Source organism: Streptomyces sp. NPDC013317 (assembly GCF_055563155.1).
In genome coordinates, this window is the sequence record NZ_JBVHDX010000024.1 from 1 (window position 1) to 57,671 (window position 57,671).

The 57,671-nt window shown below is 71.9% G+C and carries 42 protein-coding genes (1 of these 42 running past the window's edge); 35 read left to right on the forward strand and 7 right to left on the reverse strand.

Annotation, left to right across the window (positions count from 1 at the left end; translation table 11 throughout):
* Positions 1–260: 260 nt before the first annotated feature.
* Complete coding sequence (locus ACZ3IJ_RS34915; protein WP_352191733.1) at positions 261–488, forward strand: MbtH family protein; 228 nt, start codon at positions 261–263, stop codon at positions 486–488.
* 118 nt (positions 489–606) lie between these two features.
* A complete protein-coding gene (locus tag ACZ3IJ_RS34920; protein ID WP_352191734.1) occupies positions 607–1,050 on the forward strand; it encodes a helix-turn-helix domain-containing protein in 444 nt (147 codons plus the stop codon).
* Between the two features lie 28 nt (positions 1,051–1,078).
* On the opposite strand, the gene ACZ3IJ_RS34925 is transcribed toward ACZ3IJ_RS34920, so the two are convergent.
* Positions 1,079–1,798 (reverse strand): tryptophan 2,3-dioxygenase family protein, encoded by a 720-nt coding sequence (locus ACZ3IJ_RS34925; RefSeq protein WP_467475033.1) that lies wholly within the window; start codon positions 1,796–1,798, stop codon positions 1,079–1,081.
* Positions 1,799–2,049: 251 nt separating this feature from the next.
* On the opposite strand from ACZ3IJ_RS34925, the gene ACZ3IJ_RS34930 reads away from it, so the two are divergent.
* The 11 genes from ACZ3IJ_RS34930 (at position 2,050) to asnB (ending at position 23,452) form a co-directional block, all read left to right on the forward strand.
* Complete coding sequence (locus ACZ3IJ_RS34930) at positions 2,050–3,819, forward strand: non-ribosomal peptide synthetase (protein WP_467475035.1); 1,770 nt, start codon at positions 2,050–2,052, stop codon at positions 3,817–3,819.
* Between the two features lie 88 nt (positions 3,820–3,907).
* The gene (locus ACZ3IJ_RS34935) at positions 3,908–8,584 is read left to right on the forward strand and encodes a non-ribosomal peptide synthetase (RefSeq protein WP_467475037.1); all 4,677 of its coding nucleotides are present in this window, start codon (positions 3,908–3,910) and stop codon (positions 8,582–8,584) included.
* Positions 8,581–12,927: a non-ribosomal peptide synthetase gene (locus tag ACZ3IJ_RS34940; RefSeq protein WP_467475039.1), complete on the forward strand. Its 4,347-nt coding sequence runs from the start codon at positions 8,581–8,583 to the stop codon at positions 12,925–12,927. Before ACZ3IJ_RS34935 ends, ACZ3IJ_RS34940 begins: the two co-directional genes overlap by 4 nt.
* Complete coding sequence (locus ACZ3IJ_RS34945; protein ID WP_467475042.1) at positions 12,924–14,009, forward strand: Gfo/Idh/MocA family oxidoreductase; 1,086 nt, start codon at positions 12,924–12,926, stop codon at positions 14,007–14,009. The genes ACZ3IJ_RS34940 and ACZ3IJ_RS34945 overlap by 4 nt, the downstream gene beginning before the upstream one ends.
* Positions 14,010–14,166: 157 nt before the next feature.
* Entirely contained in the window at positions 14,167–15,924 is a 1,758-nt protein-coding gene (locus tag ACZ3IJ_RS34950; protein WP_467475044.1) for an ABC transporter ATP-binding protein, read from the forward strand.
* On the forward strand, positions 15,921–17,636 hold the full coding sequence (locus ACZ3IJ_RS34955; RefSeq protein ID WP_467475046.1) for an ABC transporter ATP-binding protein: 1,716 nt from the start codon (positions 15,921–15,923) through the stop codon (positions 17,634–17,636). Before ACZ3IJ_RS34950 ends, ACZ3IJ_RS34955 begins: the two co-directional genes overlap by 4 nt.
* Positions 17,637–17,642: 6 nt before the next feature.
* The gene (locus ACZ3IJ_RS34960) at positions 17,643–18,440 is read left to right on the forward strand and encodes a thioesterase II family protein (RefSeq protein WP_467475048.1); all 798 of its coding nucleotides are present in this window, start codon (positions 17,643–17,645) and stop codon (positions 18,438–18,440) included.
* A gap of 88 nt (positions 18,441–18,528) precedes the next feature.
* The gene (locus ACZ3IJ_RS34965; RefSeq protein WP_467475050.1) at positions 18,529–19,143 is read left to right on the forward strand and encodes an MptD family putative ECF transporter S component; all 615 of its coding nucleotides are present in this window, start codon (positions 18,529–18,531) and stop codon (positions 19,141–19,143) included.
* Complete coding sequence (locus tag ACZ3IJ_RS34970; RefSeq protein ID WP_467475052.1) at positions 19,140–19,910, forward strand: energy-coupling factor transporter transmembrane component T family protein; 771 nt, start codon at positions 19,140–19,142, stop codon at positions 19,908–19,910. Before ACZ3IJ_RS34965 ends, ACZ3IJ_RS34970 begins: the two co-directional genes overlap by 4 nt.
* Positions 19,907–21,388: an ABC transporter ATP-binding protein gene (locus ACZ3IJ_RS34975; protein WP_467475054.1), complete on the forward strand. Its 1,482-nt coding sequence runs from the start codon at positions 19,907–19,909 to the stop codon at positions 21,386–21,388. The genes ACZ3IJ_RS34970 and ACZ3IJ_RS34975 overlap by 4 nt, the downstream gene beginning before the upstream one ends.
* A gap of 219 nt (positions 21,389–21,607) precedes the next feature.
* On the forward strand, positions 21,608–23,452 hold the full coding sequence (asnB, locus tag ACZ3IJ_RS34980) for an asparagine synthase (glutamine-hydrolyzing) (protein ID WP_467475056.1): 1,845 nt from the start codon (positions 21,608–21,610) through the stop codon (positions 23,450–23,452).
* Positions 23,453–23,537: 85 nt separating this feature from the next.
* Here asnB and ACZ3IJ_RS34985 read toward each other — a convergent pair whose 3' ends face one another.
* Positions 23,538–24,851, reverse strand: a complete 1,314-nt coding sequence (locus ACZ3IJ_RS34985; RefSeq protein WP_467475058.1) for an MFS transporter — start codon at positions 24,849–24,851, stop codon at positions 23,538–23,540.
* A 162-nt stretch (positions 24,852–25,013) separates the two neighbouring features.
* Between ACZ3IJ_RS34985 and ACZ3IJ_RS34990 the strand changes: the two genes are divergently transcribed.
* The 13 genes from ACZ3IJ_RS34990 (at position 25,014) to ACZ3IJ_RS35050 (ending at position 45,297) form a co-directional block, all read left to right on the forward strand.
* Positions 25,014–26,036, forward strand: a complete 1,023-nt coding sequence (locus tag ACZ3IJ_RS34990; RefSeq protein WP_467475060.1) for an ABC transporter substrate-binding protein — start codon at positions 25,014–25,016, stop codon at positions 26,034–26,036.
* Positions 26,026–27,099, forward strand: coding sequence for a FecCD family ABC transporter permease (locus tag ACZ3IJ_RS34995; RefSeq protein ID WP_467475062.1), 1,074 nt, complete (start codon positions 26,026–26,028; stop codon positions 27,097–27,099). Before ACZ3IJ_RS34990 ends, ACZ3IJ_RS34995 begins: the two co-directional genes overlap by 11 nt.
* The gene (locus tag ACZ3IJ_RS35000; RefSeq protein WP_467475064.1) at positions 27,096–27,893 is read left to right on the forward strand and encodes an ABC transporter ATP-binding protein; all 798 of its coding nucleotides are present in this window, start codon (positions 27,096–27,098) and stop codon (positions 27,891–27,893) included. Before ACZ3IJ_RS34995 ends, ACZ3IJ_RS35000 begins: the two co-directional genes overlap by 4 nt.
* A gap of 16 nt (positions 27,894–27,909) precedes the next feature.
* Positions 27,910–28,746: a Rossmann-like domain-containing protein gene (locus ACZ3IJ_RS35005; RefSeq protein WP_467475066.1), complete on the forward strand. Its 837-nt coding sequence runs from the start codon at positions 27,910–27,912 to the stop codon at positions 28,744–28,746.
* Positions 28,743–29,774, forward strand: a complete 1,032-nt coding sequence (locus tag ACZ3IJ_RS35010) for a GHMP family kinase ATP-binding protein (protein ID WP_467475069.1) — start codon at positions 28,743–28,745, stop codon at positions 29,772–29,774. The genes ACZ3IJ_RS35005 and ACZ3IJ_RS35010 overlap by 4 nt, the downstream gene beginning before the upstream one ends.
* The gene (locus tag ACZ3IJ_RS35015) at positions 29,695–30,717 is read left to right on the forward strand and encodes a pyridoxal-phosphate dependent enzyme (protein WP_467475071.1); all 1,023 of its coding nucleotides are present in this window, start codon (positions 29,695–29,697) and stop codon (positions 30,715–30,717) included. Before ACZ3IJ_RS35010 ends, ACZ3IJ_RS35015 begins: the two co-directional genes overlap by 80 nt.
* A gap of 78 nt (positions 30,718–30,795) precedes the next feature.
* Positions 30,796–31,806, forward strand: coding sequence for a LacI family DNA-binding transcriptional regulator (locus ACZ3IJ_RS35020; RefSeq protein ID WP_467475073.1), 1,011 nt, complete (start codon positions 30,796–30,798; stop codon positions 31,804–31,806).
* Between the two features lie 295 nt (positions 31,807–32,101).
* Positions 32,102–35,470, forward strand: coding sequence for a CARDB domain-containing protein (locus ACZ3IJ_RS35025; RefSeq protein WP_467475075.1), 3,369 nt, complete (start codon positions 32,102–32,104; stop codon positions 35,468–35,470).
* Positions 35,471–35,584: 114 nt separating this feature from the next.
* The gene (locus ACZ3IJ_RS35030) at positions 35,585–39,871 is read left to right on the forward strand and encodes a discoidin domain-containing protein (protein WP_467475077.1); all 4,287 of its coding nucleotides are present in this window, start codon (positions 35,585–35,587) and stop codon (positions 39,869–39,871) included.
* Between the two features lie 337 nt (positions 39,872–40,208).
* The gene (locus tag ACZ3IJ_RS35035; RefSeq protein WP_467475079.1) at positions 40,209–41,624 is read left to right on the forward strand and encodes an extracellular solute-binding protein; all 1,416 of its coding nucleotides are present in this window, start codon (positions 40,209–40,211) and stop codon (positions 41,622–41,624) included.
* Between the two features lie 94 nt (positions 41,625–41,718).
* Positions 41,719–42,678 carry a carbohydrate ABC transporter permease gene (locus ACZ3IJ_RS35040; protein ID WP_467475081.1) on the forward strand — a complete coding sequence of 320 codons (960 nt, stop codon included), beginning with the start codon at positions 41,719–41,721 and terminating at the stop codon, positions 42,676–42,678.
* Between the two features lie 17 nt (positions 42,679–42,695).
* Positions 42,696–43,571, forward strand: coding sequence for a carbohydrate ABC transporter permease (locus ACZ3IJ_RS35045; protein ID WP_467475083.1), 876 nt, complete (start codon positions 42,696–42,698; stop codon positions 43,569–43,571).
* A 121-nt stretch (positions 43,572–43,692) separates the two neighbouring features.
* The gene (locus ACZ3IJ_RS35050; RefSeq protein WP_467475085.1) at positions 43,693–45,297 is read left to right on the forward strand and encodes a glycoside hydrolase family 13 protein; all 1,605 of its coding nucleotides are present in this window, start codon (positions 43,693–43,695) and stop codon (positions 45,295–45,297) included.
* Positions 45,298–45,318: 21 nt separating this feature from the next.
* On the opposite strand, the gene aspA is transcribed toward ACZ3IJ_RS35050, so the two are convergent.
* On the reverse strand, positions 45,319–46,731 hold the full coding sequence (gene aspA, locus ACZ3IJ_RS35055) for an aspartate ammonia-lyase (RefSeq protein ID WP_467475087.1): 1,413 nt from the start codon (positions 46,729–46,731) through the stop codon (positions 45,319–45,321).
* Between the two features lie 92 nt (positions 46,732–46,823).
* Positions 46,824–47,885 carry an asparaginase gene (locus ACZ3IJ_RS35060; RefSeq protein ID WP_467475089.1) on the reverse strand — a complete coding sequence of 354 codons (1,062 nt, stop codon included), beginning with the start codon at positions 47,883–47,885 and terminating at the stop codon, positions 46,824–46,826.
* A gap of 116 nt (positions 47,886–48,001) precedes the next feature.
* Here ACZ3IJ_RS35060 and ACZ3IJ_RS35065 point away from each other — a divergent pair, with 116 nt between their 5' ends.
* From ACZ3IJ_RS35065 to ACZ3IJ_RS35085, 5 genes are all read left to right on the forward strand, one after another.
* Positions 48,002–48,457, forward strand: coding sequence for an Lrp/AsnC family transcriptional regulator (locus tag ACZ3IJ_RS35065; protein ID WP_260226008.1), 456 nt, complete (start codon positions 48,002–48,004; stop codon positions 48,455–48,457).
* 65 nt (positions 48,458–48,522) lie between these two features.
* Positions 48,523–48,948: a cell division protein SepF gene (locus ACZ3IJ_RS35070; RefSeq protein WP_391801670.1), complete on the forward strand. Its 426-nt coding sequence runs from the start codon at positions 48,523–48,525 to the stop codon at positions 48,946–48,948.
* 55 nt (positions 48,949–49,003) lie between these two features.
* Positions 49,004–50,506, forward strand: coding sequence for an AAA family ATPase (locus ACZ3IJ_RS35075; protein WP_467475092.1), 1,503 nt, complete (start codon positions 49,004–49,006; stop codon positions 50,504–50,506).
* The gene (locus tag ACZ3IJ_RS35080; RefSeq protein WP_467475094.1) at positions 50,499–50,840 is read left to right on the forward strand and encodes a nucleotide pyrophosphohydrolase; all 342 of its coding nucleotides are present in this window, start codon (positions 50,499–50,501) and stop codon (positions 50,838–50,840) included. The genes ACZ3IJ_RS35075 and ACZ3IJ_RS35080 overlap by 8 nt, the downstream gene beginning before the upstream one ends.
* A 164-nt stretch (positions 50,841–51,004) precedes the next feature.
* Complete coding sequence (locus ACZ3IJ_RS35085) at positions 51,005–51,499, forward strand: DUF6099 family protein (RefSeq protein ID WP_467475096.1); 495 nt, start codon at positions 51,005–51,007, stop codon at positions 51,497–51,499.
* A gap of 56 nt (positions 51,500–51,555) precedes the next feature.
* Here the strand turns inward: ACZ3IJ_RS35085 and ACZ3IJ_RS35090 are convergent, their stop codons facing one another.
* Positions 51,556–51,780 carry a hypothetical protein gene (locus ACZ3IJ_RS35090; protein WP_467475098.1) on the reverse strand — a complete coding sequence of 75 codons (225 nt, stop codon included), beginning with the start codon at positions 51,778–51,780 and terminating at the stop codon, positions 51,556–51,558.
* Positions 51,781–52,027: 247 nt separating this feature from the next.
* Between ACZ3IJ_RS35090 and ACZ3IJ_RS35095 the strand changes: the two genes are divergently transcribed.
* From ACZ3IJ_RS35095 to ACZ3IJ_RS35105, 3 genes are all read left to right on the forward strand, one after another.
* Positions 52,028–52,951, forward strand: coding sequence for an LLM class F420-dependent oxidoreductase (locus ACZ3IJ_RS35095; RefSeq protein WP_467475100.1), 924 nt, complete (start codon positions 52,028–52,030; stop codon positions 52,949–52,951).
* 13 nt (positions 52,952–52,964) lie between these two features.
* Positions 52,965–53,888, forward strand: a complete 924-nt coding sequence (gene mmuM, locus ACZ3IJ_RS35100; protein ID WP_467475102.1) for a homocysteine S-methyltransferase — start codon at positions 52,965–52,967, stop codon at positions 53,886–53,888.
* A gap of 121 nt (positions 53,889–54,009) precedes the next feature.
* On the forward strand, positions 54,010–55,542 hold the full coding sequence (locus ACZ3IJ_RS35105; RefSeq protein WP_467475104.1) for a 3' terminal RNA ribose 2'-O-methyltransferase Hen1: 1,533 nt from the start codon (positions 54,010–54,012) through the stop codon (positions 55,540–55,542).
* A 125-nt stretch (positions 55,543–55,667) separates the two neighbouring features.
* On the opposite strand, the gene ACZ3IJ_RS35110 is transcribed toward ACZ3IJ_RS35105, so the two are convergent.
* Positions 55,668–56,252 carry an XRE family transcriptional regulator gene (locus ACZ3IJ_RS35110; RefSeq protein ID WP_467475116.1) on the reverse strand — a complete coding sequence of 195 codons (585 nt, stop codon included), beginning with the start codon at positions 56,250–56,252 and terminating at the stop codon, positions 55,668–55,670.
* Between the two features lie 858 nt (positions 56,253–57,110).
* Between ACZ3IJ_RS35110 and ACZ3IJ_RS35115 the strand changes: the two genes are divergently transcribed.
* Positions 57,111–57,554 (forward strand): hypothetical protein, encoded by a 444-nt coding sequence (locus tag ACZ3IJ_RS35115; protein WP_467475106.1) that lies wholly within the window; start codon positions 57,111–57,113, stop codon positions 57,552–57,554.
* 90 nt (positions 57,555–57,644) lie between these two features.
* Here the strand turns inward: ACZ3IJ_RS35115 and ACZ3IJ_RS35120 are convergent, their stop codons facing one another.
* A protein-coding gene (locus tag ACZ3IJ_RS35120) for a hypothetical protein (protein ID WP_467475108.1) crosses the window boundary here: on the reverse strand, positions 57,645–57,671 show its 3' end. Its footprint extends 117 nt past the window's final position; only the last 27 of its 144 coding nucleotides appear in the window; the start codon falls outside the window, past its right edge — the gene reads right to left on this strand; the stop codon is at positions 57,645–57,647.

Here is a 57,671-nt window from a genome sequence, read left to right on the forward strand (position 1 = left end):
ACCGCCGGAGGACAGCCGGCGCCTGAGGAACGACCTCCCCATGGACCGGAGCCGGTGGGGTGGGATGCGGCCGCATCCCACCCCACCGGCTCCCGCACGTCCCCCGCTTCATTCCTCCGGCCCCCGCATGAGGAACGCACAGTGGCCGATGCGGTGCGAACCTGGCCTGTCGCGATCTCCCGCTGTTAGCGTCTCCATCGCCCGCTGAATTGCGGACGCAAGGCCGGAAAGCATTTCCTTCGACGGAGGGGGCGTACGCCATGTCCAACGCGTTCGAGGACGACAGCAGGGAATACCTCGCGCTGTGCAACGACGAGGAGCAGTATTCGCTCTGGCCGCACGGAACCGCCGTACCCGAAGGCTGGCGCGTGGTGTACGGACCCGAGCCCCGGGAAAAGGTCGTCGGTCATATCGACCGGGTCTGGACGGACATGCGCCCGAAAAGCCTGCGACACGTGCAGGCCGAGCACGAGGACGTGCCGGCCTGATCGGTCGTAGAAAAGCGCACCTGGTACGGATGTCAATGAAAAAGGGTTCTGGGGGATACCTGTGACGACAGATGTGAAAAGCCGGGTCAAATTCGTCCGATGGCCCGCCGAGCGCGACATGCGCGAGCAGTGCAAGGTCAGGGGGCACCTCTGTCTGCTCGTGGTCGAGCACGGCGCGCCGCCGCCGGACCAGCTGAGCTTCTACGAGGACTGGGTGCGCCCCCCGATCGTGCAGGAGGATCTCCAGGCCCGGGTGCGTCAGCTGGCGGCCCGGGCCGTTCTCAAGTCGCAGCCGGTCCTCGACCCGGCGGGCATCCTCTACTTCAAGGACCTGTCCGTCACCCTCTCCCTGACCCAGTGCGAGATGCTGGCGCCGCTGGTCGCCCGGTACTGCCAGATCATCTACCGGACGGAACTGCGCGAGATCCTGGAACACTCCGGTTCCAGCTCGTCCAGCAACGCGCTGGACCTGCACGTGATGCGGCTGCGCCGGCGCCTCCAGCTGGTGGGCCTCGCGGTGCGCAACGTATGGGGGCGCGGATTCGTCCTGGAACCGGTCTAGGGCCGGGTGCCGGCCCGGTCCGGGCGGGTCAGGACGTGGCGACGGTGAGTCCGACGTGCGCCTGGCTGCGCAGCTCGCGGAGTTCCGCGAAGGGGAGACGACATCGGCTCAGCAGGTACTCGGCGCCCGAGGTGCCACCGGTCCCGGCATGGCTGCCCATGATCTTGGTGACCAGGCCGACATGACCGACCTGCCATCGGAAGTAGCCGTTCCCCAGTTCCAGCAGAGCCTCGATGATCCGGTAGTACACGCCCGCCTCGACGCCGGACCGCGCGAGGTCGGCCACCGAGTGACCCGACCTGGCGACCCACGCGGCGAACGACTCGTAGAGCGGACCGTCCTGCTTCGAGTGGCCGATGAGCTTCGCCAGCCGGTGGAACTGCTCCGACTGCGCGCCGCTCGCCGTCCCCAGGGCCTCCCGGAACAGGGCGAAGTCGGTCAGCGGCAGCCGGTCGAGAGCGACCAGCTGGGTGTGCAGCACATGGACGAGGCCGGCGGAACGGTGCAGGAGATCGACGATCCACTCCGCGTCGGAGGTGTCGTCGGTCGTCGTGAACACATCGATGACGGCTTCCAGGTCGGCGATCGTCTGCCGGAGCCACAGCTCGCTCGCCTGGTGCGCGACGATGAAGAACTGTTCGGACAGAACAGTGGACTTCAGGGCCGCGGAACCGGCGGTGCGGGGCTTCTGGAGGGACAGCAGGGTATCCAGTTCAAGGTAGTCCTGATAGGTCACGTCATCGGTCACTTTGATTCCCTCTCTCCGTGACGAACTCGTACCGTGTGCGCCTTCGGTCAGCACGGTCGGGCAACTGGGCAGCGTTGCCCGGCACCTCGTCATTATGTGGCGGCCCGAGGGCCCGCGGGGTCCGAGGAAAGAGTTCTTTCACGGCTTGTCCGGGCGGCATGGCGCCATGTCATCGTGGGGCCGTCCATCGTGCTCGACTCTCTGTCGGAGGCGGAGCGGAGTTGAATACTGTTTCGGAGCATTTCGAATCCGTGGTTGCAAGGTCGAGTGACGCTCCAGCTGTGATTTTCGGAGATTCCGTCGTCGACTACGCGGAGTTGAACGCGAGGGCGAACCGGCTCGCCAGACGCCTGGTGGCGGCGGGCGTGGGACCGGACTCCCTGGTCGCGATCGCCGTGCCACGCTCGCCCCGCCTGATCGTGGCGGTGCTCGCCGTCCTGAAGGCCGGCGGCGCGTATCTGCCGCTGGACCCGACCTATCCGGCCGAGCGGCTCGCGCACATGGTCGTCGACGCCCGTCCCGTCCTGCTGCTGCGGACGGAGAGCGTCAGCTCCCTGGAGCTCGGTGTGCGCGAAGTCGTCCTGGACGAACCCTCCTTCGAGGCCGACTGCGCTGGGGAGGCCGCCGACGACATCACCCAGGACGAGCGCCTGGCGCCGCTGACCCCGGCCCATCTGATGTACGTCATCTACACCTCCGGGTCGACCGGCGTGCCCAAGGGCGTCGCGGTCGCCCACACGGGCGTGGACGACCTCGTCACCACCCAGGCCCGGCTGTACGGCGTCGGCGCCGGCGACCGGATCCTGCAATGGGCGTCGTTCAGCTTCGACGCCTGGTTCTGGGACTTGACGCTCGCCCTGCTGCAGGGCGCCGCCCTCGTCATGGCCGAGCAGCACGAGCTGATGCCGGGCGAGTCGCTGCGCGAGACCATGCTCAGGCACGAGGTGAACCACGCGGTGCTGCCGCCGGTGGCCCTCGGGATCACCGACAGCGAGGGGCTGCTGGTCGACGGCACGATCACCTCCACCGGCGACGTCTGTACCAGGGCCCTGGCCGAGGAGTGGTCCAAGGGCCGGGGCCTCTACAACGCGTACGGTCCGACCGAGGTGACCGTCGGCGCCTCGATCGGCGGGCCGATCGAGGGCCTCCAGGACGAGGTGACCGTCGGCACCCCGTGGGACGGCGGCGCGGTCTACGTCCTCGACGACAGCCTCCAGGACCTCCACGACGGCCGGGAGGGCGAGCTGTTCCTGGCCGGATCGGGAGTCGCCCGCGGTTATCTGAACCGTCCGGGCCTGACCGCGAGCCGGTTCGTCGCCGACCCCTTCGGTCCTCCCGGAAGCCGGATGTACCGCTCGGGCGACAGCGGACGGCGCGGACCCGACGGGCAGTTCTACTTCACCGGCCGCGTCGACCACCAGGTCAAGGTCCGCGGCTTCCGCATCGAACTCGGCGAGATCGAGGCCCGTCTGGAAGCACATCCGGCGGTGGAGATCGCCGTGGCGGCCGTCGGCGGGGAGGACGTCTCGACCGAGCACATCGTCGCCTACGTCAAGACCTCGGCGCGTCACGAGGTCTCCGCGACGGAGCTCCGCGAGCACACGCGCCGCGCGCTTCCCGAGCACATGGTGCCGTCGAACGTCGAGACGCTCGACCTCTTCCCCACGCTCCTGAACGGGAAGCTCGACCGGAAGGCGCTCGCCGAGCGGGCACGGCGCTCCACGGCCGGCGCGGCCGCCGGAGCCTCTCCCGCCACCACCGGCCCGGAGACCGCGCGGACCGGCGACGAGCCCGTGCTCGCCATGGTGCGGGAGACGCTGAAGGTCGGCGCGGCCCGCCCCGAGGACAACTTCTTCGACCTGGGCGGTCACTCGGTGCTCGCCGCGAAGCTGGCCAGCCGCATCCGCAAGGAGCTCGGTGTGATCGTGCCGATGCGGGCCATCTTCGAGGCCAAGACCCTGGGCGAGCTGGCCCGGATCGTGGCGGAGGCCAAGGGTGCCGACGAGGCCAGGCCTTCCTGACGCCACCGCCGGGCCGAACGTTCCTCCGTCCCCGGAGACCAGCAGTGCAGCAAGACGCCGGAGCCGACAGTGTGCAAGGGAGCTTGGAATGTCATCGGACAGTGCGGACCTCGGCGCGGGGGCTCCTGTCGCCACGGTGACCGGGACGGATCGCGACACCCTGCGCGGCATGGTGTCCGAGCTGCTCGGCATCGAACTGACCCCAGCGGACGACGACAGCAGCCTTTTCGAACTCGGCCTGCAGTCCCTGGAGATGATGCGTCTCGCCGGGCGGCTCAGCCGGGCCGGTACGGAGATCACGTTCACGCAGCTCTCCGACGATCCCCGGCTGCTTGCCTGGTTCGACCTGCTCGCCCCCGGCACCGGGGCCGCGCCGGCCGCTGCGTCGCCGGCCCCCGCCCCCGCGCCGGCCGCTGCGTCGCCGGCCCCCGCCCCCGCGCCTGCCTCCGTCCCTGAGCACGACGACCCCGGTGACCGGCCCTTCTCGCTCACGGCGGTGCAGCAGGCGTATCTGATCGGCCGCGCCGACGACCAGCCGCTCGGCGGCGTCAGCTGCCACGCCTACCTGGAGTTCGACGCCCCGCAGGTGGACGCCGAGCGCCTGGAGAACGCCGTACTGTCGCTGATCGAGCGCCACCCCATGCTGCGCGCGTCGTTCGCCGGCGACGCCACGCAGCGCATCGAGCGGGAGTCCCCGTGGCCGGGCGTGACCGTCCAGGACGTGCGCGAACTCGACGAGGAGGCGGCGGCGGCCGCGGCACTGGCCCTGCGTGACCGGCTGTCGCACCGACGCCTGCGGGTCGACCTGGGCGAGGTCATGGACGTCCATCTGACCCGGCTGCCCGGCGGGGTGGACCGGATCCACTTCAACGTCGACCTGCTCGCCGCCGACCTGGCCAGCATCCGGGTGCTCCTCACCGACCTGGCCGCCCTCTACGACGACCCCGACGGCCTCGACCCCCTCACCTACACCTTTGGCCGGTACCTCGCCGACCAGGAGCGGCTGCGCTCCGCGGAACGGGAACGGGCCCGCGCGTACTGGCAGGAGCGGCTGCCCTCGCTGCCGGGCGGTCCGAGGCTGCCCCAGGCGGTCGACGCCGAGGCGGTCGCCGTACCGAGGTTCGTCCGGCGCTCCCGCGCGCTCACGGCCGAGGAGTGGCGCCGCATGGAGCGCCGGGCGGGCGAAGCCGGCCTGACGCCCTCGGTGGTCCTGGCCACGGCCTTCGCGATGGTCCTGGGACGGTGGAGCGGGGACGACCGATTCCTGATGAACCTGCCGCTCTTCCACCGCGACCTCGACGCCCACCCGGAGATCGACCGGATCGTCGCCGACTTCACGGGCCTGGTGCTCGTCGAGACCGACCTCACCGGTGAGAGCTTCGCCGACTGCGCCCGCACCCTGCAGAAGCGGATGCACGAGGACATCGGCCACGCTGCCTACTCCGGCGTCGACGTCCTGCGCGACCTCGTCCGCACCGATCCCGACGCGCCGCGCACGGCGCCGGTCGTCTTCGCGTGCGACCTCTCCGCGCCGCTCGTGCCGGACGCCTTCGAGGCCCGCTTCGGCGAGGCCACGTGGATGATCTCCCAGACCCCGCAGATCTGGCTCGACCACCAGACCTACCGCACCCGCGACGGCGGGGTGCTCCTGGTGTGGGACGCCGTCGACGAACTCTTCCCGGACGGTGTCCTCGACGCGATGCTCTCCGCCTACGACGAGCTGGTCCGCGGCCTGCTCGCCGGCGGCTGGGACACCACGCTGCCGGAGATCCCCCTGCCCGCCGCGCAGCGGCGTCAGCGGGAGCTGGTCAACGCGGCGACCCGCCCACTGAGCGAGAACCTCCTGCACTCCGCCTTCTTCGCGGGGGCCGCCGAACGCGCCGGACGCCCCGCCCTGTTGTGGGGCGACGCGGACGGGATGACCCACGACGAGCTGGCCCGGCGCGCCCTGGGTGTCGCGGGCGCGCTGCGGCGGCGTGGCGTCGGCCCCGGCTCGTACGTCGCCGTGGTCGCCCCGAAGGGACCGCAGCAGATCGCGGCGGTCCTCGGCGTCCTCGCCGCCGGTGCCGCGTACGTGCCCATCGGCGTGGACCAGCCCGCGGAGCGTCGCACCCGCATCCTCGGACTCAGCGGCGCCCGGGTCATCCTCGACGGCAGCGGAGCCCTGGACCCGGCCGACACCGGTGCCGAAGTGCTGTCGATCGACGACGCGATGCTCGCGTCGCCGCTCGACGCGCCGGTGGGCGCCGACCCCGACGACACCGCCTACGTCATCTTCACCTCCGGCTCCACGGGCCTGCCCAAGGGCGTGGAGGTCAGCCACCGTGCGGCGGTCAACACGGTCGAGGACGTCAACGAGCGGTTCCACGTCGGCGCCGACGACCGCGTCCTCGCGGTGTCCGCCCTGGACTTCGACCTCTCGGTCTGGGACGTCTTCGGATTCCTCGGGGTGGGCGGCGCCGCCGTCCTGGTCCCGGAATCCGGCCGGCGCGACGCCAACGAGTGGCTCGCCCTCTGCCGCCGGCACGGGGTGACCGTCTGGAACACCGTCCCGGCGCTGCTCGACATGCTCCTGACCGCGGCCGACGGCGCCCCGCTGCCGGAGACGATGCGTCAGGCCCTGCTCTCCGGTGACTGGATCGGGCTCGACCTGCCCGAGCGGCTGGCCACCGCGTCGGGCGGCCGGTGCCGGCTGGTCGCGCTCGGCGGCGCCACGGAGGCGGCGATCTGGTCGAACGCCTACGAGGTCACGACGGTGCCGGACGGCTGGCGGTCGATCCCGTACGGAAAGCCGCTGCGGAACCAGAAGTTCCGAGTGGTGGACGGCCGTGGCCGGGACTGCCCCGACTGGGTCCCCGGCGAGCTGTGGATCGGCGGCAGCGGTGTCGCCCTCGGCTACCGGGGCGATCCGGAGCTGACCGCGGCACGCTTTCCCGTGGTGGACGGCGAGCGCTGGTACCGCACCGGTGACCTCGGCCGCTACCGGCCGGACGGCAACCTGGAGTTCCTGGGGCGTCTCGACCACCAGGTGAAGATCAACGGGTTCCGCGTCGAACTGGGCGAGATCGAGACCTGCCTCCAGGCCCATCCCACGGTCGCCCAGGCCGTCGCCGTCCCGTTCCTCGACGGACGCCGCGAACTGGTCGCCGCCGTGGTCGAGCGGACGGCGGCCCCGGAGCGGAGCACCGAGGAGACCGGCCGCGACGGCGAGGGTGCGGACGATGCGTTCCTGCCGGCCACGACCGACGCCGTGGACGAGGCGTTCCTGCCGCCCGCGACCGACCCCGCGGCCGAGCACCCCCTGCGCGTTCACGAGCACCGGCTCGTGGAGGCCCTGCTCGCCGGCGTCGTCGCGCCCCTGACCGGGCCCGGCGAGGCGGCACGCATCGCCTCCGTCCACGCCCAGCAGCGTCCGGTCGTGGACATCTGGCGGGAGTACCTGACACAGCGCTCCGTCCTGGTGCGCCGCGCCGACGCGACCTACGAGCGCGGCCCCCGCTGGGGCGAGGTCACGGACGCGCTCCGGGTCAAGCAGGCGCGCGAAGCCACCCACGGCACGCACCTCGAACCCGTCGCGACCGCACTGGAATGGGCCGGGCCGCTCCTCGCGGCCATAGTCTCCGGGGACGCCGACGCCGTCGCGCTCCTCGACGACCCGGTCCTCGCTCCGGAGGCCCTGGGCGGTCTGATGCCGGGTGCGGCCGAGTGCCTCGCCGACATCGCCCGCGACCTCCGCTCCCACGCCACCGACGCGCCGGCCGCCGTCGCCGAGTGGGACGCGGGCGCCGGCCTGGGCGCCGCGCGGCTCCTCGCCGGGCTCGACGCGGACGTGGCCGAGTACACCCTGCTCGGCTCCTCCAAGCCGGCGCTGGCCAAGGCCGAGGCGCTGCTGAGCGGGCAGGGACGGCAGGTGCGGACCGCCGTGCAGGGCGCGGCGGCGATCGCGGGGCAGCACGTCCACGCGTACGACGCCGTCGTCGCCGACAACGTGCTGCACCGGATGGCGGACCCGGAGGCGGCCGTGGCCACCATGGCCCTGCTGCTCGCGCCCGGCGGACGGCTCTACCTGTGCGAGCGCGCCTACCCGACGCCGCTCGCCCTCGTCGCCGCCCTGCCGCTGGAGGCACGCGCGGGACGGTTCGAGGAGGGCCGACCGCGGAGCGCCTGGCTGTACGGCCCCGAGCGGTGGGCCCGGGCCTGCGCCGCGGCCGGGCTCGGCGACGTCCGCGTCGTGCGGGCGGAGGCCACCGGGGAGATCCTGCTCAGCGCCGACCGGCCCGCGGCGGCCGGAGGGATCGACGTGGAGCAGGTGCGCGCCTGGGCGGCGGACCGGCTGCCCGACCACATGGTGCCCGCCCATCTCGTCGTCCTGCCCGACCTGCCGCTCAGCGCCAACGGAAAGGTCGACCGGCGACGGATCCACACCGTCCTGGAGCACTCCGTCGAACGGGCCCGGGACGTGGGTGATCCGCCGCGCGGCGACACCGAGCTGTTCGTCGCCGAACGGTGGACGAAGCTTCTCGGCGCGGATTCGGTCGGCCGGGACGAGAACTTCTTCCTGCTCGGCGGCGACAGCCTGCTCGCGACCCGCTTCGTCGCGGAGATCCGGGAGGCGCGGGGCGTCGAACTGCCCATGCGCGAGGTGATGCGCACCCCGACGGTCGCGGGGCTGAGCGCGCTGATCGACCAGCTGGCCGTCGCCGACGGCGAGCGGCCGGCCGACGGCCGGTACGACACCGACGACTGCGAAGAGGGTGCGGTGTGAACGCCGACGAACTGCTCGACGCGTTTCGCGCCGCGGGTGTCCGCCTCTGGCGGGACGGGGACCAGCTGCGCTTCCGCGCCCCCCGCGGCGCCATGACCGACCAGCGCCTCGCCGAGCTGCGCAGCCGCAAGGCGGAGCTGCTGGCCATCGTGCCCGACAGCGCGGAGCCGCCGCGGGCGGGCCACGGCGACGCCCCGGTGTGGGAGGACCGGCCCGAGGAGCGGGAAGATCCCTTTCCGCTGACGGACATCCAGTCGGCGTACCTCTTCGGCCGCAGCGCGGCCTTCGACTACGGCGGCGTCTCCTGCCACATCTACCTGGAGTTCGCCTACCCGGCCGACCTGGACCCGGACCGGTTCCGGCGGGCGTGGGACGGCCTCGTCCGCCGCCACGACACCCTGCGGACGGTCATCCACGAGGACGGCACCCAGCGTGTCCTGTCCGAGCCGGCCGGGACCGCCGTCGAGGTCGCCGATCTGCGCGGGGCGCCCGACGACACCGTCGACAAGGCGATCGCCGGAGTGCGCGACGAGCTGTCGCACCGGGTGCATCCCACGGGTGTCCGCCCGATGTACGAACTGCGCCTGACCCTGGCCGCCGACCGCAGCGTGCTGCACGTATCGGTGGACTTCATGGCCCTGGACTGGATCAGCCTGCAGCAGGTGCTGTCCGAGCTGGACCACCGCTACGCGCGGCCGGACTGCGAACTGCCGCCGGTGGACGCCACCTTCCGGGACTACGTGCTGTCCGAGCGCCGCCTGCGCGACACCGAGCGGTACGCACGCGACCGCGCGTACTGGTCGCAGCGCATCGACGAGCTGCCCGGCGCCCCGGTGCTGCCCCTGCGCGACGACCACGACCCGGCCACGACACCGCCCCGCTTCCGCCGTCTGACCGCGACGCTGGAGAGCCGGGTATGGCAGTCGCTGAAGGCGCGCGCCACCGAGCGCGGCATCACCCCGGCCAACGCGGTGCTCGCGGCGTACGCCGAGACCATCGGCCGCTGGAGCAGCGTCGAGCGCTTCTGTCTGGGGCTCCCCGTGCTCAACCGGATGCCGCTGCACCCGCACGTGGACCGGCTGCTGGGGGACTTCACCTCGCTCAGCCTGCTCGCGGTGGAGAACGAGGGCCGGACGAGCCTGACCGAGCGGGCCCGCGCCCTGGGCGAGCGGGTCTTCGACGACCTCGACCACCGGCTGTACAGCGGTGTGGAGGTGCTGCGCGAACTCGCCCGGCGCCGTGGCCGTGACGCGGCGGTGCTCCCCGTCGTCTTCACCGGAAGCATCGGGGTCGGGAGCCCGCCGGCCTCGCCGGCCGGTCGCGATCCCCGGCCGGTGTACGGCATCAGCCAGACCCCGCAGGTCTGGATCGACTGCCAGGTCGGCGACCCCTTCGGCGGCCGCCTGGACATGAACTGGGACGTCCGGGAAGGCGTCTTCCCCGACGGCCTCGTCGAGGACATGTTCGCCGCCTTCGAAGGGCTCCTGCGCCGGCTGGCCGAGCAGGACGCGCCCTGGGGTGCGGTGGATCCGCAGCCGCTGCCCGACCGGCAGCGCGCCCTGCGGAGCACGGTCAACGCCACGGAGGCGCCGGCGCCCGAGTGCCTGCTCCACGAGCCGCTCGTCGCCTACGCCCGCACGCACCCCGACCGGATCGCGGTCGTCGACGGCGGCGGATCGCTCACCTACGGCCAGTGGCTCGGGCGCGCCGCCGGAGTGGCCGAACGCCTGCGGGCCGCGGGGTGTCGTCCCGGCGACTTCGTCGGCGTGCTCATCGACAAGTGCCGGGACCAGGCCGTCGGCGTGCTCGGGATCCTCCTCGCGGGCGGCGTGTACGTCCCTGTCGACCTCGGGCAGCCCGCGAGCCGCCGTGACGGGATCCTCACCGCCGGCGGCACACGGTTCGCCGTCGTCGCGGGCGCCGCGACCGGCGCGCTGCCGCCCGGCGTCGAGGGCGTGGACGTGACCGGTGTGCGCGAGGTGCCGCCGGCCGAGGTGCCCGACGACCGCACAGTGGCGCCCGGGGACCTCGCGTACGTCATGCACACCTCCGGCTCCACCGGCCTGCCCAAGGGGGTGATGATCACTCACCTCGCCGCCGCCAACACCGTGCACGACATCAACCGGCGCTTCGGTGTCGACGGCTCCGACCGGGTCCTGGGGCTCGCGGCCCTGAGCTTCGACCTCTCGGTGTACGACCTGTTCGGCCCGACGGCCGTCGGAGCCACCCTCGTCCTGCCGGATCCGGCCCGGCGCGGCGACCCCTCGCACTGGGCGCGGTCGGTCGCCGAGCACGGGGTCACGCTCTGGAACTCGGTCCCCGCACAGTTGCAGATGCTGATGCACTACCTGGACGTCGAACCCACAGAACTCGGCTCCCTGCGGCTCGCGTTGCTGTCGGGCGACTGGATCCCGCTCTCGCTGCCCGGCCATGCCGGACGGCATCTGCCCGGGACCGAGCTGGTCAGCCTGGGCGGCGCGACGGAGGCGGCGATCTGGTCGATCCACCACCGGATCACGACCGTCGCCCCGCACTGGCGCAGCATTCCGTACGGAACCCCGCTGGCGAACCAGCGCTTCCACGTGCTCGACGCCGCGCTGCGCGACCGGCCCGACCTGGTCACCGGTGAGCTGTTCATCGCGGGCACCGGTCTGGCGCAGGGATACCTCGGCGACCCCGAGCGGACCGGCGAGCGCTTCTTCGCGCACCCGGAGACGGGGGAGCGGCTCTACCGGACCGGCGACCTCGGCCGCTACCTGCCGGACGGCGAGATCGAGTTCCTCGGCCGCGCCGACCACCAGGTCAAGATCCGTGGTCACCGGATCGAGCTCGGCGAGATCGAGGCGGTGCTCGGGGAGCACCCGAGGGTCGGCACGTGTGTGGTGCTGGCCGCGGGCAGCGACGCCTTCGAGCGGGCGCTGATGGCGTTCGTCATCCCCACGCAGGGGCCCGGGCCCGTCGACCCCGCGGAGCTCGTCGGCTGGGTGGCCGCCCGGCTGCCGGGGCACATGGTTCCCGCACGGGTGCGCGTCGTCGACGGGCTGCCCCTGACCCCGAACGGAAAGGTCGACCGCAAGCGGCTCCTGGAGTCGGCGCCCGCGTCCACGCCCGGTGCGCGCGCCGAGCGGTCCGAACCGCCGCGGCCGGGCCTCGAAGGCCGGATCGCCGAGCTGTGGGTGGAGGTCCTCGGAGGCGATCTGCCCGGCCGCGACCTGGGATTCTTCGACGCGGGCGGCAACTCGCTGCTGGCGGCGCAGTTCGTCGGCCGGGTCCGCGAGCGCGTCCCCGAGGCCGACCGGGCCCCCTTCGACGTGCTGCTGCGCGTCCTCCTGGACACCCCGACGGTCGCCGGCCTCGCCCGGTGGCTGGAGACCGCCGGGACGCCGGAGCCGGCCGTGGAGGCGACCGGGGCCCGTCGCTCCTCCCTGGTGCCGCTGGGCGGCCCCGGTGACGGACCGGTCCGCCTGCTCGTGCACGACGGAACGGGCACGCTGACCCCGTACCGCGCGCTGATCGACGAACTCGCCGTGGACGGCACACTGGTGGGGCTCGTGCCCCCCGCGGACGAGCCCGCCGTCGACGTCCCGGACCTCGTCGAGGAACTGGCCGTCGGCTACGCCCGCGAGGTGCGGACCGCCGGGCACGAGGAGGTCGAGATCATCGGCCTCGGTCTCGGCGGCCCGATCGCGCTGGAGCTGGCCCGCGCCCTGAGCGAGGCCGACGTGACGGTGCGCCGGCTGACCGTCGTCCCCGGCCACCGTGTTCCGTACCTGCCGCAGGACGACCTCCTCGTGGACTACGCCTTCATCCGGGCGACGGGCGCGGATCCGGGCGCCCTCGGCTGGCCCGCGGACGAGGCGGCGGTGGGCCGGGCGATCGCCGCCGCGGCGACCGGCTCGCCGGCCGCCGTGACCGAGGGCGCCCTCGGCCGGCTGACGGGCGACCAGGAGCTGGTGGAGATCGCCGAACGGTTCCGTGCCCTCGGGCAGCGGGACGTGGCCGAGCGACGGACGGAGCTGTTCCGCGCCCTCGCCGGATCGGACCCGGCCCTGGCAGACCCAGGCCGGCTCGCGGCGATGCACGCCGTGTTCGCGCGGATGGTCGAGGCGGCGGCCCGCTACGAACCGGAGCTGTACGCGGGAGACCTGACGCTGCTGTGTCCTGCCGCGCACGCGCCCCTCCTCCCCGGCCCGCAGGACGACGCGGCCGGCTTCTGGAGCGGGGCGTGCCTGGGCGACGTGAGCGTGATCGAGGTCCCGGGCGACCGCTCCGGCGCCCTCCGGCCGCCGCATGTCGCGGAACTCGCGGACACGATGGCGGCGCGAGAGGCGGAGCGCCGATGACGCGGGCGACGACGGGGCCGCTGCGGGTCGTGGTCTGCGGCACGCGCTTCGGTCAGGTCTACCTCTCGGCCCTCGCCCACGCGGCGCCGGACCGCTTCCGGCTCGCGGGCATCGTGGCGCGTGGCAGCGAGCGGTCGGTGGCCCTCGCCAAGGAGTACGGCGTCCCGCTGTACGGCGCCGTCGAGGAGCTCCCCGACGACGTCGACGCGGCCTGCGTCGTGGTGTCGACCGCGGTCGCCGGCGGACGGGGCGCCGAGCTCTCCCGCGCACTGCTCGACCGCGGGGTCCACGTCCTCCAGGAACACCCCCTGCACCCGGACGAGTTGGCGGTGTGCCTGCGGGCGGCGCGCAAGGCGGGCGTCCAGTACATGGTGAACACCTTCTATCCCCATGTGGAGCCCGTCCGGCGGTTCATCGCGTCCGCGCGCCGCCTGGTCAGGCTGCGCAGGCCGGTGTTCGTCGACGCCATGTGCGCGGTCCAGGTCTCGTTCGACCTGCTCGACGTCCTGGCCGAGATCTTCGACGGGCTGCGGCCGTGGTCCGTCTCCGCGGTCGGAGCGCCCGCCGGCCGCCCCCTGACCAGTCTCGACGGGCAGATCGCCGGAGTGCCGCTGACGCTGCGCGTCGAGAACCGGATGCAAGCGGGGGACGACAGCACCAGTCTGCTGCTGCACCGGATCACCGTCGGCACCGACGCGGGCAACCTGATGCTGGCCAACACCCACGGCCCGGTCATCTGGAGTCCGGTGCTGCGTACGCTCTCCGGCTCGACGGGGGAGCGCCTTCCCGGCCGGGACGACCCGGAGGAGCTGTGGCCGGACGGTCTCGCCGTCACCGGCGACTACGTGGGGCCTGCCGGGACGCCCACCTGGAGGGCGGCGATGCACGACATGTGGGGTGACGGGGTGCTGACCGCCCTGGAGGTGCTGCGCGGGCGGATCGACGCCGACGCCGACCCGTTGCGGGGCGGCCAGCGTCATCTCGCCGTCGCCCGAACCTGGCAGGAACTGACGGAGGTTCTGGGTTATCCGGAGGTGGCGACCCCTGAACCCGGAGGCCCGTTGACGGCCGCGGATCTCTAGGCCGAAGCCGTGCTGCTCACCGTGGCCGCTCGCGCTACAGTGATATCGGAACGCGTTTCAAAACACAATGAGGAGTCCAATGAACGCGATTGACTCTGCTGCGGTGAGCGAGCGGTCCGCGCCGTTATCGGATGCCGGTTCAGGGGCACAGCAGAGTATGGGACGGCTCGTGCGCCCCCATATCTGGAGTTTCGCGACCGTCGTCGTCCTGCAGGTGATCGGCGCCCTCGCGGGCCTGGCGCCGCTGCTCGCGGTCGTGGAGCTGGGGCGCACCCTGCTGGAGCCCGGACCGGTCGACCGCGACCACGCGTGGACGGTGGTGATCGTCGGCGCGGTCGGCCTCTTCGTACGGCTGGTGTTCACCGCCGCGTCGTCCGGCATCGGCCATGTCCTGGACGGCAAAGTTCAGTTGACGTTCCGTCGGCAACTCGCCGCGCAGCTGGGACGCGTGCCGATCGGCTGGTTCTCGCGACGCCGGACCGGTGAACTGGCCAAGGTGGTCGGGGAGGACGTCGGTGCCGTGCACCCGTTCATCGCCCACACTCCTGGCGAACTGGTGTCCGCATTCGTCGTCCCGCTGGCCTCCCTGGTCTACCTGTTCACCATCGACTGGCAGCTCACACTGATCACCCTGATCCCCGTCTTCCTCGCCATCGCGCTGGTCCCCCTGATGATGACGCCCACCCGGGTGCGGGAGCAGGAGGAGTTCGACGGCGCCATGGCGCAGATCTCCAGCTCCGTCATCGAGTTCGTCCAGGGCATCGCGGTGGTCAAGGCCTTCGGCGGCTCACAGCGCGCCCACCGGAAGTTCCTCACCTCCGCGGACGCCTTCGTCGACACCTTCAACCGGTGGGTGCACGGCATCTCCAAGATCGCCGCCGGGATGCAGCTCGTCCTGTCACCGCCCTTCGTCCTGCTGGTCGTGCTGATCGGCGGAACGATCCGCATCACCGGCGGCGACCTCGCCCCCGCCGACCTGCTGCCCTTCCTGCTGCTCGGTCTCGGCCTGACCGCCCCGGTCGCTGCCCTCGGCCACGGCTTCGACGAGATGCAGACCGCCGGCCGCGCCCTCGGCCGGATCAAGGACGTGCTGTCGGTGGAGGCACTGCCGGAGCCGGCCCACCCGGTCCTGCCCCAGGGGCACCGCGTCGAGCTCCGCGACGTCCGATTCGGTTACGAGGAGGACCGCGAGGTGCTCCGCGGGATCGACCTCGTGCTGGAGCCGGGCACGGTCACCGCCGTCGTCGGGCCGTCCGGAAGCGGCAAGTCCACCCTGGTCCAGCTGCTGCCGCGGTTCTTCGACCCGAGCCACGGCTCGGTCGTCCTCGGGGGCGTGGACCTGCGCGAACTCGGCAGCCGGGAGCTCTACCAGACGGTCTCCTTCGTCTTCCAGGACGTCCGGCTGCTGCGCGCGTCGATCGCCGACAACATCGCGCTCGCCGTCCCGCACGCCGAGCGCGAGGACGTCGTGCGCGCGGCCCGGCTGGCGAACATCCACGACCGCATCCTCGAACTGCCCCGCGGATACGAATCGGTGATCGGCGAGGACGCCGGACTCTCCGGCGGCGAGTCCCAGCGGATCGCCGTCGCCCGCGCCCTGCTCGCCGACACACCCGTCCTGGTGCTCGACGAGGCGACCGCCTTCGCCGACCCGCAGACCGAACAGGCCGTACGCGCCGCACTCGGGACTCTGGAGGGCGAGCGGACCGTCCTGGTCATCGCCCACCGCCTGGAGACGATCGCCGACGCCGACACGGTGGTGATGCTGGAGGAGGGCCGGATCGTCGAGCGCGGCAGGCCCGCCGAACTCCTCTCCGCCGGAGGAAAGTTCGCCGCCTTCTGGCAGTCCCACCCATCGGTCGCCGATGACACCGAAGCCGACGGTCGCGCACCGCGAGGAGACGAGTCCCGATGATCCGAATGCTGTTGCGCGTGCTGGGGCGCGAGTACGCCCAGCCCCTGCGGCGCACCGTGACGCTGATGACGCTGACCTCGATCGTCGAGGGCCTGTCGTACGGACTGGTCGTCCCCGTCCTGAAGGAGCTGTTCGGGGACACCCCCGAGGACGCGTGGCCCTGGCTGACCGCCTTCGGCATCACGATCGCGGTCTACGCCGCGCTGCGCTACATCAGCGACCTGTCCGGCTTCCACGTCGGCACCGCGCTGCTCCGCGGCATGTACCACCGCCTCGGCGACCATCTGGCCCGGCTGCCCATCGGCTGGTACAGCGGGAGCCGTCTCGGCGAGGTCTCCGTCCTGGCCAGCCGCGGAGTCCTCGACGCGATGAGCGTCATCGCCCACCTGCTGGCCCCCTTCATCGCCGCCTCCGTCACCCCGCTGACCATCGTCGCGGTCATGCTCGCCTACAGCTGGCAGCTCGGCCTCGCCGCGCTCGTCGGCGTGCCGATCGTGGCGGCGATCCAGATATGGACCGCACGCTCCTCCGCCGCCGAGGACGTCGAGCGGGAGGAGCGCGACCACGAGGCCACCGGCCGGGTCATCGAGTTCCTCCAGGCCCAGCCGGTGCTGCGCGCCGGCGGCCGGACCACCGAACGCTTCCGGCTCCTCGACGACGCGCTGCGGGACGTCGAGCGCGCCTCCCGCCGCTCCACCTTCACGGCGCTGCCCGGAGCCGTGGGGCTGACGCTCACCGTCCAGGCCCTCTTCACCGCCGTCCTGGTGCTCGGGGTCTACCTCGCCCTCGACGGGGACATCGGCGTGGCCGAGATCCTCACGATCCTGGTCCTCGCGGCGCGCTGCGCCGACCCGCTGCTGTCGCTGACGGACATCGGCGGCAAGCTGCGCGGTGCCCGGTCCGTCCTGGCGAGGCTCGACACCGTCCTGCGCACCGAGCCGCTGCCCGAGCCCGCCGAACCGATCCTGCCGGAGCGCCACGACCTGGAGTTCGACTCCGTCGTCTTCCGGCGCGGCGACCGCACGGTGATCGACGGCGCCTCGCTCTCCGTACCGCAGGGCCGGCGCCTGGCCGTCGTCGGACCGTCCGGAGCCGGCAAGAGCACGCTGCTGCAGCTGCTCGCCCGGTTCTACGACGTGGACGCGGGCGTGGTGCGCGTGGGCGGCGTCGACGTACGGGACGTCGACCCCGAGGTCCTGATGGCGCAGATCTCCATCGTCTTCCAGAACGTCTACCTCTTCGACGGCACCATCGAGGAGAACGTCCGCCTCGGCCGGCCCGACGCCACCGACGCCGAGGTACGGGCGGCGGCCACGGCGGCCCGGCTCGACGAGGTCATCGAGCGGCTGCCCGACGGCTGGGCGGCCGACGTCGGCGAGGGCGGCGCGCTGCTCTCGGGCGGCGAGCGCCAGCGCGTCTCGATCGCCCGCGCGCTCCTCAAGAACGCGCCCATCGTCCTACTCGACGAGGTCACCTCCGCCCTCGACCCGGTGAACGAGGTGGCCGTCCACGAGGGCATCGAGCGGCTGATGGCCGGGCGCACGGTGGTGATGGTCGCGCACCGGATGCGGACCGTGCAGCGCGCCGACCGGGTGGTCTTCCTGGACGACGGACACGTCGTCGAAGAAGGGACGCACGACGAGCTGCTCAGCCGCGGCGGCCGCTACGCGAACTTCTGGAACATCTCCATGGCACCGGTAGCGAGGGACTGAACCGACATGTTCGATCCAGCGACGCACGACCGTCACCTCGGCGCGTTCCGCCGCCTCACACCGCGGCCGTACGCCCGGGCCCGGGTGCTGCTCTTCCCCCACGGCGGAGGCAGCGCGAGCTACTACCGCGCGTGGGCCGCGGCGGCGCCGTGGGACGTCGAGTTCCTCGCCGCGCAGTACGCCGGCCGGGAGGACCGGTACTCCGAACCGATACCGGCGGACCTGCACGGCGTGGCCGAGGCACTCGCGGCCGATCTGACGGCCGACGGCCCCCGGCTTCCGACGGTCCTGTTCGGTCACAGCATGGGCGCCGTCGTCGCCTACGAGGTCGCCCTCCGCCTCGCGGCGGCCGGCGAACCCCCCACGCGGCTCATCGTGTCGGGGCACCCCGCCCCGGCGCTGACCCGGCGCGGCCGGGTCCATCTCGGCACCGACGAGGAACTCGTCGAGGAGCTGCGACGCACCGACGCGACGCACCGCGACATCCTCGACAACGCCGAACTCGTCCAGGCCTTCCTGCCCGTCATCCGGGCCGACTACCGGCTGAGCGAGACCTACCGGCCGGTTCCCAGCCTCGCGCTGCGCTGCCCGGTCGACGTGCTGTACGGCGACGCCGACCCGGAGATCCACGACTGGGAGGCCGAGGGATGGCGTGAGGTGACCGACGGAGGCTGCGCACTGCGCACCTTCGAGGGCGGTCACTTCTATCTGGAGGACCACCGCGACACGGTCGTCGAACTCCTGACGGCGCAGGCACGGGCGGCCTCCGAGGAGTCGGCCGTCCCGTGGCCCTCCGCGCCCTGACGGCGACGACCGGCGCCTGAGCCGCCGTCCGGCCACGGCCGGACGGCGGCTCACCCCCCCTTCCCGACCGAGACGAGGACAGGACACCGTGACCGCCGACGCCGCCGATCACCGGATAGATGTCCGGATGAGCCCCAAGAACCTGATCGACATCGGAGTCTTCAGCGCCCTCTACATCGTGACGGTGGGCGTGTTCAATCTGCTCGAGTTCATCAGCCCGGTGATGACCCTGGTGACGAGCGCGGTCAGCATCGTCGCGGCCGGAGTGCCGTTCATGCTCTTCCTCACCCGGGTCAGGCACGCCGGCATGGTCACCGTGCTGGCCGTCATCGTCACCGGGTTCATGCTGCTGATCGGCAGCCCGCCCGTCACCCTGCTCGTCGGGGTGGTGGCGGCCCTGGTCGCCGAGGTGCTGCTCTGGGCGGGCCGGTACCGCTCGCGGTATCTCGCGGTGCTCGGCTACGCCGTGTTCAGCACCTGGTTCGCCGGGCTGTTCCTGCCCATGCTCTACGCCCGGGAGGACTTCCTCTCCAGCCCGTACATGGAGGCGATGGACGCCGGCTACGTGGCACGGCTCGACGACCTGCTGTCACCGGCCGTGCTGATCGCCTTCGACGTGTCCACGCTGGTGTTCGGCCTGATCGGCGGGGCGCTGGGGCTGCGGCTCCTGGACAAGCACTTCCGCAGAGCCGGGCTGGCGTGAGCGCGGCCTCCGCGCGGCCGGGCCACCCCACCCTGCCCGGAACCGTCTCTGCCGCACCGGAGAGGACGGCCGTACGGCGGTCGCTCGACCCGCGTACCGCCGTCGCGATCCTGCTGGCCGCGAGCATCACGATCATGGCGCCCGGCGGTATGTGGTTCGTTCCGGCGACGCTGGCCGCCGGAGTGCTGCTCGCGCTCTCCGAGCGGGCCTGGAGACGCGCGATCGGACTCCCGGCGGCCGCCGCCGCGGCCGCCGCGGTGGCCTATCTCCTCCCGCTCGCCGCGGCGTGGCCGCTGCTCGGCCTGATCGGGGTCATGGGCGAGTTCACGCTTCGTCTGGTGGCCGTGGGCGGCATCGCCGCCCACCTGGTCAGGACCATCCCGCCGACCCGGTTCACGGCCGCCCTGCGGGCCATGCGGGTGCCGGAGGCGTTCACCGTCTCCGGGGCGGTCATGCTGCGGTTCGTCCCCACCATCGTCGCCGAGGCGCGCGCCGTGCGCGACGCCATGCGGCTGCGCGGGCTCGGCGGAGTGACCGGCATGCTGCGCCACCCCCTGCTCAGCATCGAGTACTTCACGGTGCCCCTCATCGCGTCGAGCCTGCGCTCGGCGGAGGACCTCTCGGCGTCGGCGCTGCTGCGCGGGCTGGGGTCGCAGCCCTGGCCGACGGCGATGCACCCGCCGCGGTTCGGGCCCGCCGACGCGGTCGCCGTCCTCGCCGTGGCGCTGCTTACGGCGGCCACGCTCTGGTGGAGGTCCACACGGTGATCGAGCTCAGCCACGTCCGGTGGACGTACGAGGGCGGCGACTCCGCCGTGCTCGACGGTCTCGACCTGCGCATCCGGCGCGGTGAGACCGTGGTGGTGTGCGGACCGAGCGGCTCGGGCAAGAGCTCGGCCCTGCGGCTGATGAACGGGCTCGCCCCGCACTTCCACGACGGCGTCCTCGAGGGCGAGATCCGCGTCGACGGCGCACCGATCACGGACCTCGCCCAGGTGGGGCGGGTGACGGGCACCGTCCTGCAACAGCCCCGACGGCAGTTCTTCACCGACGCCGTGGACACCGAACTGGCCTTCGCCCTCGAGAACTTCGGGACGCCGCCCCCACGGATGCGCGAACGGGTCGCCCGGGTCGTCGCCGAATTCGGCCTGGGCGGGCTCGGCGGCAGGCTGCGGGAGCTGTCGGGCGGCCAGCAGCAGCGGGTGGCGTGCGCGGCGGCCGTGACCCACGGACCGCCGGTGCTGCTGCTCGACGAGCCGACCTCCAACCTCTCTCCCGAGGCCATCGCGGACCTCACCGCGATCCTGGGACATCTCAGGGACCGGGGCACCACCCTCGTCATCGCCGAGCACCGGCTCCACTACCTCCGCGACCTGGCCGACCGGATCGTCGTCCTCCGACACGGACGCGTCCGGAGGGAATGGACGAGGGCCGAATTCCCCCGACTGACCGACGAGATGCTGCGCGCCGAGGGCCTGCGCAGCCTCCACACTCCTGTACGACCCCGGTCGCTCCGGACGTACGCGCACGGTCCGAGCGTCGAGCCGGGTGAGCCGTCGGCGGCTCCCGGAGACGGCCCGGGGGAGGACCCCGAGCACGACGCCGTCGCGACGGCGACCGGACCGCACGGACCGGCCGGCGGTCTGACGCTGCGCGGCGTCCGGTGCGCGTTCCTCGGACGGCCCGTGCTCGACATCGCCGAAGCCCATCTGCCCCGCGGCGCCGTCACCGCCGTCACCGGCGCGAACGGCACGGGGAAGACCACGCTGGCCCGGATCCTCGCCGGGCTGCAGCGCCACGCCGGCCAGGTGCTTCTCGACGGTCGCCCACTGTCCCGCTCGCAGCGGCAGCGCGAGGCCGTCATCGTCATGCAGGACGTGGAGCGCCAGCTCTTCACCGACAGCGTCGCGGCCGAACTGCGCCTCGGCGCCCTCCCGGAGCGGGCGGAACAGGCCGCCGCCGTACTCGCCGACCTCGACCTGGACGCCTTCGGCGACCGGCACCCGCTCTCGCTCTCCGGTGGCCAGCAGCAGCGCCTGGTCGTCGCCACGGCGCGGCTGAGCGGACGCCGGATCGTCGTCTTCGACGAGCCCAGTTCCGGTGTCGACCGCCGCCATCTGAGATCGATGACGGCCGCGATGCGCGAGGTCGCCCAGGAGGGTGCCGTGGTCGTCCTCATCAGCCACGACGCCGATCTCCTCGACCTCGCGGCGGACCGGGAACTGCGCCTCCGTACCGTCGCCTGACCACTCCCACGGCTTTCCGCCGGACGCGCGAGCGGGAATGTGCATTCCTCATACAAGGACGGGTGGAGCGAACATTGTTGGGCCCCAATTCAGATTGCTACGCTCCCGCGACGAGGGATCAATCGTCGCCGCGGACTTTCGTCACTGCCCGGCCTGCGCCAGCCGCACTTCGAATTGCATGAGAAATGCACGGAACCGTACGGGAAATGGGGTTGTGGAATGTGTGGTATCGCAGGATGGGTCTCGTTCGACTCCGACCTGACGCGTCGGGGCGACACCCTGGACGCGATGACCGAGACCATGGCGTGCCGCGGGCCGGACGGTCGCGGCACGTACCTGCGTACCCATGTCGGACTGGGACACCGGCGCCTCGCCGTCATCGACCTGGCCGGCGGTGCCCAGCCGATGAGCGTGAGCACCCCTGCCGGTGACGTCGCCATCGTGTATTCCGGAGAGACCTACAACTTCCAGGAGTTGCGGAACCGGCTCGCGTCGCACGGGCACACCTTCCGGACGGACAGCGACACCGAGGTCGTTCTCCACGCCTATCTGGAGTGGGGCGAGAGTCTCGTCGACCACCTGGAGGGCATGTACGCGTTCGCGATATGGGACGAGCGCGAGGAGAAGCTCGTTCTCGTGCGCGACCGTATGGGCATCAAACCGCTCTTCTACCATCCGACGCCCGACGGCGTGCTGTTCGGCTCCGAGCCGAAGGCGATCCTGGCGAACCCGTCGGTGCGCCCGGTGGTCGACACAGATGGAATGCGGGAGCTGTTCGCGCAGACCAAGACCCCCGGCTGGGCGCTCTATAAGGGCATGCACGACATGCTGCCGGGCACGCTCGTCACCGTGGACCGCCGTGGGCTGCGACAGCGGACGTACTGGAGCCTGCGCGCGGCCGAGCACACCGACGGCCGCGACGAGACCGTCGTCCGGACGCGGGACATGCTGACCGGGATCGTCGGGCGTCAGTTGATCTCGGACGTACCGCAGTGCGCCCTGCTCTCCGGCGGACTGGACTCCAGCGCCATCACCGGCCTCGCGGCGCAGCAGCTCGCCCTGCGCGGCGACCGGCTCCGTACGTTCTCGGTGGACTTCGCGGGCCAGGAGGAGAACTTCGTCCCCGACGAGATGCGCGAGACCCCCGACTCGCCGTTCGTCCGCGACGTCGCGGCGCACGTGCGGTCGGCGCACCACGACGTGGTCCTGAACCCGGCCGACATCTCGGACCCCGAGGTCCGGCGTGCGACGGTCGGCGCGCGGGACATCCCCAACGGCTTCGGTGACCTGGACAGTTCGCTCTACCTGCTCTTCAAGGCGATCCGGGAGCAGTCGACGGTGGCGCTCTCCGGGGAGTCGGCCGACGAGGTGTTCGGCGGGTACCCCTGGTTCCACATCGAGGCGGCGCGGCACGCCGACACGTTCCCCTGGATGATGTTCATCCCGCCGATGAGCCTCGCCGCGCGGACCGACCACATCGAGCCCGGACTGCGCAAGCTGCTCGACGTGGGGACCTACACCGCCGACCAGTACGCGACGGCGCTCGCCGAGGTCGAGCACCTCGACGGGGAGACCGGTCTCGAGCGTCAGATGCGTTCCATGTGCCATCTGCACCTGACGCGGTTCGTGCGCACGCTGCTCGACCGCAAGGACCGGCTCTCCATGGCGGTCGGGCTGGAGGTCCGGGTGCCCTTCTGCGACCACAACCTCGTCGAGTACGTCTACAACACCCCCTGGGCGCTGAAGGCGTTCGACGGGCGGGAGAAGAGCCTGCTGCGCGCCGCGGCGGCGCCCGTGCTGCCGCGGTCGGTCGTGGAGCGGGTGAAGAGCCCCTACCCGTCGCCGCAGAACCCCGGGTACGCGGCGCATCTGCAGCAGCAGGTGAAGGAGCTGGTGGCGGAGCCGGACGCGCAGGTGTTCGCGCTGGTCGACCGGGCCTGGGCGCAGCAGACCGTGGCGCTGGACCCGGCGGCCGTGACGGTGGCCGTACGGGCGGGCCTGGAGCGCGTGCTGGACCTGCACACCTGGATGGAGCTGCGGAAGCCCGAGCTCCAGCTGGACTGACAGCGTCGGCGGGACGCCGGTTCCGACACCGCCCGGGGGTGGGGCCGTCCTCGGACGGCCCCACCCCCGGGCGGTCGACCGGTGCTCAGCCCGCCGTGGCCGTCCTCGAGGCCGTGTCCTCCCTGGGCACGGGCGGTGTGCGGCCGAAGTGGCGGGCCGTGGGCACAGCGGCCGCCGCGGCGGGCACCAGGAAGCAGGCCGCGGCGCAGACGGCGAGGACCGGGGTGATCCCGATCGCCGAGATCGCGGGGGCGATCAGGGCCAGGCCGATCGGCGCCAGACCGTAGGAGACCAGGAAGTCCAGCGACGAGACGCGGGCCAGCTTGTCCGGGGCGACCTCGCGCTGGGTGGCCGTGAACCAGGGGACGTTGAACAGCTCGATCCCGATGCCGGCCACGGCGTAGGCGGCGACCACGACGAGCGGGTGGACGGGCAGCATCAGGCTCAGTGGTGCCACGCCGTACGCCGCCAGACCGGCGAGGGCCGCCCAGCCCTGGGAACGCGGGCGCCACCGGGCGATCACCAGCGCGCCGCCGAGCGCGCCCAGCGTGTACGCGGTCATGGCCGCGGCCAGCACCCACTCGGAGCCGTAGCGGTCCCGGCTGATCAGGGGGAGCGCGACGCTCGTGGCGGAGTAGCCGAGGGCGATGACGGCGACCAGGGCGCCGAGTCCGGTGAGGAACCAGGGGTGGCGGCGCGCCTCCCGTATGCCGTCCAGGAAGTCGCTTCGGAGACTGGGGCGCTGGCCGGTGGGGTGTGCGACGCCCCCTGCCGTGGTGGCGGGCCGATGCGGCGCGCCGCCCCTGCCCGGGACCAGTGCGGCGATCAGCCAGAGCGCGCCGATGCCGAGCAGCAGCGTCCCGACGTCGAGGAAGGCCGCGAGCAGCGCGGTGAGGGCGGGCCCGGCGAGCGTGGAGCTGCGTACGGCCATGGTCATCGCGGCGTTCGCCTGCTGACGGCGCTCGGGGGCGACCGTCTCGGCGGTGAGCGCCTGGAACGCCGGCCGGCAGGCGCCCTGTCCCGCGCCGGCGAGCGCGGCGGCGGCCGTCATCAGCACCAGTGAACGGCCCAGCCCCACGGTGAGGAGGGGCGCGGCGACCGCGGCCGCGAGGGCGGACCAGAGGACCACCGCACGCCGGGAGTGCCGGTCGGCCAGCACACCGCCGACGGCGACCGCGGCGAGGAATCCGGCGGTGCGAGCGGCGAGGACCAGGCCGAGACCTGCCGCGCCGAGGTCGCGGTGGAGCACGGCGAGCCCGAGGACGAAGGGCAGCGCCCAGGTCGCGAGCCCGGAGGCGGTGGTACCCGCCCAGAGTCGCAGGAACGCGGGGTCGCGGAGGACCGAACGCGGGGGCGGGGCTGGGGAGGTGGGGGCTGTGGGCGTCGGCGTGGTGGCCATGTGACGGGTGCTCCTTGGGCGCTGCGCGGGGTGCGGCGGAGCACACCCCGAGGTGGTTAATGAAAATGATTGTCGTTACAGTACCCTTTCGAGCGCGGCGCTCCCGCACCGGTGCAGCGCCCTGCCCACCTGCCCCACCCGCCCCCTCGGACCGGAGAACCCATGCGCCACACCACCCGTCTCGGCGTCGCCCTGACCCTCGCCCTGGCCACAGCGGGCTGCTCCACGGCAGCCGGCGGCGGTTCCGCCGCGGACCCCGGGTCCCCGGCCCGGACGGCCTCCGTCACCAGCTGCGGCCGCCAGCTGTCCTTCGCCGAACCGCCGCGACGCGCCGTCGCCCTGGACCAGACCTCGACCGAGACCCTGCTCGAACTCGGGCTCCAGGACCGGATGGCGGGCACCGCCAACCTCAAGACGAAGATCCCCGCGCGGTACCGGGCCGCGTACGCCGAGGTCCCGGTCATCGCCCCGAAGATCGCCACCGGCGAGCAACTGCGCGCCGCCACACCCGACCTCGTCGTCGGAGGCTCCGCCGACCTCTTCACCCCCGACCGGGCCGGGACGCGCGAGGAGCTGGACGCCCTCGAGGTCCCCACCTTCGTCAGCGCCGTGGACTGCCCGAGCCGGAACCCGGCCGGAACGACCCCCTTCGAGCTGCTCTTCTCCGACTACGAGAACCTCGGCACGGTCTTCGGCGTGCGGCAGCGCGCCGGTGAACTGGTCGCCGAGCAGCGTGCGGCGGTCGCCAGGGCCGGGGAGAACGCCGCCAAGGTCGCCCGGGGCACGGACCGGCCCACCGTCGTCTACCTCTACTCCGTCTTCAACGGCATGCCGTACGTGGCGGGCGGGACCGGTCTGCCCAGCGAGATGAGTCGGATCGTCGGCGCGAAGAACGCCTTCGACGACGTCGACGAGGACTGGCCCGAGGTCACCTGGGAGGAAGTCGCCCGGCGCGACCCGGACTTCATCGTCGTCGGCGACCTCTCCGAGCGCGGCCGGCCCGGCGACAGCGCCGCCGAGAAGCGCGCGACGATGACCGGCCACCCCGTGATCTCGAAGCTCGGGGCGGTACGCGAGAACAGGATCCTCACCGTGCCGGGCATCGAACTCGACCCGTCCGTACGCTCCGTCCACGCCCTCGGGCTGCTGGCCCAGGGCATGAAGGACCTCGGGTATGTCCGCTGAACCGGACACGGCCCGCAGGGCGCCTGCGGCTCTGCCGCGTCCGGCCGCTCCGCTCCTCGCCGCCCGCGCCCTCCCGCTGCTCCTCGCCGCGGGCGCCCTGGTCGGCTCGGTCGCGGCCGCCGTGGGCGTCGGCACCGCCGACGTCGGCTGGACGGACCTCGCACGGGTCCTCGGGGCCCGACTCGGCCTGGACGTACGACCCCTGCCCCCGCTGCTGGACTCCCTCGTCTGGGACCTGCGCCTGCCGCGCGTCCTGATGGCCGCCCTCGTCGGCGCCTCGCTCGCCGTGTGCGGCGCGGTGCTGCAGGCCGTCACCCGGAACACGCTCGCCGACCCCTACCTGCTCGGCGTCTCCTCGGGCGCGTCGGCGGGGGCCGTCACCGTCGTCGTCCTCGGAGTCGGCGCGAGCGCGCTCGGGGTCACCGGGGGCGCACTCGCCGGTGCGCTGCTCTCCTTCGGGCTGCTCCTCGTGCTGCTGCGGCGGAGCGGACTCGACTCCGTCCGCATCGTGCTCACCGGCGTGGTGGTCGGCCAGCTCTTCACCGCGCTGACCTCGCTCGTCCTGATGGCCTCGGCGGACGCCGACACCACGCGCGCCGTCACCCACTGGCTGCTGGGCTCCATGGCGCCCGCCCGCTGGAACACGGTCGTGGTCTGCGCGATCGTCACCCCGCTCGGCCTCGCCGTCGCGTGGCTCTGCTCGCAGGCGCTCGACGGCCTCGCCTTCGGCACCGACACCGCCGCCTCGCTCGGCATCGGCGTACGGCACACGAGGACGCTGCTGCTCGTGGTCACGGCCGCGCTGACCGCGGTCGCGGTGGCCACCGTCGGCGCCATCGGCTTCGTCGGCCTGATCGTCCCGCACGGGGTGCGGTTTCTCGTCGGGCCGCTGCACCGGGTCCTCCTGCCGTACACGGCGCTCGCCGGCGCGGTGTTCCTGGTCTGGACGGACACGCTCGCGCGGATCGCCTTCGCACCCCGCGAGGTCCCCGTCGGCGTGATCACCGCGCTGCTCGGCGTACCGCTCTTCCTCCTCGTCCTGCGCAAGCGGGGTGAGCTGTGAGGATCACCGCCGAGAACCTGAGCTGGTCGGTGGCCGGAACCACGGTCGTCCGCGACGTCGCCGCGGACATCGCACCCGGCGAGACCGTCGGACTGCTCGGCCCCAACGGCTCGGGCAAGTCCTCGCTGCTGCGCTGCCTGGCCGGCCTGCGCGCCCCCGACGCCGGCACGGTCCGCTACGACGGCGAGTCCGTACGGGAGTGGAGCGCGCGCCGCATCGCCCGCCATGTCGCCTTCGTCGCCCAGGACTCGGGCGCCGAGAGCGATCTGCGGGTCGCCGACGTCGTGGGCCTGGGGCGCACCCCGTTCCGGGACCGCTGGCGCGGACCGGACGCCACCGACCGGGCGGTCGTCGCCGCCGCGCTGGAGCGCGTCGGACTCACGCCACTCGCCGCCCGCTCCTGGAAGGCGCTGTCGGGCGGCGAACGGCAGCGCGCCCACATCGCCCGCGCGCTGGCCCAGCAGCCCCGCGCGCTCCTGCTCGACGAGCCCACCAACCACCTCGACGTCCGGCACCAGCTGGAGCTGATGCGGCTGCTCACCGGCACCGACCGAACGGTCCTGGTCGCGCTGCACGACCTGTCGCTCGCCGCCCGGTACTGCGACCGGCTGCTGCTCCTGCACCACGGCCGCCTCGTCGCCTCCGGCCCGCCCGGCACCGTCCTCACCCCCGAGCGGCTCGCCGAGGTCTTCGAGGTGGACGCCGAACTCACCACCGACGCGCTGGGACATCCGGCCGTCACCTACCGCGGACCGCTCCCCGTCGGCGCACCGACGGCCGAACCCGCCCTCTGAGAAGGAACCCCATCCCATGTCCCTCACCACCCCGCTCCGCTCCGTCGACGCCCTCATCGAGGCGGTCCTGGCCGGCGAGCACGGCCCGGCCCCCTCCGAACTCCTCGCGACCAGCGTGTTCTGGCTCCACCACGGCACCCGGCTGGCCGGCGGCGACACGACGTACCTCAACCAGTACGCCCTGGTCCGCCTCGGCGGATCCTTCGGCGGATGCGCCTTCGAGGCCGGCGAGATCGCCCCCTCGGTCTGCCGCGACTTCTCCGGCGCCCCGCTCGACGTCCTGCTGCGCGAGGCCCCGCGCCCCCTCCGGATCGCCGCGCTCGACGCGTACCTCTCCGAGACCCGCCCGCACCGCGTGGCCGGGGAAGCGGGCGACGCCGAGGCGGTGACCCTGCCCGCCGGTACCCCGGAGGTCCGCGCGCGGGCCCGGGACGCGGCCGTCGCCGGCCTGCTCGACATCGAGCAGGGCGCGCGCGTCGGCCTCATCGGCGTCGTCAACCCGCTGGTCGCGGCCATCCGGGAGCGCGGCGGCGAACCGCTGCCCTGCGACTTCAACCTCAGGGCCACCCAGTGGGGCGACGCCGTCACGGCCGACATGCACGAGGTGCTGGAGCGTGCAGACGCCGTCGTCGCCACCGGAATGACCCTGAGCAACGGCTCGTTCGACACCGTCCTGGAGCGCTGCCGGGTCCGGGGCGTCCCGCTGATCGTCTACGCGCAGACCGGCAGCGCCGTCGCCCGTGCCTTCCTCGGCTCGGGCGTGACCGCGCTGTCCGCCGAACCCTTCCCCTTCTCCCAGTTCAGCGCCGCGGAGACGGCCCTGTACCGCTACCGGGCGGTGGGCGGCGCGTGACCCCCACCGCGCGCCGCGACACGGGCCGTCGTACCGGCACCGGGTACGCGCCCTGCCACCACGGCGAGATCCTCCAGGGAGTGTTCCTCGACGGCGAGGGACGCCGGTGCGCCGGGCTGGTCACCCTTCCCCTGGCCGGTCCCGGCAGCCACGCCGCGTTCGTGCTCCGCCCCGGTACCGCGCCCGACGCGCTCACCGTCGTACCCGCCGACCGGACGAAGGCCGCGCAGGCCGCGGCGCTGGCGGTCGCGGAATGCGCCGAGCGGTCCGGACTGCCGCCCAGCGGGGGCGAGTTGAGGCTCACCGGCGACATCCCGGTGGGTCTCGGCATGGGCAGCTCCACCAGCGACGTGATCGCCACCGTACGCGCCGTCGCCGACGCGTACGGGCTCCCCCTCGCCGCCGAGACGGTCGCCCGGCTCGCGGTGCGTGCCGAACTCGCCTGCGACCCGCTGATGTGGGGCGGCCGCGCGGTGCTCTTCGCGCAGCGGGAGGGCCGGGTCCTGGAGGACCTCGGCACGGCCCTCCCGCCCCTGGTCGTCGTGGGCTGCGCCCTCGGCGGGGGAGCGCCCGTCGACACCCTCGCCCTGCCCGTACGGGAGGCCACCGACGCCGACGTCCGGGAGTACGAGCGGCTGCGCGCGCTGCTGCGCCGGGCGGTGGCCACCAAAGACGCCCGGCTTCTCGGGGGGGTCGCCACCGCCAGCGCGCGGCGCGGTCAACGACTTCTCGGCCACCCGGAGTTCGACACACTGACCGCCGTCGCCCGGCACGTCGGGGCGGTGGGAGTCCAGATCGCGCACAGCGGCGCGGTGGCGGGCGTCCTCCTCGACCCCGCCGCTCCGGGCCTGCGTCACCGCGTACGCCGCTGTCTGCGCGCCCTGGACGCCCACGGCCTCCCCGCCACCCGGACCTTCACGACCGCCCCCACCCGCAAGGAGATCCCGCATGGACCAGCACATCGCGGAGGCCATCGGCCGACCGGACCTGATACGCCTCGACGACCGGCTCGTCTGCCTGCGCTTTGAGACGATGAAGGTCGTCTCGGCCCTCGCCGCCGTACGCCATCTGCTCGACACCGGAGCCGTACGGCGCGGGGACACGCTCCTCGACAGCTCCAGCGGCATCTACGCGTACGCCCTCGCCCTGGCCTGCCACCGGCACGGCATGCGCTGCCACATCGTCGGCTCGACGACGGTCGACCACACCCTGCGGACCCAGCTCGCCGTCCTCGGAGCGACGTTGGAGCAGATGGAACCGTGCGCCGACCTCAAGCTCGATCAGAAGCGGCGGGTGGAACGGATCCACGAGATCCTCGACGCGCACCCCGAGTACCACTGGATGCGGCAGTACCACGACGCCGTCCACTACCTGGGGTACCGCGCGATCGCCGACCGCGTCCGCGAGGCGACCGGCGCGGACGGCCTGACCGTCGTCGGAGGGGTCGGCTCGGGAGCCTCCACCGGAGCCCTCGCCCGCTATCTGCGCGAGGCCCCGGACGGGCGCGCGGCGCCCGACGTCGAACTCGTCGGGGTCCAGCCCTACGGCAGCGTCACCTTCGGCGCGGAGCACGTCGCCGACCCCGAGATCATCATCGCCGGGATCGGCAGCTCCATCCCCTTCGGCAACGTCGCGCACGAGCTGTACGACACCCTGCACTGGATCTCCTTCGACGCGGCCCTCGCCGGCAGCGTCGACCTCCTGCGCCGCCACGCGGTCTTCGCGGGCCTCTCGACCGGAGCCGCCTATCTCGCCGCCCGCCACGAACGCGAACGCGCCCCCTGGCGCACGGTCCTCTTCCTCGCCGCCGACACCGGCCACCGCTACGTCGACACGGTCTTCGCCCACCACGCCGGAGCCACCCCCCTCGCGGCCCTCGCCCCCCGGGAGGTGCGGGACCGGAGCGAGCTGGCCCTCCCCTGGTCCCGTATGCAGTGGAACCGGGTCCCGGCCCCGGCCGTGAGCGGGTAGGTCCCGGCGGCAGGTCCTTGCGTCCGATGGCCGAGAACGACGCAACAAACTTGCGAGACTTGCGCTAGTCTTGCGTTCATGACGCGACGACTTGCTCAAGTGGCCAAGAAGGTGGGAGTCAGCGAGGCCACGGTCAGCCGTGTGCTCAACGGCAAGCCCGGTGTCTCCGAGGCCACCCGGCAGTCCGTCCTCACCGCGCTCGACGTGCTCGGATACGAGCGGCCCACCCAGCTGCGCGGTGAGCGCGCGCGGCTCGTCGGTCTGGTCCTGCCGGAGCTGCAGAACCCCATCTTCCCCGCGTTCGCCGAGGTCATCGGCGGCGCGCTCGCGCAGCAGGGGCTGACCCCCGTGCTCTGCACCCAGACCAAGGGCGGCGTCTCCGAGGCCGACTACGTGGACCTCCTCCTCCAGCAGCAGGTGTCCGGCGTCGTCTTCGCCGGCGGTCTGTTCGCGCAGGCGGACGCGCCGCACGACCACTACCACCAGCTGGCGGAGCGCAACATCCCGGTCGTCCTCATCAACGCGTCCATCGCCGGGCTCAACTTCCCCTGCGTGTCCTGCGACGACGCCGTCGCCGTCGAGCAGGCCTGGCGCCACCTCGCCTCGCTCGGGCACGAGCGGATCGGTCTCGTCCTCGGCCCGAGCGACCACGTCCCCTCGCGGCGCAAGCTCGAAGCGGCGCGGGCGGCCGCCGAAGCGGCGGGCGCCACGCTGCCGGACGAGCACGTCGTGCGGTCGATCTTCTCGCTCGAAGGAGGGCAGGCCGCGGCCACCCGCCTCCTGGAGCGGGGCGTCACCGGCATCGTCTGTGCCAGCGACCCGCTCGCCCTGGGGGCGATCAGGGCCGCGCGCCGGCGCGGGCTCTCCGTTCCCGGGCAGGTGTCGGTCGTCGGCTTCGACGACTCCGCCTTCATGAACTGCACGGAGCCGCCGCTCTCCACGGTCCGCCAGCCCATCGAGGCGATGGGGCGCGCGGCGGTCGAGCTGCTCTGCGCCCAGATCCAGGGCACCCAGACCGACCCCGGCGAGCTCCTCTTCGAGCCCGAACTCGTCGTGCGCGGATCGACCGCGCCGCCGCCCGTCGGCTGACCCTCACCCCCGCTCGTTCCCGGCTCCGGTGCCGGGGAGGCCTCACCGCCTCCCCGGCACCGGAGCCGTTCTGCGTTGACCTGCGGGGATGCCACACCCCAACTGCCGGTTCTGCCGGGGCTGTTGACAAAGCGGTGACCTGATAGAAACCTGACACCCCGGCGGCGCAAAAGATTAACGAAAATGCTCAATAAGTCTGTATCTCGCCGTCATTCATTGTCAGAGCTCCGCTGGGTTCCTGGCGAGTGTCCCTGTGTCGACGCATGGCCGCGGCCCGGCAGACGGAGAGGCCCATATGAGAGGCAACATCCTGAGCTGGCGGTTGACGGTCGGCATGCTGATAGCCGGACTGATCGCCGTAGGGCTCCTGCCCGTCCACGCGTACGCCGCGGCGGCCGGGCCCAACCTCGCGCTCGGCAGAACGGTCACGGCCGGCGGAGCCCACGGGGCGTACCCGGCGGGCAACGTCACCGACGGAAGCCAGCAGTCCTACTGGGAGGGCCCGGCGGGATCGTTCCCCCAGTGGGTGCAGGTCGACCTCGGCGCGAGCACCCGCGTGGACGACGTCGTCCTGAAGCTCCCCACGACCTGGGAGGCACGCTCGCAGACCGTCGGCGTCCTCGGCAGCACCGACGGCAGCACCTTCACCACCCTCGCCGCCGCCCAGCCGCGCGCCTTCGGCCCGGCCGGGGCGAACACCGTGAGCATCGCCCTCACCTCGGCCGACGCCCGGTTCGTACGGATCCAGGTGACGGCCAACTCCGGCTGGAACGCCGCCCAGTTGTCCGAGGTGGAGGTCTACGGAGCCGGCGGCCCCGTCGACCCTCCGGTCGAGGGGACCAACCTCGCGCGCAACAAGCCGATCGAGGCGACCTCGTCGACCCAGACCTACGTCGCCGCCCACGCCAACGACGACACCACCGGCACCTACTGGGAGTCCGCCGGGTTCCCGTCCAGCCTGACGGTGAAGCTCGGCGCGAACGCCGACGTACGGGCCGTGGTGGTCAAACTCAACCCCGACCAGGTGTGGGGGCCCAGGACGCAGTCGATCGAGGTCCTCGGACGTGAGCAGTCGGCCTCCGGCTTCACCTCGCTCAAGCCACGCGCCGACTACACGTTCAGCCCCGGCGCCGGCCAGAACTCCGTCACCATCCCGGTGACCGGACGGTACGCGGACCTGCGTCTGACGTTCTTCTCCAACACCGGCGCCCCCGGCGGCCAGGTCGCGGAGTTCCAGGTCGTCGGCACGGCAGCGCCCAGCCCCGACCTCACCGTCACCGACCTGACATGGAATCCGTCCTCCCCCTCCGAGACGGACGCCGTGACGGTCGCCGCCACCGTGCGCAACGCCGGTACGGCCGCCGCGCCCGCCACCACCGTCCAGGTCAGCCTGGAGGGCGCCGTCGCCGGCTCCGCCCCGGTCGCCGCGCTCGCCGCCGGCGCCTCGGCCACCGTCCCGGTCACGGTCGGCAAGCGCCCCATGGGTTCGTACACCGTCTCGGCCGTTGTCGATCCGACCGACACCGTCGCCGAACAGGACAACGGCAACAACAGCCGGACGGCGGCGGCGAAGCTCGTCGTCGGCCAGAGCCCCGGCCCCGACCTGCGGATCACCGGCATCACGACCAACCCGGCCAGCCCCGCCGTCGGTTCCCCCGTCACCTTCACCGTCGCGGTCCACAACCGGGGCACCACCGGAGCCCCGGCCGGCACGGTCACCCGGCTGACGGCCGGGACCACCACCCTGAACGGGACCACCGGCGCGATCGCCGCGGGCCAGACGGCCACCGTCCCGATCTCCGGCACCTGGACGGCCACCGGCGGCGGGGCCACCCTCACCGCGACCGCCGACGCCACCGGGACCCTCACCGAGACCGACGAGAACAACAACGTCTTCACCCGCTCCCTCGTCGTGGGGCGCGGCGCCGCCGTGCCGTACACCGAGTACGAGGCGGAGGACGCCCGCTACGAGGGCACCCTGCTCACCGCCGACCAGAAGCGGACCTTCGGCCACACCGACTTCGCCACCGAGTCCTCCGGCCGGAAGTCGGTGCGGCTCACCTCACAGGGCCAGTACGTCGAGTTCACCTCGACCAACCCCGCGAACTCGATCGTCGTCCGCAACTCGGTCCCCGACGCGGCGGCCGGTGGCGGGGTGGAGGCCACGATCAGTCTGTACGCGGACGGCGTCTTCGTCCGCAAGCTGACCCTGTCGTCCAAGCACAGCTGGCTCTACGGCACCACCGACGACCCCGAGGGCCTCACCAACCGGCCCGGCGGTGACGCGCGGCGGCTGTTCGACGAGTCCCACGCCCTGCTGACGCAGACCTACCCGGTGGGCACGAAGTTCCGCCTCCAGCGCGACGCGGGCGACTCGGCCGCCTTCCACGTCATCGACCTGATCGACCTGGAGCAGGTGGCGCCCCCGGCCGCCAAGCCGGCCGGGTGCGTCTCCATCACCGAGTACGGCGCCGTTCCCAACGACGGCATCGACGACACCGACGCCCTGCAGCGCGCGGTGACCGCCGACCAGAACGGCCAGATCCCCTGCGTCTGGATCCCGGCCGGGCAGTGGCGCCAGGAGCAGAAGATCCTGACCGACGACCCGCTGAACCGGGGCCAGTTCAACCAGGTCGGCATCCGGGACGTCACGATCCGCGGCGCGGGCATGTGGCATTCCCAGCTGTACACGCTGACCCCGCCGCACCAGGCGGGCGGCATCAACCACCCGCACGAGGGCAACTTCGGCTTCGACATCGACCACAACACGCAGATCTCCGACATCGCCATCTTCGGGTCGGGCCAGATCCGCGGCGGCGACGGCAACGCGGAGGGCGGCGTCGGCCTCAACGGCCGCTTCGGCAAGGGCACCAGGATCAGCAACGTCTGGATCGAGCACGCGAACGTCGGTGTCTGGGCCGGCCGCGACTACTCCAACATCCCCGAGCTCTGGGGCCCCGGCGACGGCCTGGAGTTCACCGGGATGCGTATCCGCAACACCTACGCCGACGGCATCAACTTCGCCAACGGCACCCGCAAGTCCACCGTCTTCGACTCGTCCTTCCGGAACACGGGTGACGACGCGCTGGCCGTCTGGGCCAGCAAGTACGTCAAGGACACCGCGGTGGACATCGGATCCGACAACCACTTCCGCAACAACACCATCCAGCTGCCCTGGCGGGCCAACGGGATCGCGGTCTACGGAGGCTTCGGCAACACCATCGAGAACAACATCATCGCGGACACCATGAACTACCCGGGCATCATGTTGGCGACCGACCACGACCCGCTGCCCTTCTCCGGGCAGACGCTGATCGCCAACAACGCCCTGCACCGCACCGGCGGCGCGTTCTGGAACGAGGACCAGGAGTTCGGCGCGATCACCCTCTTCGCGCAGGGCCAGCCCATCCCGGGCGTCACCATCCGGGACACCGACATCCTCGACTCGACCTATGACGGCATCCAGTTCAAGACCGGCGGCGGCGAGATGCCGGACGTGAAGATCACCGACGTCCGCATCGACAAGTCGAACAACGGTTCCGGAATCCTCGCGATGAGCGGGGCGCGCGGCAGCGCGACGCTGACGCGCGTGACCATCACCGACTCGGCCGAGGGCGACGTCCTCATCGAGCCCGGCTCGCAGTTCGTCGTCACCAGGAACTGACACTCCCCGCTCCACCCCTGTGTGCGGCGGCCCCGTTCCGACGAGGCCGCCGCCCTTCAGCCGTGCCTCGCCGCCGGTCGGGCGCGAGGCCGAGATCGAGGACTGAGAGGACAGATGACCATCCCCACCTGGAGATCACGGTTCCTGAGCGCCGTGGTCGCGACCAGCCTCCTGGCACTGGGCGGTCCGCTGACGACCGCCGAGGCCGCGGGCGGCCCCAACATCGCTCTGGGCGATCCGGCGGCGGCGGGCAGCGCCCTCGCCGAGTACGGCGCCGGCAACATCACCGACGGCAACCAGGGCTCGTACTGGCAGAGCGCGGGCAGCAGCCTGCCGCAATGGGTCCAGGCCGACCTCGGCACCACGGAACGCGTGGACGAGGTGGTCCTGAAACTGCCCGCCGGATGGGAGAGCCGTGACCAGACGCTCTCCGTCCAGGGCAGCGCCGACGGCACCAGCTTCACCACCCTGAAGAACTCCGCCGCCTACACGTTCAGTCCCGGCGCGGCCAACACCGTCACGGTGACCTTCCCCGCGACCCAGACCCGGTTCGTCCGGATCACCGTCACCGCCAACACCGGCTGGCAGGCCGCCCAGCTCTCCGAGCTGGAGGTGCACGCGGCCGACGGCTCCTCCGCCAACCTCGCGAGCGGCCGCACCCTGACCGCGAGCAGCCACACCCAGGCGTACGCGGCGGGCAACGCCAACGACGGGAACCGGGCCACCTACTGGGAGAGCGCCAACAGCGCCCTCCCGCAGTGGATCCAGGCCGACCTCGGCGCCGCCGTCCGCGTCGACCGGGTCGTCCTGCGGCTGCCCTCCGGCTGGGAGACACGCAGCCAGACCCTGAAGATCCAGGGCAGCACCGACGGCACGGCCTTCACCGACCTGACCGCCTCCCGTGCGTACACCTTCGACGCGGCCGGCGGGCACTCCGCGACGGTCACCTTCGACGCGGCCACCACCCGGTACGTACGCGTCCTCGTCACGGCGAACAGCGTCCAGCCCGCCGGACAGCTCTCCGAACTGGAGGTCTTCGGTCCCCGGACCGGCGACACGCAGGCACCGTCCGCGCCCGCGAACCTCGCCCTCACCCAGCCCGCCACCGACCAGATCAGGCTCACCTGGAACGCGGCCACCGACGACGTCGGCGTCACGGGGTACGACGTCTACGCCAACGGCGCCCTGCTGACCACCGTCGGCGCCGGAACCACCAGCTACACCGACACCCGCCCGGCGAACCAGACCGTCACCTACCTCGTCCGCGCCAAGGACGCGGCCGGCAACCAGTCGGCCGACAGCAACACCGTGACCCGTACCGGCGAGACCGGGGACACCCAGGCGCCGACCGCGCCCGCGAACCTCGCGCTCACCGAACCCGGCGCGGGTCAGATCAAGCTGACCTGGAACGCCTCGTCGGACAACGTGGGCGTGAGCGGCTACGAGGTGTACGCGAACAACACTTTGCGGGGCAGTGTGGCGGGCGACGTCACCACGTACACCGACACCCAGCCGGCCTCCGCCACCGTCGCCTACCACGTCCGCGCCAAGGACGCGGCGGGCAACCGGTCGGCGAACAGCAACGTCGTGACCCGTGGCGGCACCGGTGGCACGGGCTCCGACCTGGCGGTCGGCAAGGAGATCGCCGCCTCCTCCACCGTGCACACCTTCGCCGCGACCAACGCCAACGACAACAACACCGCGACCTACTGGGAGGGCGCGGGTGGCAGCTACCCCCAGACCCTCACCGTGAAGCTCGGCTCCAACGCCGACGTCGACCGGCTCGTCCTCAAGCTCGACCCGGGCACGGCCTGGGCCACCCGGAGCCAGACCGTCGAGGTCCTCGGCCGTGAGCAGAGCGCCACCGGCTTCGGCGGCCTGGTCGCGGCGAAGAGCCACACGTTCGACCCGGCGAGCGGCAACACCGTCACGATCCCGCTCTCCGCCCGGGTCGCCGACGTCCAGCTGAAGTTCACCGCGAACTCCGGCGCACCGGCCGGCCAGTTGGCCGAGTTCCAGGTCATCGGTGTTGCGGCGCCCAACCCGAACCTGGAGGTCACCGCCCTCACCGCCGCGCCCGCCGCGCCGGTCGAATCCGACCCGATCACGGTGAGCGCGACCGTACGCAACACCGGCCCGGCCGCCGCGCCGGCGAGCGCCGTCGCGCTGCGCCTCGGCGGCACGAAGGTCGCCACCGCCCAGGTCGGCGCCCTCGCCGCAGGCGCGCAGACCACGGTCAGCGCCTCGATCGGCGCACGGGACGCCGGTTCGTACCAGCTGAGCGCGGTCGCCGACGAGGCGAACGCGGTCGTCGAGCAGAACGAGTCCGACAACACCTTCACCAGCCCCACCGCCCTGGTGGTCAGGCCGGTCTCCAGCTCCGACCTGGTCGCCGCCTCCGTGACCACCTCGCCGTCCAGTCCCGCGGCCGGTGACGCCGTCACGTTCAAGGTGGCCGTGAAGAACCAGGGCACCGTCGCGAGCGCCTCGGGCAGCCACGGCGTCACGCTCACCCTGGTCGACTCCAGGGGCGTCACGGTCAGGACGCTGACCGGCGCGCACAGCGGAGCCGTCGCGGCCGGGGGCACGGCCGAGGTGAGCCTCGGCCCCTGGACCGCCGCCAACGGCTCGTACACCGTCAAGGTCGTCCTCGCCGACGACGCCAACGAACTGCCGGTCAAGCGTGCCAACAACACCTCCACCCAGCCGCTCTTCGTCGGCCGCGGCGCCAACATGCCGTACGACATGTACGAGGCGGAGGACGGCACCGCGGGCGGAGGCGCCCAGGTCGTCGGCCCGAACCGGACCGTGGGCGACATCGCGGGCGAGGCCTCGGGCCGCAAGGCCGTGAACCTCGACGCGACGGGGGAGTACGTCGAGTTCACCACCCGCGCCGACACGAACACCCTGGTCGCCCGGGTCTCGCTGCCCGACGCGCCGGGCGGCGGCGGCATCGACTCCACGATCAACGTCTACGTCGACGGGGTGTTCAGGAAGGCGCTCCCGGTGACGTCGAAGTACGCGTGGCTGTACGGCGCCGAGACCGCGCCCGGGAACTCTCCCGGCGCGGGCGCCCCGCGTCACATCTACGACGAGGCGCACATGATGCTCGGCGAGACCGTGCGGGCGGGGAGCAGGATCCGGCTGCAGAAGGACGCGGCGAACAGCCGGCCGTACGCGATCGACTTCGTCAACCTGGAGCAGGTCGCCCCGGTCGGCAACCCCGACCCGGCGACGTACACGGTCCCGGCCGGATTCACCCACCAGGACGTCCAGAACGCGCTCGACAAGGTACGTATGGACACCACGGGCACCCTCGTCGGGGTCTATCTGCCGCCGGGCGACTACCAGACGTCGAGCAAGTTCCAGGTGTACGGCAAGGCCGTGAAGGTGGTCGGCGCCGGTCCCTGGTACACGACGTTCCACGCGCCCTCGACGCAGGACAACACCGACGTCGGCTTCCGGGCCGAGGCGGCGGCGAAGGGGTCGCTCTTCAAGGGCTTCGCCTACTTCGGCAACTACACCTCGCGCATCGACGGCCCGGGCAAGGTGTTCGACTTCGCGAACGTGACCGACATCGTGATCGACGACATCTGGAACGAGCACATGGTGTGCCTGTACTGGGGCGCCAACACCGACCGGATCACCATCAGGAACTCCCGGATCCGCAACATGTTCGCGGACGGCATCAACATGACCAACGGGTCCACGGACAACCTGGTGACCAACAACGACGCCCGGGCCACCGGCGACGACAGCTTCGCGCTCTTCTCCGCGATCGACGCGGGCGGCGCCGACATGAAGAACAACGTCTACGAGAACCTGACGTCGACGCTCACCTGGCGTGCCGCGGGCGTCGCCGTCTACGGCGGCTACGACAACACCTTCCGCAACATCCACATCGCGGACACGCTCGTCTACTCCGGCATCACGATCTCCTCGCTGGACTTCGGCTATCCCATGAACGGCTTCGGCACCGCGCCGACGACGTTCGAGAACATCTCGATCGTCCGGGCCGGCGGGCACTTCTGGGGCTCGCAGACCTTCCCCGGCATCTGGGTGTTCTCCGCCTCCAAGGTCTTCCAGGGGATCAGGGTCAACCACGTCGACATCGTCGACCCGACGTACAGCGGAGTGATGTTCCAGACCAACTACGTCGGCGGGCAGCCACAGTTCCCGATCAAGGACACCGTGTTCACGGACATCTCGATCACGGGCGCGCGCCGGAGCGGGGACGCGTTCGACGCCAAGTCGGGCTTCGGTCTGTGGGCCAACGAGATGCCGGAGTCGGGGCAAGGGCCGGCCGTGGGGGAGGTGACCTTTAACGGCCTGGAGCTGAGCGGCAACGCGGTGGACGTCCGTAACACCACCTCCACCTTCGAGATCGACATCAATCCGTAGGGATCGGCGCGACACCCACGTCGGACACGACGCGCGCACCCCCGCGCGACGGACCCTGTGAGGCCGGTGCAGGCGGCTTGCGGCCGCTTGCACCGGCCTTGCGTGCGTTCTGTCACCCAGGCGCCCCGGAGGTCCCCTGCAGACCCCTGGGGCCTCTAGGGTCGGGCGCTTCCCGGCCCGCGACCTCGCCATCCTTCCCTCTCCCTGTCAGGCAATTACGAAATCAGCGCGATATCTTGCGTTCACTTGTTGATGGTGGTTGAGTGTGGCGCGCCCCACAAACGCACCGGCGGTGGGGTGACGCGACCTCCACGTTCATGCCCGAAGGGGACCACCCATGAGAAGTGCCCGGTTCCGCCGTACGCGCCGCGCCAGCGCGGTCACCCTCGTCTCCGCGCTCACGCTGACCGCGCTCGCCGCCTGCGGCACGAGCAGCAGCAACAACGGCAGCGGTGGTTCCGAGGGCGGTGGGTCGTCCGATCCCTCCGCTCCGCTGGACCCGAAGACCAAGGTGACGATCACCATCGACTGCATGCCCCCGGCGGCGAAGGCGGCCGAGCTCAAGGAGTGGAAGGAGGACGTCGCCGCGTTCAACAAGACGTACCCCAACGTCACGATCGAAGGCCGCTCCACCGCCGGCCAGTGCCTCGAACCGCCCCGCTTCACCGCGATGCTCAAGGCCAAGTCGCAGCCGGACGTCTTCTACACGTACTTCACCGACCTGCCCCAGGTGCTGGACAACGACGGCGCCGCCGACATCAGCGCCTACGTCAACGACAAGAGCGTCCCGCTCCTCAAGAACATCGACCCGAACGTCCTCGGCTCGCTCAAGAAGGACGGCAAGCTGTACGGCCTGCCCACCAGCAACTACACGATGGGCCTGCTCATCAACCGCAAGCTCTTCCAGCAGGCCGGCCTCGACCCCGACGCCCCGCCGCGCACCTGGGAGGAGGTCCGCGCCGCCGCCAAGAAGATCGCGGGCCTCGGGCAGGGCATCGCCGGGTTCGGCGAGTACAGCGCGGGCAACACCGGCGGCTGGCACTTCACCGCGCAGATGTACAGCCTGGGCGGGGACGTCGTCGACGCGAGCGGCACGAAGGCCGCCTTCAACAACGAGCTCGGCAAGCAGGTCGCCAAGAACCTCCACGCCATGCGCTGGGAGGACGACAGCATGGGCAAGACCCAGCTGCTCAAGTGGGGCGACCTGCAGAAGCAGATCGCGACCGACAAGCTCGGCATGTTCCTCGCCGCGCCCGACGACATCGCGTACATGGTCCAGCAACTCGGAGCGAAGTACGAGAACTTCGGCATGGGGCCGATCCCCGGCGAGAAGGCCACCCTGGCCGGCGGCAACAACTACATGATCAAGCAGGGCATATCCGGCGACAAGATCAAGGCCGCGATCGCCTGGCTGAACTTCAAGAACCTCACCGTCGGCAAGGGCCAGTTCGACTGGTCACGCAGCAAGCAGGACGGCCTGCCCGTCGGCGTCCCGCAGCCCAACTTCTGGCTGAACGACTCCAAGGCCCAGGACGACGCCGCGCGCACGGAGCACGCCACCATGCCGGTCGCCAACTTCAAGACCTTCATGGACAACCCCGTCGCGGGCAAGGCGGAGCCGCCGAAGGCGCAGGAGGTCTACAAGGTCCTCGACGACGTGATGTCCGGCATCCTCACCAACAAGGACGCCGACATCGACAAGCTCCTCGCGACCGCGGAGACGCAGGTGAACCAGGTCCTCGCCAACGGGTGACGGGACCTGGCGGCGGGGGCCGGCCGTCCGGCCGCCCCCGCTCCGCCCCGCCCACGGACGTCAACCCGGCAGACCAGCACCAAGGAGCGACGAGATGTCGGCCCCCAGCCTGACCCCGAGCACAGCGGCCTCCCGCCGCCCCTCACCGCCGTACGAGAGCGACCCCGTGCCGCCCGCCGGGCGGTTCGCCCGGAACCTGAAGCGCAACCTCACCGCCCACGGATTCCTGATCGGCGCGGTCGTCTGCTTCGCGGTGTTCTCCTGGTACCCGATGGTCAGGGAGTTCTTCCTCGCCTTCCAGAAGACCGAGAGCGGCGAGACCACCTGGGTCGGTCTCGACAACCTCGTCACCGTCTTCAACGACCCGGCCTTCTGGCAGGCCTGGCGCAACACGCTCCTGTTCACCGTCCTCGCCCTGGTCCTCGGCTTCGCCGTCCCCTTCGCCGTCGCCCTCGTCATCAACGAGTTCCACCACGGACAGGGCTACCTCCGGCTGCTCGTCTACCTGCCCGTGATGCTGCCGCCGGTCGCCTCGGTCCTCCTCTTCAAGTACCTGTACGACCCCGGCTACGGTCTGCTCAACGAGATGCTCACCTCGGTCGGACTGCCCGAACAGCAGTGGCTCCAGGACCCCGACCTCTCGATGCTCTCCGTGGTCATCGCCTCCACCTGGATGAACATGGGCGGCGCGGCCCTCATCTACCTCGCCGCGCTCCAGTCCATCCCCGGCGAGCTGTACGAGGCGGCCGAGCTGGACGGCGCCGGACTGTTCCGCAAGATCTGGCACGTCACCATCCCGCAGACCCGGCTCATCCTCTCCCTGATGCTGCTCATGCAGATCATCGCCACCATGCAGGTCTTCGTCGAACCGTTCCTGCTCACCGGCGGCGCCGGCCCCGAGGGCTCCACCACGACCGTCGTCTACCTCATCTACCAGTACGCCTTCAACTTCAACAACTACGGTGCCGCGGCGGCGCTCGGCCTGCTCCTGCTCGTACTGCTGGCCGGGTTCTCCGCCGCGTACGTGAAGCTCAGCCGCGCCGAGGACGAGTAGGACCGGGGGAGACCAGCATGTCCACACGCACACTCATCTCGCCGGCGCAGCTCGCCCGCCCCCGCGGCAGGGTCCTCTACTGGAGCGTCTTCGCCGTGGTCGTCGGCGGTTTCACCCTCGTCTTCCTCGGCCCGCTGTACTGGCTGGTGACGAGCGGCTTCAAGGACGCCCAGGAGGTCATCCAGACGCCGCCGACCCTCGTGCCCGGGACCTTCGAGCCGGCGAACCACAGCCGGGCCTGGGAGGTCATGGACCTCGCCACCCTGCTCTTCAACACCCTCTACTACGCGTTCGGCGCGCTCGCCTTCCAGCTCGTCCTCGACGTGGCGGCCGCCTACTCGCTCTCCAAGCTGCGGCCCGTCCTGGGCAAGGCCATCCTCGGCCTGATGCTGGCGACACTCATGATCCCGGCGACCGTCCTCGTCGTCCCTCAGTACCTCACGGTCCTGGACGTGCCCATCGTGGAGCGCAACCTCCTCAACACCCCCTGGGCGATCTGGCTCCCGTCCGTCACCAACGCCTTCAACATCTTCCTGCTCAAGCGGTTCTTCGACTCGATCCCGAGAGAGCTGCTCGACGCCGCGTCGATGGACGGGGCCTCGCCGACGCGCATCCTGTGGTCGATCGTGCTGCCCGTCTCGCGCCCCATCCTGGGTGTGGTGTCGATCTTCGCCGTCGTGGGGGTCTGGAAGGACTTCCTCTGGCCCATGCTCACCCTCCCCGACCCCGCGATGCAGACACTCAACGTCGGCATCTACTCGCTCTCCAACGGCGTGCCCGTGAACGTCCTCATCGCGGCGCTCACGATCGCCTCGGTGCCGACACTGCTCCTCTTCCTGGTCTTCCAGCGCAACATCATGAGCGGTCTCACGGCGGGCGGACTCAAGGGCTGACCACGCCCGTCCCCGCCGCCCCGTCCCGCACCCCCAGACCTTCGTCGCCGGCCCGTCCACACGCCCCGCAGCACGCCGGGCCGGCGGCGAAGAACTCCGACCTGCCCGAAAGGACCGTCACGTGGCAGCCCCTCACTCGCACCGCACCGACGACTGGTGGCGCGACGCCGTCATCTACCAGGTGTACCCACGCAGCTTCGCCGACGGCGACGGCGACGGCACCGGGGACCTCGCGGGCGTCCGGGCGAGACTGCCCTACCTCGCCGAACTCGGCGTCGACGCCGTGTGGTTCACCCCGTGGTACCTCTCCCCGCTGGTCGACGGCGGATACGACGTCGCCGACTACCGCACCATCGACCCCGCCTTCGGCACTCTCGCCGAGGCCGAGAAGCTCATCGCCGAGGCCCGCGGACTCGGCATCCGCGTGATCGTCGACATCGTTCCCAACCACGTCTCCGACCAGCACGCCTGGTTCCGCGCGGCGCTCGCGGCCGGACCCGGCAGCCCCGAACGCGAACTGTTCCACTTCCGGCCGGGCCGCGGCGAGCACGGCGAACTCCCGCCCAACGACTGGCCGTCACAGTTCTCCGGACGGACCTGGACCCGGGTCGAGGACGGCGAGTGGTACCTCCACCTCTTCACCCCGGAACAGCCCGACCTCAACTGGGCCCACCCGGCGGTCCGCAGGGAACACGAGGACGTGCTCCGCTTCTGGTTCGAGCGCGGCGTCGCCGGCGTACGCATCGACTCCGCCGCACTGCTGGCCAAGGACCCGGCCCTCGCCGACTTCGTCGAGGGCGTCGACCCCCACCCGTACATCGACCAGGACGAACTCCACGACATCTACCGGTCCTGGCGGGCGATCGCCGACGCCTACCAGGGCGTCTTCGTCGGCGAGGTGTGGCTGCCCGACTCCGAGCGGTTCGCCCGCTACCTGCGCCCCGACGAGCTGCACACGGCCTTCAACTTCAACTTCCTCTCCTGCCCCTGGGAGGCGGGCCGGCTGCGCCGCACGATCGACGACACCCTGGCCGAACACGCACCGGTCGGCGCTCCCGCCACCTGGGTCCTCTGCAACCACGACGTCACCCGGACCGCCACCCGCTACGGGCGCGCGGACACCGGCTTCGACTTCGCGACGAAGGCCTTCGGCACCCCCACCGACCTGGACCTCGGCACCCGCCGCGCCCGCGCCGCCGCGCTCCTCACCCTCGCCCTGCCCGGCTCGGTCTACGTCTACCAGGGGGAGGAACTCGGCCTCCCCGAGGCCGACATCCCGCGCGACCGCATCCAGGACCCCATGCACGCCCGCTCCCAGGGCACCGACCCGGGCCGCGACGGCTGCCGCGTCCCCCTGCCCTGGAACGCCGAAGCGCCCTGGTACGGCTTCGGCCCGACCTCCGAGCCATGGCTCCCCCAGCCAAGCGACTGGGCCCGCTACGCGGTCGACCGCCAGCACACGGACCCGGAGTCGATGCTCACCCTCTACCGGACGGCCCTGACCCTGCGCCGTACGGAGGAGGGCTTCGGCGACGGCCCCCTGACCTGGCTCCCGTCCCCCGAGGGAGTTCTCGCCTTCACCCGCCCGGGGGGCCTGCTCTGCCTGGTCAACCTCGCACCGACCCCCACGCCTCTCCCGGCGCACGCCCACGTCCTCCTCACCAGCACCCCCCTCGACCCGGCGGGCCGCCTCCCGACGGACACGGCGGCGTGGCTGCGGATCTGACGGCCTCGGCTGTCCGGTGGTTCAGGCGACGGGGCGGGGTTCCACGCCTGTCAGGCGCTCCGGGGTGAGGAGTTCCGCGATGCGCTCCGCGGGCAGGAGTCCCTTCTCCAGGGTGAGTTCGGCGACGCCCCGGCCCGTCAGGAGAGCCTCCTTGGCGATCGCGGTGGCGGCGGTGTAGCCGATGTACGGGTTGAGCGCCGTGGCCAGGCCGATGGAGTTCTCGACCGCCGCCCGCAGCTCGTCCACATTGGCCGTGATGCCCACCACGCACCGCTCGGCGAGAGTGAGGCAGGCGGCACGCAGCGAGGTGATGCTCTTCGCCAGGGAGTGCAGGATGATCGGCTCGAAGGCGTTCAGCTGGAGCTGGCCGCCCTCCGCCGCCATGGTGATCGTCATGTCGTTGCCGATCACCTCGAAGGCGACCTGGTTGACGACCTCAGGGATCACCGGGTTGACCTTGCCCGGCATGATGCTCGAACCGGCCTGTACGGCGGGGAGGTTGATCTCGTTGAGGCCGGCGCGCGGGCCCGAGGAGAGCAGGCGCAGGTCGTTGCAGGTCTTGGAGAGTTTGACCGCCAGCCGCTTGAGGACGCCCGAGAGCTGGACGAAGGCGCCGCAGTCCTGGGTCGCCTCCACCAGGTTGGCCGAGGTCACCAGGGGCATTCCGGTGATCGCGGCGAGGTGGCGGCGGGCCGTCTCGGCGTACGCGGCGGGGGCGTTGAGGCCCGTACCGATCGCCGTGGCGCCCAGATTGATCTCGTGGATGAGCTCCACGGCCTCGGCGAGCCGGTTGCGGTCCTCGTCCAGCATCACCGCGTACGTGGAGAACTCCTGGCCCAGCGTCATCGGCACCGCGTCCTGGAGCTGGGTGCGCCCCATCTTGAGGACGTCGCGGAACTCGAGGGCCTTCGCCGCGAACGCGTCCTGGAGCACCGCGGTCGCCTGGAGCAGACCGTGCACGGCCGTGATCGCGGCGATCCGGACGGCGGTCGGGTAGACGTCGTTGGTGGACTGGCTGAGGTTGACGTCCTCGTTGGGGTGGAGGTGCTCGTACTCGCCCTTGGCGTGGCCGAGGAGTTCGAGGGCGCGGTTGGCGACGACCTCGTTGGCGTTCATGTTCGTCGACGTGCCGGCGCCGCCCTGGACCACGTCCACGACGAACTGCTCGTGCAGCTTCCCGCCGCGGATCTCCCGGCAGGCGGCGACGATCGCGGCCGTCTTCGCCGGGGAGAGCAGGCCGAGTTCCTCGTTGGCGAGCGCGGCCGCCTCCTTGACGGCGGCCAGCGCGTCGATCAGCTGTGGGTACACGGAGATCGGCGTTCCCGTGATCGGGAAGTTCTCCATGGCGCGCAGGGAGTGGATGCCCCAGTACGCGTCGGCGGGCACGTCCCGCTCTCCGAGGAGGTCGTGCTCACGGCGGGACACAGTCGTCATCGAGGTGCCTTCGAGGGGGAGGGGAGGAGAGGGAGGAGAGAAGCGGGGAAAGGCAGAGAGGCGGGGAAGGAGAGAGGCGGGGTGGCTCTGCGTCAGGAGGTGCCGTTGAAGCGGGAGCCGGACGCCGTCAGGGCGGGCTCCGGGCGCGCGGGGCCGTTCAGCAGCCGGTGCAGCAGCGCCGGCCGGCGGTCCGGAGCGACGTCGGAAAGGAGGGTCGCCAGGACCGCCATCCGGGCCTGCCCCGCACGCAGCGTTCCGGCCGGTACGGCTCCGGCGGCCACCAGGTCCACGGCCCCGCCGCCGGTGTAGAGCTCGGCGACCGGGCCGGCCGGTACCCGCGTGCTCAGCGCCACCAGGGTGCCCTGGGCGACCGCCGCGCCGACGGCCTCGACGATCTCCGGGGTCGCGTTGCCCGCGCCCGTACCGACGAGCACGACGCCCCGCGCACCGGCCGCGACGGAGGTGTTCAGGAAGAGGGGGTCGCCGTCGCTGTGGTGCATCACCATGTCGACCCGCGGCAGGTCCTCGACGGCGGCCGTGGGCAGGGGGAGCGGGGCGGGCCGGTCGGGGCTGCGGCGGATGTCCACGCTGCCGAAACCGACCTTCCCGAGGCTGGACTCCGACGGGTCGGCGAACGCGTCCGCCGCCAGGGTCTGCGTCTTCACGGTGCCGCGCGCCGCGTGCACCCGGCCGTCGAAGACGACGAGCACGCCCAGGTCGCGGACCGAGGCGGCCACCTGAAGGGCGTCGTACACGTTGCCGGGGCCGTCGCCGTCCCCCGTACCGAGCGGACGCTGCGCCCCGGTGAAGACGACCGGTCGCGGGTCCGTGTGGTGGAGGTCCAGGAAGAAGGCGGACTCCTCCAGGGTGTCCGTGCCGTGGGTGACCACGACGCCGTCGACGCCGGGGTCGGCGAGCGCCGCGTGGACCGCGCGCAGCAGGGTGACCTGACGGGCGGAGGTCATCCGGGAGCTGTTGACGTTGAACAGGTCGACGACCTCGACCGTCACGCCCTCGGGCAGTGCCGAGGTGGCCAGGACGTCGTCACCGGAGGCGTCGGCGGCGTACCCGACGCCCTGCCAGCGGCTGGCTATGGTGCCGCCCGTGCTGATGAGGGTGATCCGGCGCGGCCGGTCGTCGCGTGTCCACTGCATGTCTGTCTGTCCCGGAGATCGAAGGGTGTCGCCTTCGCAACGATAGGTCAGCTTGTATGGCATGTGATTGCGAGTTCGAGGCCGACCCTGCGAGATATGACGTGCATAATTGCGTCATGGATCGGATCGATCGCAGTATCTTGCGTGAGCTCCAGGAGGACGGTCGGCTGACCAACCTGGAGCTCGCCCAGCGCATCGGCCTCAGTGCCTCCGCCTGCCTGCGGCGGGTGCGGCAGCTGGAGGAGGACGGCGTGATCCAGGGGTATCGCGCCGTCATCGACCCCGCGGCCGTCGGGCGGGGTTTCGAGGTGCTCGTCTCGATCGAGGTCCGGCGGGACCGGGAGACCGTCGAGGCCTTCGAGGAGGCGCTGCGGGACATCCCCGACGTCATCGAGGCGCACCGGCTCTTCGGCAGCCCCGGCTGTCTGCTGCGGATCGCGGTCGCGGACCTCGCCGCGTACGAACGGCTGTGGATCGAACGGCTGACCTCGCTGACCGGGGTCACCGAGGTCAACTCGCAGATCATCATGAAACGGATCAAGGAACCGCGCGGACTGCCGGTCGAACGCTGACCGCACACCCGAGTCGGCTCGTGTCGCTGTTGGGCCGAACGGGTGAGTAACGGGAGGATGGGTGCATGAGTAGGTACGAGAGGTACGACGTCACCGACGAACAGTGGGAGGGCCTGGCGCAGGTCCTGCCCCTGCGAGGGCGTGACGAATGGCCGTCCAGGGTCGACCACCGCGCGGTGCCCGACCCGTACGAGGCGGCCGAGCAGCGCCGCATGATCGTCCTGCGCGTGCAGGTCTTCGCGGACGCGCGCGAGGTCGCCGACTACCTCATCGCGCAGATCCCGGTGCTCCTCGACCTGACGAGCGCTGACACCGACGTCGCCAAGCGCATCCTGGACTTCAGCAGCGGCGTCGTGTTCGGGCTCGGCAGCGTCATGCACCGGGTCGACCGCAACGTCTTCCTTCTCGCGCCCGCCGGTACGGAGGTCGAGGGCGCGTCCGACGCGGAGGCGGACGAGGACGTGGCGGGAGTCGCCGTCCCCCGATCGTAGGAAGATGGTCAGGGCGTAACGGTTCGTCATCCGCGGTTCTGCGTACGGTCCGATCATGGACTCCACCGGCGGCCCCACGCCCGACCGAATGCCTGATTCCGTCCCCTCCCCCCGCGCCGCCGGCTCCCTCGCCTGTACGACCCAGGCGCGGAGCACGCAGGCACGGAGCCCGGTCCGGGGCCCCTTACGCGGTGGCGCTGCGGCGGCCGGCCCGTCAGCGGGCCAGGCGACCGGCTCGGCCCCGGGCGTGGCGACCGGCTCGGCGGCCGTCTCGGCGGTCCGCCCGTCGCCCGGCTCGGCGGCCGGTGCTGTCCGGACCGTCCGGACCGCACGGCCCGCCGTCACCGAACTCCGGCTCTCCGCCTTCGCCGCGCACCGCGCCGCCGTCCACCCGCTCGGTCCCGTGACCCTCTTCACCGGGGCGAGCGGCACCGGAAAGTCCACCGCCCTGCGGGCGTACGAGGCGCTGGCGCGGCTCGGCGCGGGTGAGGACCTGGCCGCCGCCTTCCCCGACGCCGTCGCCTGCGTGCCCGAGCGAGCCCGGCCCGACGCCCAGGGGAGGCGGGGGTTCCGGATCGGCTGCACCGTCGACGGCCCTGCCGGGCCGGTCCGCCTCGACCTCGCCGTCCAGGTCGAACCCTCACTCCGTATCGTCGGCGAACGACTCACCTGCCGTGGCCGCACGCTGCTCACCACCGCCCTCCGCGACCCCGGGCGCAGCACCGTCCAGGCCGAATGGCACACCGCGGGCACCAGCCCCGTCACCCGCGCGCCGTTCCCCGACGGCCGGCTCGGCACCGCCCTGTTGCCCCTGCGCGTGGCCGGAAAGACGAAGGGGCAGCTGGAGGTCCTGGCCGCCGCCGAGCAGGTGGTCGTCGCCCTTCGCTCGGTCTTCCCGTGCGACCCCCGTCCGTCGCGGATGCGTGCTCCCGTGCCGAAGGGCGAGGGGCGGCTGCGGCGCGGCTGCGACAACCTGGCGGAGGTGCTGCACCGCACCGCGACCGAGTGCGCGCGTCGCCATGCCCGGCTCGCGGCGGTCGCGGGCGCCGGCTGCGCGGGTGTCGTCACGGGGCTGCGTGTGGAGGAACTGCCGGACGCGACGGTACGGGCGGTTCTCGAGCGCGGTCCGAGGGGGGCCGGGGGCGGGCCGGCGGGAGGGCCGCCTGCCGTCGGCTTTCAGGGCGGGGTGCCGGGTGGTGCGCCGGGCGGCGTCGCGGTTCCGGCGCCGCGCGGCGGCGTTCCGGTCGTGACCCCGCTGGGCCGGCTCGGCGACGGCGAGCTGCGCTACCTCGCCCTCGCCCTCGTCCTGCTCACCGGACCCGGCGTGCTGGCCATGGACCAGCTCGCCGAAGTGCCCTCCGCCATGCGGACGCTGACCGTTCTCGCCGACGGCCTGGACGGATGTCTGGACGGGCTCCAGCTCCGCGCGCTCCTCGACCTCGCCGCCGGCATCTGTGCCGACGGGCACATCCGGCTCGTCGGCACCGTCGGAGAGGCGGCGGCGGAATACGCGCGTGAGACACCGGGGGTGTCGGTGGTACATCTGGGGAGTGAGTGAACTGGATGTAGCGGGACTGCAGCGCAGATTGACCGAGTTCGCGGCGGCACGGGCCTGGCAGCCGTACCACAAACCCAAGAACCTGGCGGCGGCGCTCAGCGTCGAGGCCGCCGAACTCCTGGAGATCTTCCAGTGGTTGACGCCGGAGCAGGCGGAGCGGGTGATGGACGACCCGGACAAGGCGCACCGGGTGGAGGACGAGGTCGCGGACGTACTGGCCTATCTGCTGCAGTTCTGCGCGGCGCTGGACGTCGACCCGCTGGCCGCGCTGTCGGCGAAGATCGACAGGAACGAACTCCGCTTCCCGGCTGTGCGACCCCCGGAGGAGACGTAAACGCCACTGAAAACGGTGATCGTCACTCTTCGGAGTGATCGACTTCTCCCCATCGAGCTTCCTGTCCACAGATTTCCGAATTCCTCTGGCGTTTGGGCTCAGGCGCCTTCACTCTGGGTAATGGATTCAGTGGGCAGTAAGTCGTACGAACGGGGGCGGCGTCCATGGAAGCGGAGCGACTGATCGCGGCGGGCCGGCACGCGCTGGCGGAGAGCCGGACGGCACTGGACATCGTGGCGGAGGCCTGGCAGGCCCAGGCCCTCGCACAGGCGATAGGGAGTCATCTCGCGCTCTGCGGACCGCAGGAGCTGCGGAGCGAGGCGCGGGGGCTCAGTGAGATCGGCGGCGGGCGCGGGGTGGCGGAGCACCCTGTGCTGCGGACGGGCGGGCCGAGAGCCGCCCAGCTGACCGAAGTGACGAACGCGCGCGTGGCGTTGACCGCGCTCGGCGCGCTCCTGGGAGAGGTGGGCATCGCCCTGGTCGGCGTGGCCTGCGCGACCGACGAGGAGGGGTTGTACTGGCAGTGCATCGAGGCGATCGACGCCGCCGACGAGTCGAACGACCGGGTGCGCGGGATGCTGCGACGACTCGCGATCCGGGAGCGTGACCGGCCGCCCGATGCCGCCCGGGGCCGGGCGGGCCCGGCGGCGCCGCGATGAACGGCGACCGCGGGAGCGGGCGTGTGGGAGACGGGTGGAGGGCGGCCGGGGCGCTGTCAGCCCGCGCCGGGGGCGTCCCCGGCTCGGGACTCCTGGCGGTCCGCCGAGGACTGAAGGTCGGCGTCGAGCTGCGACAGGTCGGCGTTGAGCGCCGCCATCAGCTCCTCCATCTGCTGCAGCAGGCCCTTGGGGGTGCCCGAGCCCTTCTGCTCGGGCACGGACTGCGACTGCTGTACCGGCTGCTCGGGCAGCGCCCTTTCGGGCGCGGCTTCCTGGGACATGGCGGCCTCCTCGGCCCAGGCCCGTCCCGCGAGGGAGGGCCACCGTCGAGAACGACGCACCGGCAGCGGCCGCCGGCGCGCGGGCCGGGCGGTCCGGCTCCGCCCGAGCCAACGACGGTGCCGGGCCCCGGTCACTGGCCCGGCGGACCGCGCACTGCCGGAGGCCCGGATATTCACCCGACCGAGCCGCGGCGTCCGCGGGGCTGACGGAGAGGTTGACGGCCGCCCCGAGGTGCAGGATGGAGGCATGGATCTTCGAATCTTCACCGAGCCCCAGCAAGGGGCCGACTACGACACCCTGCTCACGGTCGCCAAGGCCACCGAGGACCTCGGCTTCGACGCCTTCTTCCGGTCCGACCACTACGTCAGCATGGGCTCCGCCGACGGGCTGCCCGGGCCGACCGACGCCTGGATCACCCTGGCCGGCCTGGCCCGGGAGACCCGGCGGATCCGTCTCGGCACACTGATGACCGCCGGCACCTTCCGCCTCCCGGGCGTCCTCGCCATCCAGGTCGCCCAGGTCGACCGGATGTCCGGCGGCCGGGTCGAACTGGGCCTGGGCGCGGGTTGGTTCGAGGAGGAGCACCGGGCGTACGGGATCCCGTTCCCCAAGGAGAGGTTCGGCCGGCTCGAGGAGCAGCTGGCGATCGTCACCGGGCTGTGGGGTACGGAGCTCGGCAAGACGTTCTCGTACGACGGCGAGTACTACCAGCTCACCGACTCGCCGGCGCTGCCGAAGCCGGCCCAGGACAGGCTCCCGGTGCTCATCGGCGGACACGGAGCGAGCCGCACGCCGCGCCTGGCCGCGCGGTACGCCGACGAGTTCAACATCCCCTTCGCCTCCCTGGAGGACAGCGAGCGGCAGTTCGGGCGCGTCCGGGCCGCCGCGGAGGCCGCGGGCCGCGGGGCCGACGCGCTGGTGTACTCCAACGCCCTGGTGGTCTGCGTCGGCAAGGACGATGCCGAGGTGGCCCGCCGGGCGGCGGCCATCGGGCGCGAGGTCGAGGAGCTGAAGGCGAACGGCCTGGCAGGCTCGCCCGCCGAGGTCGTGGACAAGATCGGCCGGTACGGAGCGATCGGGGCGTCCAGGATCTATCTCCAGGTGCTCGACCTGGACGACCTGGACCACCTGGAGCTGATCTCCGCCCAGGTCCAGTCCCAGCTCGGCTGAGCGGAGGCGCGCGATGAGGCCCGTCCGTACGCTCGCCGAGGCGATGGCCGACGAGGTGCTCGTCCTCGACGGTGGGCTCGCCCACCAGTTGGAGGCGCAGGGGTGCGATCTCCGTGACGAGCTGTGGTCGGCGCGGCTGCTCGTCGACGGACCCGAGCAGATCGGGGCGGCGCACACGGCGTACGTACGGGCGGGCGCCCGGGTGCTGATCACCGGTAGCTACCAGGCCACGTTCGAGGGCTTCGCGCGGCGCGGGGCCGGACGGGCCGAGGCCGCGCGGCTGCTCGCGCGGAGCGTGGAACTGGCCCGGGCGGCGGCGGAGGGGGCCGCGAGGCCGGTCTGGGTGGCCGGGTCGGTGGGACCGTACGGGGCGATGCTCGCGGACGGGAGCGAGTACCGGGGACGGTACGGGCTGGGTGTGCGCGAACTGGAGCGGTTCCACCGGCCCCGGATCGAGGCGCTCGCGGCGGGCGGACCGGACGTGCTGGCGCTGGAGACGGTGCCGGACGCCGTCGAGGCCGAGGCGCTCCTGCGGGCGGCCGAGGGGTGCGGGGTGCCGGTCTGGCTCTCGTACACGATCGAAGGGGAGCGGACGCGCGCCGGGCAGGGTCTCACGGAGGCGTTCGGGCTGGCGGCGGGGAACGACCAGGTGATCGCGGTAGGGGTCAACTGCTGTGCGCCGGACGATGCCGCGCGGGCCGTGCGGATCGCGGCCGACGCCACCGGAAAGCCGGTCGTCGTCTACCCCAACAGCGGGGAGGAGTGGGACGCGGGCGCCCGGTCCTGGAGCGGCGGCGGATCCTTCGACCCGGAGCGCATGCGGGACTGGCCCGCCGCCGGGGCGCGGCTGATCGGCGGGTGCTGCCGCGTGGGACCCGACCGGATCGCCGCGCTGGCCGCCGCCATGTCGGCGGCGCAGCGGCGCCCGCCCGGGTGACGACCCGCCGAGCGAAGGAGGGCCGCCGCGGGCCGAACGAACGGGAGCACGGCGGTGCGAGGCGGCGACCGCACCCGAAAATACCTGGTCGCAGTAGGGATCCCGGACCATACTCGGACGCGTGTTCCTGACGATCAGTACCACCGGCACCCCCGAACGTCCCGCGACCGATCTGGGCTTTCTGCTGCACAAGCATCCCGACAACGCGCAGACGTTCTCGACCTCGCACGGCACGGCGCACGTCCTCTACCCCGAGGCGACCGCCGAGCGGTGCACGGCCGCGCTCCTGCTCGAAGTGGACCCCATCGCGCTGGTGCGCCGTGGCAAGGGCAAGGGCAGGGGCGGTGCCCCCGACTCGGCGCTCGCGCAGTACGTGAACGACCGGCCGTACGCCGCCTCCTCGCTGCTCGCCGTCGCGCTCGCCACCGTCTTCAAGAGCGCCCTGCGCGGTGCCTGCAAGGCGATGCCCGAGCGTGCCGCCGCGCCCCTGCCGCTGCGTATCGAGGTCCCCGCGCTCCCGGCGCGCGGCGGTGCCGAGCTGGTCGGCAAGCTGTTCGGGCCGCTGGGCTGGGACACGGTCGACGCCGAGCCGGTGGCCCTGGACACCACGTTCCCGGAGTGGGGCGACTCGCGTTACGTAAGGCTCGTCCTCGAAGGGGAGCTGAGGCTCGCCGACGCGCTCAACCAGCTGTACGTGCTGCTGCCCGTCCTCGACGACGCCAAGCACTACTGGGTCGCGCCCGACGAGGTCGACAAGCTGCTGCGCGCCGGTGACGGCTGGCTCGCCGAGCACCCCGAGCAGAAGCTGATCACCAGCCGCTACCTCTCGCGCCGCTGGGGCCTGACCCGCGACGCCATGGAACGCCTGGAACTGGCTCGGCTCGCCGAGTCCGACGGGCTGGCGGCCGAAGACCTCGACAACGCGGTAGACGCGGACGAGACGGCGGACGAGACGGCGGACGAGACGACCGGCCGGACGGCGGACCGGACGACCGGCGAGGCGACGGACGCCCCGGAGAAGACGGTGTCGCTCGCCGAGCAGCGCCGCGAGGCGATCCTCGCCGCCCTGCGCGCCGCCGACGCGAGCCGTGTGCTCGATCTCGGCTGCGGACAGGGCCAGTTGGTGCAGGCGCTGCTCAAGGACGTGCGCTTCACCGACATCGTGGGCGTCGACGTCTCCGTACGGGCCCTGACCATCGCCGGACGGCGGCTGCGCCTGGAACGGCTCGGCGAGCGCCAGGCCGGCCGGGTGAAGCTGATCCAGGGCTCCCTCGCGTACACCGACAAGCGCCTGACCGGCTACGACGCGGCGGTCCTGAGCGAGGTCATCGAGCACCTCGACCTGCCGCGGCTGCCCGCGCTCGAATACGCGGTGTTCGGTTCGGCGCGCCCCCGGACGGTCCTCGTGACCACACCGAACGTCGAGTACAACGTCCGCTGGGAGTCCCTCCCGGCCGGGCACGTCCGGCACGGCGACCACCGCTTCGAGTGGACCCGCGAGGAGTTCCGCGCGTGGGCCGGACGCGTCGCCGAACAGTACGGGTACGGCGTCGGGTTCACCCCGGTCGGCCCCGACGACCCCGAGGTCGGCCCCCCGATATCGGAATCAGGACACTCATGGACGATGACGGTCACAGTAGGCGCCGCAGCGTAGTGCGAGCGGGGCTGTGCAGGCCTCTGACCTGGCCATTCGTGGGTCGCGACTCCGAGTGGCCGAGAGCCAGGAGCGTCGCCTTGGAATCGAAGGTGCGCAGCAGGGAGGGCCTGATGGGGGTTGCCTCAGGCGATAGGCACGGCAGTACCGCGCTCCCAGAGCTCGTCAGCGTGCTCTGCGAAACGGGACCACATTCCGCCGTCGCCATGCCGGCGCAGATGTAGCAGCGGCGAGTCGTGCCCCACGACTCTGGCGAGATGCGGCGTCACTAGCGCCTGATCATCGAACCGGAACACCGACAGCGACACGTGATTCGCGGCATCCTCCGCCGCACTGAAGCGAGCCTCAACGCCCTCGACGGGCCCCAGCTTGCGCAGCCCGTCCAGCGTGATCCGGATGCGGGTAGACACCGACAGCGCCACGTCTTCAATGACCTCGCGCTGCCTGGTCACCTCGCACTCAGGGTCACCTAGAAGGATCCGTACTCGGCACCCCGCTTCCGCTCGGCGCCGTACCGTCGCTGAGAAGTGAGGTACCTGCGTCCAGAGGAAGTAGTTCGTGTACCCCGCCAGGAGCATCTCGCGCTCAGCCCCACCTACGAGGTCGGCCCACACGGTCGACGGGCACGCCGACCGGTAAGGGTAGGAGGAGACGATCTCCCGGTCGGTGCCGAGCTTCAGGCGGTCACGTACTGCCTTCGGCCAGATCATCGCCTCGTCCACCTCCAGTGCCCGCGCCGTGTCGGCACGGTTTCGTGCGTGCGGTGTCAGTTCCCCGTCCGCCAGCCAGCGTTCCACCTGTTTCGCGGTCACCCCGACTCGGTCCGCCAAACCCCGAGGCGTGAGCCCCGCGTCATCCATCGCTGATCGTAAAGCCGCGTTCACTGCAACCCCCTGAGGCCGGACTTTTGGGCCTTCCTGGAGCGTAGGGGGAGACGGTCCAACTGTCCCTAGAAAGGGGGCAGATACGTCCTGCCGCTGATGCCACGCTAAGGACATGAGATACCGGCCGGGGGACGTCGTAGTCGACGGAACGAGAGCCCTCACAGGGCAAGTGCAAGCCGTGCAGCCAGGCGGCAGACTCACCCTCACCCGCCCCGGCGGCTACGCATGGACGGCCACCTCGGAGGACTGCTGGCCCGCCAGCCCTACCGAACGAGCCAGCCTCACCCTAGGCGGAGTGATCCGCATCATCAGCGCCTCCCGGCCGTCCAACACCCCCTGAGTCGCCGTCTCGCCGGGTCGCCCCCGCACCCGGTGAGACGGCCATCCCTTGCAGCCCATGTACACCGGCTCGACACCGGGCGAGGGAACTGCCCCGCCAGGCGGGGCTCAGCAAGTGCACTTCCGCTTACGAGTGAAGGAGTACGCACATGATCGACATGAACCGCTGGGTGACCGCACAGGGCGACGAGGACCAGGGCAACAAGGACATCGAGTCGGGCGACGGTGGCGGCAGCAACCCCACCCAGGGCTGCGGCGACAACCGCTAACCCTGAAGCACGGCGAGTCGCGGGCCCCGCTCTGGCAGGATCAGAGTGGGGTTCCGCACGCTAGGAGAGGCGCACCATGGCACGCGAGATCAGCGGTACTGGCAGGGTCACACTCTTCCCCCTGCTGCACATGTGGCCAGACGTCTTCGGGGTCGCCGCCTACGCAACTACCGGGCACTTCGGAGTGACAGCGGCCGTCGGATACATTCCGATTCCCGAGGTTCCGGACATGAGCCTCCTCGACGTCGGCGCGAGGCACACCGGCGCTAACGCAGACCGCTCCGCGCACGCCGAGTGGGTGCTGTGCACCGCCTGGAGTGCCCGCACAGTACTCAAGCCAGGCTCCATGGACATCGCTACGGCGGACTGGACCCTGGAGTGGGAGGCCCGCGCGGAGCCGAAGGGGAACGGCGGCAATATGTACGGGCACGGCGAGCTGTACGTAGGCCGATTTGCCCTCGCCGACGAGGTGCTGATGAAGCAGGCCCGCGAGCTGCTGCCTGAACTGGCCCGCCGATAGCCGGGCGCGGCAAAAGCCCCCTCCCGCCCGAAGGCGAGAGGGGGCTTGGTGTAGTCAGGATGCAAACAGGGGTGTACGGCAGGTGCCTTGTCAGTCCTCGTCGTCGCCGGCTGGCGG

Excerpts from the sequence above, each read along its gene's own strand:
- ACZ3IJ_RS34915 (WP_352191733.1), top strand. The coding sequence starts at position 261 with ATGTCCAACGCGTTCGAGGACGACAGCAGGGAATACCTCGCGCTGTGC.
- ACZ3IJ_RS34920 (WP_352191734.1), top strand. The coding sequence starts at position 607 with ATGCGCGAGCAGTGCAAGGTCAGGGGGCACCTCTGTCTGCTCGTGGTC.
- ACZ3IJ_RS34935 (WP_467475037.1), top strand. The coding sequence starts at position 3,908 with ATGTCATCGGACAGTGCGGACCTCGGCGCGGGGGCTCCTGTCGCCACG.
- ACZ3IJ_RS34945 (WP_467475042.1), top strand. The coding sequence starts at position 12,924 with ATGACGCGGGCGACGACGGGGCCGCTGCGGGTCGTGGTCTGCGGCACG.
- ACZ3IJ_RS34950 (WP_467475044.1), top strand. The coding sequence starts at position 14,167 with ATGGGACGGCTCGTGCGCCCCCATATCTGGAGTTTCGCGACCGTCGTC.
- ACZ3IJ_RS34955 (WP_467475046.1), top strand. The coding sequence starts at position 15,921 with ATGATCCGAATGCTGTTGCGCGTGCTGGGGCGCGAGTACGCCCAGCCC.
- ACZ3IJ_RS34960 (WP_467475048.1), top strand. The coding sequence starts at position 17,643 with ATGTTCGATCCAGCGACGCACGACCGTCACCTCGGCGCGTTCCGCCGC.
- asnB (WP_467475056.1), top strand. The coding sequence starts at position 21,608 with ATGTGTGGTATCGCAGGATGGGTCTCGTTCGACTCCGACCTGACGCGT.
- ACZ3IJ_RS34985 (WP_467475058.1), bottom strand. The coding sequence starts at position 24,851 with ATGGCCACCACGCCGACGCCCACAGCCCCCACCTCCCCAGCCCCGCCC.
- ACZ3IJ_RS34990 (WP_467475060.1), top strand. The coding sequence starts at position 25,014 with ATGCGCCACACCACCCGTCTCGGCGTCGCCCTGACCCTCGCCCTGGCC.
- ACZ3IJ_RS34995 (WP_467475062.1), top strand. The coding sequence starts at position 26,026 with ATGTCCGCTGAACCGGACACGGCCCGCAGGGCGCCTGCGGCTCTGCCG.
- ACZ3IJ_RS35005 (WP_467475066.1), top strand. The coding sequence starts at position 27,910 with ATGTCCCTCACCACCCCGCTCCGCTCCGTCGACGCCCTCATCGAGGCG.
- ACZ3IJ_RS35015 (WP_467475071.1), top strand. The coding sequence starts at position 29,695 with ATGGACCAGCACATCGCGGAGGCCATCGGCCGACCGGACCTGATACGC.
- ACZ3IJ_RS35020 (WP_467475073.1), top strand. The coding sequence starts at position 30,796 with ATGACGCGACGACTTGCTCAAGTGGCCAAGAAGGTGGGAGTCAGCGAG.
- ACZ3IJ_RS35025 (WP_467475075.1), top strand. The coding sequence starts at position 32,102 with ATGAGAGGCAACATCCTGAGCTGGCGGTTGACGGTCGGCATGCTGATA.
- ACZ3IJ_RS35030 (WP_467475077.1), top strand. The coding sequence starts at position 35,585 with ATGACCATCCCCACCTGGAGATCACGGTTCCTGAGCGCCGTGGTCGCG.
- ACZ3IJ_RS35035 (WP_467475079.1), top strand. The coding sequence starts at position 40,209 with ATGAGAAGTGCCCGGTTCCGCCGTACGCGCCGCGCCAGCGCGGTCACC.
- ACZ3IJ_RS35040 (WP_467475081.1), top strand. The coding sequence starts at position 41,719 with ATGTCGGCCCCCAGCCTGACCCCGAGCACAGCGGCCTCCCGCCGCCCC.
- ACZ3IJ_RS35045 (WP_467475083.1), top strand. The coding sequence starts at position 42,696 with ATGTCCACACGCACACTCATCTCGCCGGCGCAGCTCGCCCGCCCCCGC.
- aspA (WP_467475087.1), bottom strand. The coding sequence starts at position 46,731 with ATGACGACTGTGTCCCGCCGTGAGCACGACCTCCTCGGAGAGCGGGAC.
- ACZ3IJ_RS35060 (WP_467475089.1), bottom strand. The coding sequence starts at position 47,885 with ATGCAGTGGACACGCGACGACCGGCCGCGCCGGATCACCCTCATCAGC.
- ACZ3IJ_RS35065 (WP_260226008.1), top strand. The coding sequence starts at position 48,002 with ATGGATCGGATCGATCGCAGTATCTTGCGTGAGCTCCAGGAGGACGGT.
- ACZ3IJ_RS35070 (WP_391801670.1), top strand. The coding sequence starts at position 48,523 with ATGAGTAGGTACGAGAGGTACGACGTCACCGACGAACAGTGGGAGGGC.
- ACZ3IJ_RS35075 (WP_467475092.1), top strand. The coding sequence starts at position 49,004 with ATGGACTCCACCGGCGGCCCCACGCCCGACCGAATGCCTGATTCCGTC.
- ACZ3IJ_RS35085 (WP_467475096.1), top strand. The coding sequence starts at position 51,005 with ATGGAAGCGGAGCGACTGATCGCGGCGGGCCGGCACGCGCTGGCGGAG.
- ACZ3IJ_RS35090 (WP_467475098.1), bottom strand. The coding sequence starts at position 51,780 with ATGTCCCAGGAAGCCGCGCCCGAAAGGGCGCTGCCCGAGCAGCCGGTA.
- ACZ3IJ_RS35095 (WP_467475100.1), top strand. The coding sequence starts at position 52,028 with ATGGATCTTCGAATCTTCACCGAGCCCCAGCAAGGGGCCGACTACGAC.
- mmuM (WP_467475102.1), top strand. The coding sequence starts at position 52,965 with ATGAGGCCCGTCCGTACGCTCGCCGAGGCGATGGCCGACGAGGTGCTC.
- ACZ3IJ_RS35110 (WP_467475116.1), bottom strand. The coding sequence starts at position 56,252 with ATGATCTGGCCGAAGGCAGTACGTGACCGCCTGAAGCTCGGCACCGAC.
- ACZ3IJ_RS35115 (WP_467475106.1), top strand. The coding sequence starts at position 57,111 with ATGGCACGCGAGATCAGCGGTACTGGCAGGGTCACACTCTTCCCCCTG.